Source organism: Micromonospora sp. NPDC005413, from assembly GCF_040606435.1.
In the GTDB taxonomy this organism is placed as follows: Bacteria; Actinomycetota; Actinomycetes; order Mycobacteriales; family Micromonosporaceae; genus Micromonospora.
The window spans coordinates 1-56,974 of sequence record NZ_JBEXEV010000035.1; the positions used below are offsets into that span (position 1 = coordinate 1).

Consider the following 56,974-nt stretch of genomic DNA (forward strand, 5'->3'; position numbering starts at 1 on the left):
ACCCGCTACGACAAACTCGCAGTCCGCTTCCAAGCCGTCCTGACCCTCACCATCATCACCGAGTGGCTCTGACCGGCTTATGAAACACGCCTTAGGCCCCGGGCAGCACACGAAGGTACTCCCCGGCGAGGGCGTCGATCGCGAGGGGGGAGATCGACGCGAGGGCGTTGACCGCCGCCGGCCATTCACCGCCGCGCAGTGCGCGAGCGACGAGTGGTCCGGCCAGATCGGGGCTGCTGGTCATGGCGGCCATCGCGAGCGCACCCGCCCCGAGCACGGGATGTCCCGCGAGGCCGGCCTTCATCTCGGCAGCGTCCACACCGTCGCGCACGGCGGTGGCCCGTACCAGTGTCACCACCAGATCCTGGCGGCCCTCGACGTCGCCCATGGAGGTCAGGATCCTCTCGGCTCCGCTCAGGTCGCCCATGGCGAGGAAGGCCCGGGCCAGCGCGGCGGCCCCGCAGGAGCGGGCGTACGGCTCGTTGATGTCGAGTAGCAGGTGATCTGCGCGGAGAGCGAGGGCTTCGAAACGTGCTTCATCGCCCAGCGCGGCGACGGCGCCGAGGGTGGCGGCTGTCGCTCGGAGCGCCTGGTTCGCATCGGGTATCCGGTCCAGCAGGCGCTGGGCCTGGTCGGTCAGGGCGGTGCCCCACTCGACCTCACCTGTCGCCAGGACAGCTGTCGCCAGGCTCGCGGTGGCGCAGGCCCGCCAGTACGGATGGGTGGTCCCGGCCGCCGCCTTCTCGGCCAGCCGAGCCCAGTCGCGTGCCGCGTCCCGGTCGCCGACCCTGGTCGCACTGCCGGCGAGCTTCGTGGACACCCACGCCGTGTAGTACGGCGTGCGCGACTCTGCGACGACGCTCCTGGCGCGTTCCACCGCCCCGGCCGTGGCGAGCGCGTCTGCGACCGCAAAGCGCGCGTCCGCCTCGTAGTAGGGATGGGTGATCGAGGCGGCGACCTCGGTCGCCCATCTGAGGCTTCCGGCCTGGGCCAGTGCCGTGGCCACCACGACACCTGCCTGAGACCTCAGGTACCTGTCATTGATCGAGGCCAACAGCTGTTCGGCCCGCTCGACGTCGCCGCACTCCGCCAGCGCAACACATGCGGTGTAGGTAGCGGGCAGGGCCGGGGGAAAGGCTCGGCGAGGCGCGAGAGAACCGCTGATCTCCTCCCGGGTCGCCTCGGTGAGCCGAGCAACCTCCTCCGGCTCACCGAGGCGACTGAGCAGGTCCAGCACCGCATCGACACGGGACCCGCGCACCTCGGCCGGAGAGGCCAGGACGGCTGGCACAACCCGTCGGACGGCCCCGCGAAGCCCGTCGTGCTGAGTGACCTTGACCAGTGCGCCCAGCGCCGACAGGTGGCGGTCCAGGTCGAGTACCGACCTCGCGGTCGTCTCGGCCCTTATCGCCAGCGCGTAGCTGCGGTCGTCCTCCCCGTCATCTGCCGCCCGCCTGGCCAGCGCGGTGTAGGCGGCGGCCTGGCTTGCGGGGTCGTCGACGTCGGCGACGAGCCGGGCCTCCCAGTCGGGATCCTGGGACTCGACCACGAATATCAGTGCGAGCAGAGCTGACCTGCGTTCGGCCGCGGTGGCGATGGACCGGGCCATCGACTCGGCGACGTCCAGACGTCCGGCGCGAGCAGCTGCCGAAGCCACGCCCGCCAGGATGCCGTCTCGCGTTTCCTCCTCGGGTGACAGGTGGGCGAGGCGGACCGCCAGGTCGATGTGGCCAGCGCCCGCGGCCGCACCGGCGAAGGTGGTCAATCCGTGCGACAGTCGAGGTCCACCGCGTTCGTCGGCCGACGGCTCGGTCAGCATGACCGTCGCCACTTCCTGAGCCAAGGCGCTGGCCTGGGAGGCAGCGCCCCGCTGCACCATGATCGAAATTGCGTTGCCGAATGCTGCTGCCTTCTCGTTCGGGTCGGCAAGCTCCGGCGCCAGCCGCGCCAACCGCTCCGCAAGAATCAGCGCCCACTGCGGGTCGTCCGACTCGGTAGCGGCGTCGACCAGTTCCTCGGCGCACTCGTTCAGGCATGACCCGGCTCGCGCCAGCGCCTCGGCTCTGTCCACGTCCCGAATCAGGATCGCGACCCAGACCAGGTACCGCATGCCTTCGGATTCGGCCGATGTGATCGCCTTCTCTGCCAGCCCAAGCAGCCGGGCCGCCTTCGCCGGATCCCCGGCGCGTGCATGCGCGGCGCAGGCAGCGGACCACGTCGCCGCCAGCCCGGTGGGATCGGTGATCGCCATGACGAGTTCGCTGATCGACGTGGCGAGCGCGCGGGCCTCTGCCATTGCGCCGCAGGCGGTGAGGGCTCCGGCAAGGTGAGCGAGCGCCTGGCAGCGCTCGTGCACCTCAAGGAGGTCCCAGGCAGCCTGGATAGCCGGGCCCGCCAGCGCCAGGCCAGTCTCCTGATCGCCGTACTCGGCAACCAACCTGGCAACGGTCGTCATCTGCCGGACGCGATGCTCCGCCGGTCGCGCCGCTTCGGCGAGCAGGATCGCCCGCTGGATGTCGCCGACGTGAACGCTCATCGCCGTCACATCGGCGAGCAGCGTCGGCATCACGTCCTCGTCGATGACCCGTCGCGCGGCCGCCTCCGCGCTGTCGACGAAGGCAACGGCGCCAGCACGGTTCCCCTTGTCCATCAGCACGTAGGCGACGTTCAGGCACGCGTCGACCTCGAACTCCGGCGTCGGCATCGACCGGGTCAGCGCCTCTGCGCGGGACTCTCGTCCCAGCGCAGCCCACACGGCGGGCAGGCGCTGGGGCAGGTTCGCGTTGCGTTCGACCAGCCGACTACCGTGCACCGCAATGCGGGCCAGCGAGGGTAGATCCGGTACCGATTCGGCGATACAGGCGTCTCGCCCCCGGTCGATCTCCATCAGCGCGGCGGTGTCGCCGCCGCTGAGGTCGAGCATTCGATCATGTCGAGCTTCGTCGGTGGCGCACTGGACCATCCGGGGAAGATCCCGGGTCGCCTCCAGCAGCCGAAACCATCCCCGGAGGAGATATTCGGGGGTCTCTGCCGGCCAGCCGCTCGCCCGGTACCGGTCGGCCCACTCGTGCAGTTGTCGCCGGTAGGCGCTCAGCCGCGCCGGGCCGATCCGTTCCGCCGCGGTGAGTTGCACTTCCTCGTGGCCAAGCACATAGACAGGCGGTGCCTCGGGATGCCACCGCTTGGGTCGGGGCGTGAACGAGCGGCCGGCCACCGTTGTCAGGTGCTCCTCCACCTCCCAGCCCGGCACGTCAAGCAGCTCGGACAGGTCGGCCGCGCTCAGACCGCCTCCGGCGGCGACAAGCAGGCCGAGCATGTCCTGCTCGGTGGACGCGCCTTTGAGCAGCCGGGTGAGTTCACGCAGCATGTCCGCTCGGACAACGGTGGCGGCCGGCGACGGGGCCAGCGCCCGTACTGTCGACCGATCACGCAGCGGGTGGCCGTCCGAGACATCCCCGGGAATCGGCGGATTGGGTCGACCGGCGACGATGATCCGCAGACCGGCCCGTGGTGCGGCGGGCAGCAGGGCGGCGATGCTGTACGCATCGGGCCCGGTGACGACCCCTCGGTCCTCGTCCAGACCATCGACCAAGAGGATCAGTCGCCGCCCGGCAGATCGCCGCGACTCGCTGGCCCGCCCGAGCATGTCGAGGAAGCACTGGTCACGGGTCGCATCGGTCAGATGGCTCGGCATCGGCTCGTCGAGCAGTTCGGCCAACTGCTCGATGACGACCTCGGTGAAGGCCACCCGATCGCTCTGCCCGGCAAACCGCGCAGTGACGAAGAACGACACGATGTCCACTTCGGCCGGGGGATGCAGGACGAACCAGGAGGTCAAGGCCGACTTGCCGGCCCAGGGCCCGGCACGCAGAAGACGATACGGGCCAGCGTCGGCACTGGTGCAGAAGTGACCCAGCTCAGCTAGCTCACGCTCGCGATCGAGCAGCACCGGTGGTGCGATGCGCTGAACCTGCTGCAGATACGCCGACCGGGCAACCGGTCTGGGCTGCAGGGTCACCGGGCCGTTGACAACTCCAGAAATCGCTATCCCGCCGTACGTTGCCGTGGCCTGCCCGGTCCCGCGCGCCCGGATATCCACATGCTCACTCACGGCCGACCTGACCTCACGAGTTCTCGATACCCGTGTTCGCGCGTCCGCCGTCTTCAGCCTCGGCAGCGCCCGACCGTGCGACGGTTGACCCGCCCGAAGCCACCCCGGACACACCCGTGTTGGCCCTGCTGCCCGGACCTCGGGCCACCGCCGGGCCGGTGCGGGTGACCGACACCGGTGCCGACCCAGCCGTTGCGGCGGGCTGTCGCAGGGCGAGCCAGCCAAGCACCAGACCCGCCACACCAACCCCGGCGGAGACGAACACCCCGACCACTGATGCCCACTTCTCCGCCTCTTCCAGGCCCTGCCCGCTCAGCACGACGATGCAGCCGATCACACCGACGAGGAACATCCCGAGCGCGACGAGCATCTTCCGTGGCAGGCTCATATCTACAGCATGACAACTGACGTCATCCACCGCACCTGGCGGCCGGCGAGGCTTGCGGCGGTCAGGGCCTGGACCGGGTCGGCGTCGACCCCGCGTGAGTGGGAAGGTTGTGAAGGCCGGGCATGGTCCAGTCGGCGTCCCGGATGGACGGACCCGCCGCGCAGGCGGTGATCCAGCTTACCGCAAGCGCTCGGGAGCCCAGCACAGCCCGAGTCAGGTTGTCAGTCGTTCGCAGCCCCGTCGCCCTCGACCCGGCGAAGGCCCGCAGCACTCGGATGCCGGCGGACAGCCGGCCACCCCACCGCTTGGCGTGTCACCAAGCCCGAAGGAAGCTCGCCGATCAGTGAGCCGCCATTGAGCATGTTATCGATAACATGCTATGTTTCCGGGCGGAAGCGAAGGGCACGCTTCCAGTCATCTCCGTCAATCGGCAGAGGCACGCCGAGGGTACGCCCTCCCCGCAGCCTCGCCGTTCGGTGACCAGTCCGGGCCGCTCCGCCGATGCCAGGCGAACCGCAGGCGGCTGCCGGACGACTTCGGTCCGGCTGCATGCCCAGCTCTCTCCATGTCCCGTCGCGGACAACCCCGGCAGCAGGCAGCGCCAGAAACATCGGTCATCACCGCACCGCCCCGTCCGCCCGTCGAGCCGTCGTCCCGCCAGTGCTCGCCGCGCGGCCAGCGGTCGCCGGGTCCACCTCGCGCAGTACCACCACCACCGCAAGAGACGACCAAGGACAAGGAGTCAAGCAATGGTCAAACGTAGACATCTTCTCTCCTCCATCGCAGCCGCAACGATCCTCCTCGCGGCGACCGCTGGCGGCGCGCTGAGCAGCGGCTTCCGCGGCACGGCGGTCGCCGCGACGAACGGCACCCTCGCGGCGACCGCAGGCTGCGGCAAGGCCCCCACGCTCACCAGCGGAACACGCACCATTCAGAGCAGCGGACAGAATCGCAGTTACATCCTCCGGATCCCCGACGGCTACGACAGAAACAACCCCTACCGGCTCATCTTCGGCTTCCACTGGTTGAACGGCTCAGCCAACAACGTCGCTTCTGCCGGCTACTACGGGCTTGCGCCCCTGTCGAACAACAGCACCATCTTCGTCGCGCCCCAAGGGCTCGACGCTGGCTGGGCCAACACCAATGGTCGGGACCTGACCCTCTTCGACGACATCTCCCGGCAGATCGAGAACGACCTCTGCGTCGACACGACCCAACGCTTCGCCCTGGGCTGGAGCTACGGCGGGGCCATGAGCTACGCGGTGGCCTGCGCGCGTCCCACCGTCATCCGCGCGGTCACCGTCCTGTCCGGCGCCAATCTCAGTGGTTGCAACGGCGGTGCCCAACCGGTCGCCTACTTCGGCATCCACGGCATCTACGACAGCGTGCTGAACATCTCCCAGGGCCGGTCGCTGCGCGACACCTTCGTACGGAACAACGGCTGCACCGCCCAGAACCCGCGCGAGCCAAGCCGAGGCAGCCTCACCCACATCACCACCACCTACGCCGGCTGCCGAGCTGGTTATCCCGTGCAGTGGGCCGCGTTCGACGGAGACCACACCCCCAGCCCGGTCGACGGCTCGTCCAGCCCCAACGACTCCAGGACGTGGACCTCGGCGGAAATTTGGAGGTTCTTCAGTCAGTTCCAGTCCACCCCGCCCCCCACGACCGCGCCGCCGACCACCGCGCCGCCGACGACCCCGCCCCCCACGAGTCCGCCCCCCACGACCGCGCCGCCGACCACGCCCCCGCCGACCGGAGGGCCAGGCAACTGCTCCGCCACCTACAGCACGGTCAACAGCTGGCCCGGTGGCTTCCAGGGTGAGGTCACCGTGGCCAACACCACCGCCACCACGGTCAACGGATGGACCGTACGCCTGACCCTGGCCAGCGGCCAGGCCATCAGCAGCCTCTGGAACGGCACCAACACGGGCACCACCGGCAACGTCACCGTCAAGAACGCCCCCTACAACGGAACGTTGGGCCCGAACGCCTCGACGACCTTCGGGTTCACCGCCACCGGCAACGGCGCCACACCGCCCGGCAACATCAGCTGCACCAGCCCCTGAGCCTGGCAGAACCAGGGCCCGGAGCCACTGGCTCCGGGCCCTCAGGGCAACACCCACATGCGGGATGTACGGACCGGAGAAGTGCCCCGGTCCAGTCGCACGTCGTTGAGAACATCAGGCTCGTCGTGGCGCAGTCGCATCGACGCGGGCCTCAACGGGCAGATCTTGTGACGGGTACGAGTCCGCTACCGCTACCCGCACGGTGTGCCGGTGTACGTGTTCCACAGCGCTGCTGCCTGGGCGTGATCACCAGTTGAACGACGACCTGCGCGGCTTGGCGAGGGTGATCGAGCGCGACGGGGGGGTTTGTGTCTCTACGACTCTCGGACGCGGTTACGGCGGTGGTGGACGATCAGCGCGACGGCGCAGAGCACCGCCACCAGGCCGAACGCCGAGCTGATCCACGGGTTGTCCGCCGCGGTCGACAGCACCACGTTGGCCGCCGCGCTGACGAAGAGCACCAGCCACAGCAGCGGGCGTAGCAGGCCGCCCGGCTTCTTCGGTGCGGCGACCGGGGCCTCGGTGATGCGGTACGGATCGGTCATGACTGCCTCCTTCGGCGAACGTTCCTCGACGCCGTCAACGCTAGGCGGGCGGCGCGGCGGGGACGATCCCGCCAGCTCGACGACCGTGGTACAGCAGGCTGTACCTTCCGCGCCGGGCGTTGCCGGACGGGGCCTACGGTGGCCTATGTTGGCGGGGGAGGTGGGTCGATGGCGTACGTGCGGGGCCGGGTTCGCGCCTCGGTCGACGCCCTGGAGCACCTCGTCGGAGGGCTGGGCACCGCCACGCTGGCGCTGGGCGCGCTGCTCTGGGCGGCGATCGTGGCGGTGACCTGCCTGGGCGGTGTGGGGCTGCTGGCGGCGCCCGGTGCGTTGCGGGCGGTGCGCTCGGTGGCCGACCGCGAACGCGCCCGGCTGTCCCGCTGGGGCGAGCCGATCCCCACCCCGGGGCCGGTGCCGGCCGGGTTGCGGACGGCGGCGCGCGATCCCTTCGTGCGCCGGGAGCTCGGTTGGGTCGCGCTGTACTCGCTCATCGGCCTGGTGACCGGGCTGGTCGGCCTCGCGCTGCCACTCTATGCCGTGCAGGACGTCACATTCCCGCTGTGGTACCGGCTGATCCCTGCCGACGCCGGCGCGCCGGGGATCGTCTGGTGGCGCATCGACGGATTGTCCGAGGCACTCGCGGTCGGGTTGCTCGGGGTGGGCTGGCTGGCCGCCGCGATCTGGTTCAGCCCGGTCCTGGCCCGTCTCCAGGCATGGCCGGGCCGGTGGCTGCTGCCTCCGCCGCCGGGTGTCGACCTGTCGCTGCGGGTGGCCGAGCTGACCGCCACCCGCGCTGCGGCGCTGGACGCCCACGCGGTCGAACTGCGCCGGATCGAGCGGTCGCTGCACGACGGCACCCAGAACCGGTTGGTCGCGGTCAACGTGTTGCTGGGCGCCGCGCGGCGGGCCCTGCGCCGCAATCCGGACCGCGCCGACGAGATCCTCGGGCAGGCGCAGGACGCTGCGGAACAGGCACTCGGCGAGCTGCGTACGGTGGTGCGCGGGATCCTGCCGCCCGTGCTGGACGACCGGGGTCTCGTCGGCGCGCTGGCGGGCCTGGCCGGCAGCTGCGTGGTGCCCTGCCGACTTGAGGTGGACGTGGCGGTGCGGTGCGCGGTCTCGGTCGAGGCCACCGCGTACTTCGTGGTGGCCGAGGCGCTGACCAACGTCGTCCGGCACAGCGGTGCGAGCCAGGTGGACGTGGCCGTGCGCCGCGAGCGCGGCCGGCTGCTGGTGAGCATCGAGGACGACGGGCACGGCGACGCGGACGAGACACGTGGCTCAGGGCTCACCGGTATCCGCCGGCGGGTCGAGGCGTACGACGGCCGGATGACACTGACGAGCCCACCGGGAGGGCCGACGAGAATGGACGTGGAGCTGCCATGCGGATCGTGATCGCCGAGGACGACCCGCTGCTGCGTGAGGGGTTGGCGCTGCTGCTGCGGGCCGAGGATCTGGACGTGGTCGCCACGGCCGGTACTCCGGGCGAGTTCCTGGTCGCCGTCGACGAACATGCGCCGGACGTCGCGATCGTGGACGTACGGATGCCGCCGACCCACACCGACGAGGGCATCGTGGCCGCGGTGGAGGCCCGGCGGCGCCGCCCCGGCCTCGCGGTGCTTGTCCTGTCGGCGTACGTGGAGCAGGCGTTCGCCACCGACCTGTTCTCGGTCGGCGCCGTCGGGCTGGGTTATCTGTTGAAGGAGCGGGTGGGCCGGGTCGAGGAGTTCCTCGCCGCGCTGCACCGCGTCGCGGACGGCGGCAGCGTGATCGACCCGGAGGTGGTGGCGCAGTTGCTCGCCCGCAACCGCCGGACGGACACGGCGCTGAGCGAGCTGTCGCCGCGTGAGCGTGAGGTGCTGGGGCTGATGGCCGAAGGGCTTGGCAACAGCGCGATCGCCGAGCGGCTGTTCGTCACCGACGGCGCGGTGCACAAGCACATCCGCAGCATCTTCTCGAAGCTTCAGCTTCCACCGGACGACCATGCCGACCGCCGGGTCACCGCGGTGCTGCGCTACCTGAACGGCGATCGGCGGTAGCGCCTGCTGTACCCGGACCTGGCAGCCCGCGGGATGGTCGCCGTTCTCCCACGTCAATAGCGTTTCTGGTGCGCGCAGTTCTTGCCGATGACACGGAGAGAGGCCACCAGAATGCCGGATTATCCGGGACAGACCATCGAACCGGCGGTACGCGTCGAACACCTCACCCGCGTGTACGACGCCGGCCGTAACGAGGTGACTGCGCTTGCGGGCATCGATGTCGGCTTCGACCGGGGCACCTTCACCGCGGTGATGGGGCCCTCGGGCTCCGGCAAGAGCACGCTGCTGCAGACCGCGGCCGGGCTCGACCGGCCCACCTCCGGTCGGGTGGTCATCGGAGGCACCGACCTGTCAGGGCTGTCCGAGACCCGCCTGACCGAGCTGCGTCGTACACGGATCGGGTTCGTCTTCCAGGCATTCAACCTGATCGGCGCGCTCACCGTCGAGGAGAACATCGTGCTGCCCCTGCGCCTGGCCGGCGTCCGTCCGGACCGGGCCTGGCTGACCCAGGTGGTCGAGCGGGTCGGCCTCACCGACCGACTGCACCACCGGCCGGCCGCGCTCTCCGGCGGCCAGCAGCAGCGGGTGGCGATCGCGCGGGCGCTGGCCACCCGCCCCGAGGTGATCTTCTCAGACGAGCCCACGGGCGCCCTCGACTCGCGGACCGCGGCGGAGGTGCTGACGCTGCTTCGCGCGGTCGTGGACGAACACGGGCTGACCGTGGTGATGGTGACCCACGATCCGATCGCCGCGTCGTACGCGGACCGCGTGCTCGTGTTGGCCGACGGTGCGATCGTCGCCGACCTTCCGCAGCTCGGAGCCGCCCGTATCGCCGAGCACCTGGCGTCGCTGGATCGGCGGGTCCTCCGATGACCGGGCTCGCCGCCCGCCTGCTGCGCCACCGCGCCGGCCCCGCCGCCGCGACCCTGCTGGCCCTGATCGTCGGCGTGCTGATCCTGGTGGCGATGGGCACCCTCGTCGAGTCTGGGCTGCGTTTCCGCGCGGAGCCACGGCTCTGGGCGGCGGCCGACGTGGTCGTCGCCAACCGCACGGTCAGCCACACGTTCAAGGAGTTCGACGGCGAAACCACCACGAGCACCGTCGCGCTGCCCGAGGGCGGCACTGTGGACGCGGCCCTGGTGGACCGGATCCGCCAGGTGCCGGGCGTCGCGGCCGTCACCGGCGACGAAGGGCTGCTGATCGGCTCACCCGCTGCCGTGGGCCACGGCTGGGACACGTACGCCTTCACCGGTCGTCCCATCGGCGCGGGTGCCGCGCCACGGGCCGACGACGAGGTGCTGGTCGACACCCGGCTCGGCGTGGCACCCGGCGACCGCATCGATCTGGTCGTCGGCGGGGTCGGGCGGTCGTACCGGGTGAGCGGAACCGCCGAGACCGGTTCGGCGGCGGTGTTCTTCACCGACGCGCAGGCCACCCGGTTGTCCGCCCACCCGGGCCGGGTGGATGCGATCGGCGTGCGGATGGTGCCCGGTGCCGACCTCGGCGCGGTACGCGAGATCGCGTCGGCGGCCGGCACCACGACGTACGCCGGGAAAGACCGTGGGAACGTCGAGCAGTCGGAGAACCAGGCCGCCCAGACGTTGCTGGTCGGGGCCGGATCGGCTTTCGGGGGGTACGTCGTCCTGCTGATCATCTTCGTGGTGGCCGGCACCATCGGGCTGTCCGTCCGGCACCGTCGACGTGACCTGGCGTTGCTGCGCGCGGTCGCGGCCACGCCGGGGCAGGTGCGCCGCATGCTGATCGCCGAGGCCGCGCTGCTCGCCCTGGTCGGCTCTGCGATCGGCGGCCCGGCCGGCCTGCTGGCGGCCCGCTGGGTGCACGGCGAGCTGGTCGAGCGGGGGTTCGTGCCGGCCAGCTTCCCGATGGCCGGCGGCCTGTTCGCGGTGCCGGCCGCGGTCGGTACGGCGGTCCTCGTGGCGGTGCTTGCCGCGTTGGTCGCCGCACGCCGGGTCACCGGGATCAAGCCGATCGAGGCGCTCGGCGAGATCGCTGTCGAGCCTCGGCGTAGCGGCCGGGTACGGCTGATCGCCGGCGTGCTGACGCTGGCGGCGGCCGGCACCTCCGGGGCGTTCACGCTCGGTGCCGCCGGGTCGACCGGGGCACTGGCCGGCGCGGTCGGCATGCTGTACCTGTTCGTCATCGCGGTGGCGCTGCTCGCACCGAGGATCAACGCGTACGCGGCACGCCTGCTCACACCGTTGTTGCCGCGGGTGTGGCGGGTCGGCGGCTACCTGGCCGCGGCCAATCTGCGGGCCAACGCGCAGGGCATGGCGACCGTCCTGACCGCCCTGGTGCTGTCCGTGGGGTTCGGCGGCTCGGTCTGGTTCCTGCAGACCAACCTGGAACGGCAGACCACCACGCAGAGCAGCGCGGGAACCCTCGCCGAGCGGGTGCTTGTCGCTCCGGGTGGGCTGCCGGCGGACGCGGCGCGGGAGATCCGCGAGTTGGCCGGGGTGCAGGCGGCCACTGGTGTGCGCCGTACGCAGGTTCTGGTGCGGGGGCTCGACGGAATCGAGCCGGTCAGCGCGCAGTCGGTCGACCCGGCGGGCATCACGTCGACGATGGACCTCGCCGTGCGCGAGGGCAACCTGGCCGACCTGCGCGCGGGCACGGTCGCCCTGTCGGCGATGCAGGCGTCCTCGTCCGGCTGGAACGTCGGCGATCAGGCGGAACTCTGGCTGGGCGACGGCACCCCGGTCACGTTGGACGTCATCGCGATCTACGGCCGTGGCCTCGGCTTCGGCGACGTCACGCTGGCGGCCGAGACGGTCGCCGGGCACACGGCCGGGGATACCGACGACGAGGTCCTGGTCAGCGCCGGCCCGGAGGCCGACACCGCGTTGGCCACGTGGTCGGCCGGGCAACCGGGCACCGAGGTTCTCGACGCCGCCACCCGTACGCGCCTGATCAGCACCGATCTGGCGCTCGGCGCCTGGCTGAACCGGCTGCTGATCGGCGTGATGGTGGGGTACGCGGCGCTGGCGGCGGCCACCACGATGGTGATGGCCGCGCTGGCCCGCCGCCGCGAGTTGGCGTTGCTACAACTGGTCGGGGTCACCCGCCGTCAGATTCGGGGGATGGTCCAGGCCGAACAGGCCGGGCTGCTCGGCACCGCGGTGCTGATCGGCGCGACGATCGCGGCGCTGACCCTGAGCGCGATCGTCAACGGACTGACCGGCAGCCCGATCCCGTACGTCCCGCCGCTCGGTGGGGTGGCGGTGCTCGGCGGCACGACACTGCTGGCGTTGGCAACCACGGTGTGGCCCGTCCGACGGCTGCTCAGCGCCCCTCCGATCGACAACATCGGTGTGAAGGAGTAGGCGTCGCGGCTCGAATATCGGCGACCGTGCCGCCTCCGCAGACATCGCTGAGGCGGCACGGCTGCAGGGGAAGGGTTCTGCCCTCGCGTACCGAGGAAACGGCCGGCTTGATCATTCACCGACGAGAGAACCGGTGTTTCGCGGTCACGACAAGCGCCCGGTCAGCCCGAGTGCACCCAGTACCTTGGTGAGTACCTGCTGGTCGTGGTCGAGCTGCGGAACGTACTCCGTGATACCCACGCCGACCACCTGGTGGCGGGCTCGCAGCGCGGTCAACGATCGCGTCAGCTTGCTCATCGTGGGGATGCACGAGACGCGCGAGATCCGGCTCGTAGTCTCGGCGGCCGCGACCACACCGAGTCGAGGCATCACGAGGATCGCCGCCCAGGTCCCGGTCGCCAGTGGTGCAGCAACAGCACTTCCGTTGCCGATTCGGCAGCGGCTGTCAAGCCACGGCCTGAGCCTCCCCAGCAGCGGACGGTCGGTCAGGTCAGCGTCGGATGAGGCCGAGCTGGGTTGCGGCTGCGACGGCGGCGGTGCGGGATTCGACGCCGAGCTTGGTGTAGATGTGGGCGAGATGGGACTTGACTGTGCCTTCGGTGAGGTGAAGCCGGGAGCCGATCGCCTGGTTGGACAGGCCGTCAGCGACCAGGGTGAGGACTTCGGTCTCGCGGCGGGTCAGGGCGGTTCGGGGGTCGCGCAGCCGACTCATGAGCCGGTCGGCGACAGCGGGGGCCAGGGTGGTGCGACCGGTGGCGGCGGTGCGTACGGCGGTGGCGAGGTCTTCAGGCGGAGCGTCTTTGAGGAGGTAGCCGGTGGCGCCGGCTTCGATGGCGGGCAGAGTGTCGGCGTCGGTGTCGTAGGTGGTGACGATCAGTACGCGGGGTGCGCCGGGGCGGGCGGTAATGGCGGCAGTGGCCTGAGCGCCGCTCATTCCTTTGCCGAATTGCAGGTCCATGAGGACGACGTCGATGTCACCGCGGCCGGCGCGGGTGACGGCTTCCTCAGCGGTGGCGGCTTCGGCCACGACTGTGATGCCGGGTTCTGTTTCCAGTACTGCGCGCAGCCCGGCCCGGACTATGGGATGGTCGTCGGCCAGGAGCAGGCGGATGGGCTTGTCGGTCACGAGTTTGCCTCGACGCTGTTGTCGGCGGGGGAGGCAAGGGGTAACTGGGCGGCCAGGGCGGTGCCGTGGCCTGGGGCGGATTCGACGGTGAGGGTGCCGCCGAGGGCCAGGACGCGGGCGCGCATCGCAGGCATCCCGAATCCGCCGTTCCGGGCGTCGGGTGGGGGAAGCCGGTGAGGGTCGAAGCCGTGCCCGTTGTCGATGATGTCCACGGCGACGTGGTCGCCGAGGTAGCTGAGGGTGACGTCGGCGGTGGTTGCCTCGGCGTGGCGCACAGTGTTCGCGAGGGCGGACTGGACGATGCGCAGCAGGGCCGCCTCGTGCTCGGTTGGCAGCGGTCGGGGATCGCCGGTGAGATGGAAACGCGCGGTGAGCCGGTGGCGAGCGCTGGTGGTGGCGCACAGCCTTTCCAGGGCGCCAGCCAAGATCGTGTCTTCGAGGTCAAGCGGGGCGAGGGCGGCGACGAAACGGCGAGCTTCGGCGAGGTTGTCAACGGCGGCCTGGCGGGCCTGCTCGACGTAGCGGGTGGCCTTCTGCGGTGTGGAGGGCAGTGCCCGTTCAGCGGCGCGCAACAGCAGTTGGATGCTGGATAGGCCTTGAGCGAGGGTGTCGTGGATTTCCCGGGCGAGGCGCTCGCGTTCGGCGAGCACGCCGGCGGTGTGCTGTGCCGCGGCCAAGTCGGTGCGGGCCGCAATGAGCTCGTCGATCAGCTTCCGGCGGTGCTCGCTCTCGCGGTACAGGGCCTGGTACCCCCATACCACCGCGATCGACACGGCGGCGCCGAGTGCCGGGCCGATCGCCATGGCCGGGCTGACGGAACTTTGGTGAGCGCCGAAGCCTGCGATGGCCGCCGCCGCGGTGATCACTACGGCGGCCAGGCCGCTGCGGCGTGACAGCAGGTGCAGTTGCAGGAAGTAGAGCGGGAAGGCCACCCACACCGCGTCGGCCGATAGGACCAGCAGCATCAGCCAGATGGCGACCACAGCGGTCAGCCATACCGCGGCGGCGCGCCGGGAGCGGCTGACGCGGGGCAGGAAAGGTCCGGCCGCGTACACCAGCCCACACGCTGCGGCGGCAGCGATGACCGTCCCGGCGTGCGGACGGCTGTTAACTACCGCCCGTCCGGCGGTCAGAGCGAGCAGGCCGACGATCAGCAAGTGCACACACCAGGTCAGGGTGCGGGTGGCGGGCGTCAAGGCCGGAGCAGTCATCTTCACAGTTCTTCCAGCCTAGGCAGTCATCTCCCGGGACGGCCTCGATCAAAAGTTAGAACCGGCGTGCAGCCTTTCGACGCACCAGGAGCTGCCGTGCGCCAGAGGCGGACTTGGAGGGTGCGCGGCGACGCTAGAGATCCCACTTCCACCCCATGAAGGGCAGGCCAAAGCCGTGTTCGTCGCCTGGAGAGATCTGAAGTTCGCCAAAGGGCGTTTTGCCCTGATGGGAACCGTCATCGTGCTGATCACTCTGATGGTCGGGCTGCTGTCCGGGCTGACCGCCGGCCTCGGTCAGCAGAACGTCTCCGCGATCACCGGCCTGGCGGCCAACAAGATCGCTTTCAACGCGACGGGCACCGGTGAGAAGCTATCGTTTTCGAACTCCACCGTCACCGAGAACCAATGGCAGCAGTGGGCCCGGACCCCGGGCGTGCAGAACGCCCAACCACTGGGCATCACCACCACCAAGGCCGCCGCCGGCGACAAGACCATCGGGGTCTCCGCATTCGGCGTTCAGCCCGGCTCGACGCTTGTCCCGGCAAGCAACAAGATCAACGAGCGCGCGGCGGTCCTGTCCATCACCGCCGCTGACAACCTCGATGTGGCCGTGGGCGACACCTTCACCCTCGGCGGGCAGCAGGTGAACGTCGCCGCCGTGCACGGAGACGCCTCCTTCAGCCACACCCCCGTCGTCTGGACCAGCCTCGGCCTGTGGCAGAAGCTGACACCTCCCACCGACAAGCCCAACGGTCCCACCGCCACCGTCATCGCCCTGAACACCACCGCCGACGCCGACATCCGGGCCGCCGATAAGGCCACCGGCACCACAACGGTCGCCAAGACCAACTCACTGTCCGCGATCGGCTCCTACACCTCCGAAAACGGCTCCCTGCAGCTCATGCGCGGCTTCCTGTTCGCGATCTCCGCACTCGTCATCGGTGCATTCTTCACCGTCTGGACCATCCAGCGCAGCGGCGACCTCGCCGTACTCAAAGCCCTGGGGGCCTCCACCACCGGCCTGCTCAAGGACGCCCTCGGCCAGGCCGTCGTCCTGCTGACCGGCGGCACACTGCTCGGCACCGGCATCGCCGCCGGCCTCGGCGCCCTCGTCGCCGGCGCGGCCGTGCCCTTCATCCTCACTCCCGCCACCATCCTCGTCCCGGCCGCCGTGATGATCGCGCTCGGAGCACTCGGGGCCGCCCTGTCCATCCGTCGCATCACCTCCGTCGACCCGCTGACCGCCCTGGGGAGCGCCCGATGAGCCTCAACCTGCACGACATCACCCTCACCTACCCCGACGGCGACACCCGCCTGACCGCCCTCGACCACGTCACCCTGAACGTGCCGAAGGGCAGTCTGACCGCCGTCGTCGGCCCTTCCGGCTCCGGAAAGTCCACCCTGCTCGCCGTCGCCGCCACCCTCATCAGCCCCGACGCCGGAACCGTCGCCATCGACGGCACCACGACCACCGGCCTGAGCCGCCGGGAACTGACGACCCTGCGCCGGAACAAGATCGGCATCGTGTTCCAGCAGCCCAACCTGCTGCCGTCGCTCACCGCAGCCGAACAACTCCAAGTCATGGCGCAGCTCGACGGACGCTCCCCGGCCAAGGCCCGCAGCCGAGCCATGGAACTGCTCGACAGCGTCGGCCTTGCCGCACAGGCAGAGCGGCGCCCCCACCAGCTGTCCGGCGGCCAGCGCCAGCGCGTCAACATCGCCCGGGCGTTGATGAACGACCCCACAGTGCTCCTGGTCGACGAACCCACCAGCGCCCTCGACCACCAAAGAGGTGCCCAAATCATCGATTTGATCACCCGTCTCACCCATCAACAGGCCACCGCCACCGTGCTCGTCACCCACGACCGCACCCGCCTCACCGCAGTGGACCAGATCGCCGAGGTCCACGACGGCAGACTCATCGTGCCCACACTGATGCGGTAACCACTGTTCTCGAGACGTGTACGGGAGGGGTTGGCGCCGGTCGAGTTGCCCGGTCCACGCGGCGGGGAGAGGTTGCGGCCAGGGGTGTGAACCCGGTGCTACAGATCACCATGACGAACTGCACCGACCAGTCGGTAAAGTTTCGGAATGACCTCCTTCGCGACTTCGACTGCGGGACCGATGCTGTCGGCCCGTCGGCGGTGGGCGGCGCTCGCTGTGCTGGCCGCAGCCGTGCTGCTGCTCGCCATCGACGGGACGGTGCTCTCGTTGGCGGTGCCGGCGTTGACCGCGAGCCTGGCGCCGACCGCGGAGCAGGTCCTCTGGATCGGTGACATCTACTCGCTGACGTTGGCGGGTCTGCTGGTGCTCATGGGCAATCTGGCCGACCGGTTCGGGCGGAAGCGGATCCTGCTGATCGGTTCGGTGGCGTTCGGTGCGGCGTCGCTGCTGGCCGCGTTCGCCCCCAGCGCGCAGGCGCTGATCGGGGCGCGTCTACTGCTCGGTGTGGCTGGCGCGACGCTGATGCCGTCGACGCTGTCACTGATCCGCAACATCTTCACCGACAGCGGCGAACGGACCCGAGCGATCGCGATCTGGTCCACCGCCTTCGGTGCAGGGTCGGCGATCGGGCCGCTCGTGGGCGGGTTCCTGCTTGAGCACTTCTGGTGGGGCTCGGTGTTCCTGATCAACGTGCCCGTGATGATCCTGGTGGTGGTCTCCGGCCTTCTTCTGCTGCCTGAGTCGCGCGATCCGCAACCGGGCCGCTTCGACGTGCTCTCCGCGGTGCTGTCCATGGCGGCGATCGTGCCCTTGGTGTACGCCGTCAAGCACGTGGTCGGGGCTGGCGTCGACGGCGTGACCGTGTCGTGCCTGCTCGCCGGACTGGCGGCCGCCGTGCTGTTCGTGCGGCGCCAGAGGGGGCTGGAGCAGCCCATGCTCGACGTCGAGCTGTTCCGCAACGCGGCGTTCTCCGGGGCGGTCGTCGCCAACGTCATCGCCATCTTCGCGTTGGTCGGGCTGCTGTTCTTCTTCTCGCAGTACCTGCAGTTCGCTCGCGGGCTGGGCCCCCTGCAGGCCGGCCTCGCCGAGATGCCCGCGACTCTCGCCTCGATCGTCGTCATCGCGATCATCGCGCTGGTCGTGGCCCGGCTCGGCCGGGGCCGGGCCATCGCACTCGGACTGGCCCTGGCCGCCGCGGGACTGGCAGCGGTGGCGGCAGCCGCGCAGGGACCGTACCTGTGGCTCGGTCTGGCGCTCGTGCCCATCGGCCTCGGGATCGGGCTGGCGATGACGCTGACCGGCGACGCCATCATCTCGGCCGCACCACCACGCAAGGCCGGCTCCGTCTCCGCGATCACCGAGACCGCCAACGAACTCGGCGTGGTGCTGGGCATCGCGGTGCTGGGCTCTCTGCTGTCGCTGGTGTATCGCCACAACGTGAGCGTGCCGTCCGGGCTGCCATCCGAGGACGCGGCGCGGGTCCGTGACTCGCTGGGTTCGGCGCTGCAGGTGCTGCAGCCGGAAGCCGCTGCCGGTGCGCGAGACGCATTCATCACCGGTATGCAGGTCACCTCGTTGGTCGCGGCGGCGCTGACCCTCGCAGCGGCGGTGCTGGCATGGGTGCTGATCCCGTCGCCGCGCACGCCGCGGCCGTAGGTACGGTGTCGCCGTGGGACGCACAGCTGGCCGGTCACCGCAAGACACCCGACGCGCGCTGCTGGACGCGGCCGCAGACGCCGTCCGCGCCCGTGGGGTCCACGCCTCCCTGGACGACATCGCCCGCTTCGCCGGCGTGTCGAAGGGCGGGCTGATCTACCACTTCGCCAGCAAGGACGAGCTGATCCTGGAACTGGCCCGCGATCAGCTCGCCGCCTTCCAGGCCAGCATCGACGCCGCGCTGGACCCGTCGGACACCGCACCAGGACGGCTGACCCGGGCGTACATCCGGTCGTCGGTGGCGCCGGCCGACGACGACGCCCCGGTGCACGAATCGCTGGCTCTGATCACTCAGCTCATGTCGCTGCCCGCGGTTGCCGAACTCGCCCGAGCCGACGCGGAACGGCTGGACGCGGCACTTGCCGCTGATGGGCTGCCTGCCGACGTACTGGCGCTGGTGGTGGCAGCAGCGGACGGAATGAGCACCGCGCCCCTATGGGGTGCCTCGACGCAGACACTCGCCCATCGACGGCTGGCAGAGCGGCTACTACACCTGACACGAAACCCACACCTGTGGGAGACGCTCACCCCATGAAGCTGCAGAACCGGCGAGCAGCGGCCCAGCCGCGCGTAAAGCTTCCTTCAGGAAGCCAGCCGTCCGACTTCGGCTCGTAGGTCAAATCCGAGGCCTCAGGGACAACGTCGACGGCATTGTGGACGAATTCGGACGCCCCGACGGTCTGCAGCGGGCCGTAGAAATTGGCCAAGCGGAGCAGCCAGGTCCAAGCGTCGAGAGCATCTTCACGGTCGGCTACCGGGCGGTCCGCCCGGCGAGCGCCTGGACTAGGCGCAGCTCGGCGGTGCACCCGGCGGCGTCGAACCCGGTGATGGCCCGATCCAGGTGCTCGGCCCTGTCGAGCCTGAGAGTGGACCGTTGCCCCGCGGCGAGGTGACGGCCGAGTTCGAAATGAGCGCGCGCCAGTTCGTAGGGCATCTGACGGCGCTCGGCCTCGCGGGCTGCCCGGACCCACGCCCGTCTGGCGGCTTCGGCACGGCCGTCGAGCCAGCGGTACCGGCCCAGGCAGATGAGTGCCCGTGGACGGGCGATGGGAAAGGTGCGGGCGTAGCGATGCAGCCGGCGCAGGGCGGCGGCTGTGGTCGAGCGCAGATCGGCTGGGTCTGGCTCGTCCGCTCCGCGAACCGCGCTTCCACGAGGACCGGCCAGTTCGAGCATCGTCAGACAGACTTCGGGGACGCCTGCGTGTGCCTCGATGGCGTACTGCTCGAACGACGGACGTGGGCCGATCAGGTGGTCGGCGGCCCGGATCGCGTGCCACGCATCTGCTGGCCGCCCGGCGGTGAGGTGCTGGCGGGCGGTGGCGGCGTGGAGGCGGGCGGCGTCGATCCTGGCTGCTGCTGCCAGGAGCGGCGCGGCCTCTTCGAACCAGCCTGCCAGCGCCACGTCGTCGGGGTTGGTGCGCAGGGCCGTTTCGATCAGGACGAGCAGACCCCAGAGGCGCACGACGGGATCGCGGCGGTCGCGGCCGGAGGCGATCGCCTCGGTGGCCGCGGCGGCCGCCTGCGAATAGCGGGCGGTGAGGTACCGGGTGACCGCGGTGATCAGCAGCACCTCGTCGGCCCAGCGGTGCATCGGTGTTCGGCGTCGGAGTCTCAGGACCCTGTCGGCGCTGAGATCGACCGCCGCCCAGTCGCCGACTCCGGTCCAGTGCAGTCCGCCCACGATGCCGACCCAGCAGGCGGTGAGCGGGTCGGTGGTCCGCTCGACGGCGGCGCTCGCGGCGCGAAGGTGCCGACCCGCGAGCCGGCGCATCCCCAGGGTGCCGACGATCATCCCGAGACCGGCCCGTGCCCGGACGGTGGAATCGAGGTCCCCGGCGCGTTCGGCGTCGTTGAGTGACGAGATCGACGCCAGGAGGATCGGGAAGTGCTCCTCGAGCACCCAGTAGACCTCGGCGATCGCGAAGCAGGTGACTGCGCGCTCCCGGGCTGCCTCGCGCCGGTCGCCACGACCCTCGACGGCACCATCCGGACGCAGGCCGCGGAGCGCCTGGCGTGTCACCTGCGATGCGAGCATCCGTAGCCGGCCCGTCGTCGACGCCGGCACGCGGCCGCCCAGAAGCTCCAGTGTCCTCTCCAGGTGGTATCGCGCCGTGCTCGCCTCGCCAAGCTGCTGGTGCGTCTCGCCGAGCATGCGGTGCCAGCGGGCCCGCTGCAGGGTGGTGATCCGTTGACGTTTCAGGGCCGCGCCGAAGAAGGCCTGAGCCTCCCGGAACCAGCCCAGGCGCCGGTACAGCCCCCACAGCCGCAGCAGTTGGGCGTCCAGCGTGGTCGGATCGGCGTCGAGGATGAGCCATTCGGTGGCGGCGTGCAGGTTCTCCCGCTCGGCCTCCAGGCTCGGCCCGCCCTCAGTGCGGGCCTCGCCAGTTGGCGGGAGCAGCGCGACAAAGTGCTCGGCGTGACGCCACCGCGTCTGCGCCTCCTCCGCGGGGTCCGTGGCCAGGCACTCGGCGGCGTACTGCCGGAGCAGCTCATGCATCTCATAGCGGCCGTGCCCGCGGACCGCGACCAGCGACTGGTCGACCAGGCTGGCCAGCATCGGCAGTCCGGCACCTGCCACGGCGCTGGTCGCCGCGAGGTCGAAGCTGCCGCGCAGCACCGACAACCGACGTAAGGCTCGGCGTTCCTCGTCGGTCAGCAACTGCCACGACCAGTCGATCACCGAGCGGAGACTGCGGTGCCGCCGCTCCACATCAGGTGCCGTGGTCTCCAGCAGTTCGAGCCCCTCGGCGAGCCGATGGGCGATGGCGACCGGGCTGGCGGACCGCACCCAACGGGCGGCCAGCTCGATGGCCAGCGGCACACCGGCGACCAGCCTGCACACCCGACCGACTCCCTCGGCGCCGACGATGGCGGGGAAGCCGGGACGCAGCATCCGGGCCCGCTCCTGGAAGAGCTGCACCGCCTCGTAGGCGGCGGCGTCCGCGTCGGCCTCGGGCGGCGGGTACGGCAGACCTGGCACCTCGACCAGCCACTCCACGCCCAGCCCCAGCTGCCGCCTGGACGTCACCAGCAACTGCGTGCCGGGTGCTCGTCGCAGTAGTTCGGCGAGGACTCCCGCGCCGTCGCGGAGGTGCTCCAGGTTGTCGAGCACCAGCAGCAGCTCGCGGCCGGCGAGCTGGTCGGTGAGCAGGCCCAGTGGTTCACGGGGCACGGCCAGCTCTATCTCGAGCGCGCGGGCGAGGCCGGCGACGACCATGTCGGCGGCCTCATCCGGGCGGGTCGGGCTGGTTCCCACGAACGACACGAATACCGTCCCGTCACGATGACGCGTCTGCCGACACGCAGTGACCTCCACCGCCAGCCGGGTCTTCCCAATTCCGCCGGGGCCCACAAGGGTCACGAGGCGGCACGCGGGATCGTCGAGGAGCTCATGCAGGCGCGCCAGCTCTTTCTCCCGCCCGATCAGCGCGGTGAGCGGGCGCGGCAGATCAGATGTCGGCGCCCTGGCCGCCCGGGCCGGGTTCTCCCGCCGGGCCGAAGCGGGCGGGAGGACATCCAGCGCACTGAACCCACCGGTGCCGGCGATCTCGTCCCGCAGGGCGAGCGTGGCGGGCGCCGGCTCGATGCCCAGCTCTTCCCGGAGGAGGTAGCGGCAGGTCTCGTACTGCGCGAGCGCGGCGCTGCGCTGACCGCCGACGGCCAGGAACCACATCAGCGCGCGGTGCGCCTCCTCGTGGAGCCGCTCCAGCTGCAGCAGGCGGCGGGTCACCTCGATCCCACCGTCGGTATCCCGCCGGTCCTTGGCCCGCTGCACGGCACGGTCCATGAGCGTGAGCATGTCCGCTCGAACGGCGGCGCGCCGGTCGGCCAGCCACCCGTCGAACAGCGGGGCTCCGGGAACGCCGAAACCCTCGAGAAAGTCGCCTCGGCAGAGCCGGACGGCCTCCAGCAGCTCTTCGTCGTCCTGATGGGAGGCGGCCACCCGGCCCACCTCCGCAGCGTCGACCCACACCTGCCGGCTGTCCGCCAGCCCAATCGTCTGCCGGCTCACTGCCACGAGGTCCGGGACTACCCGGCGCAGCTTGGTCAGCACCAGCCGCAGATTGGCCCGGGCCGTCGGCTCCGGAAGGTCGCTCCAGAGCAACCCTGCCAGCGTTGAGCGCGAGTGGGCGGTGCCGGTGACCGCCAGGTAGAACAGGAGTGCCGTTGCTTTGGCAGAGGCCAGCTCGACCAGTGGACGCCCGTCAACCGTCAGCTCGGCCCCGCCGAGCACCCGGACACGCAACTCCTGGTCCCGCATCGCCACCGCCGTCGTCGTCCGGGAAGAACTCTATCGCGATCCACGCTGCGAAAACGGTCGGGAAACGGTCTGCACACGGCAGCTTCCTACGGTCAGGTCATGAGTGTCGGAACCTGGCCCACCAGCGGCGTCCTGCCGGCTGATGTGGTCACCCACGGCAGGGGAGTCACCATGGCAGTCGTCCACCCGTACCGCAGCGACCTGCCCGACGTGCAGGTCGGCGGTACCAGCGTGCAATCGCTCGTGCTGCAGCATGCCGCCCGCCTCGGCGAGAAGCCGGCCCTTGTCGACGGCACAACCGGCCGCACGATCAGCTACCGCCACCTTGCCAGCGGTGTGGAGCGGGTCGCGGCCGGCCTGGTCGCCCGGGGCTTTGCGGCGGGGGACGTGCTGGCCCTCTACAGCCCCAATCTGCCCGAGTACGCCCTGGCGGCCTACGGAACGATGGCGGCCGGCGGGATAGTCACCGGAGCGAACCCGATGCTCACCGTCGGCGAGCTGGCCGGCCAGCTCGCCGACGCCAAGGCGCGGATCCTGGTAACCGTGCCGCCGTTTCTGGACCGCGCGTCGGCGGCCGCCGAGCAGGCCGGTGTCGAGGAGGTGCTGGTCTTCGGGGAGGCGGCGGGCGCGACGTCGTTCCGCCAGCTGATGGCCCACGACCATCCGCCGGCGGAGGTGGCGACCTACCTCGACAGCGAACTCGCGGCCCTGCCCTACTCGAGCGGCACCACCGGCCTACCCAAGGGAGTGGAACTGACCCACTCGAGCCTGGTGACGAACGTCCGCCAGAGCCAGGCGGTGATGGATTTCCGCGAGCACGACGTGGTCCTCGCCGTGGCGCCGTTCTTCCACGTCATGGGGTTCAACGTCCTGCTGTCCTGCAGCCTGGCCGCCGGCGCCACCGTCGTCACCCTGGCTCGCTTCGACCTCGAGGCCTTCCTTCAGGCGATCGAGCGATACCGGGCGACGGTCACCATCGTGTCACCGCCGATGGCGACGGCGCTGGCCGGCCATCCGCTGGTGGACAGTCACGATGTGTCCTCGCTGAGGAGCCTCGGCGTGGGTGCGGCACCCCTCGCCGCCGATGTGGAACAGCGGTGCGCCGAGCGGCTCGGCTGTGTGGTCAGTCAGGGCCTCGGCATGACCGAAGCGGCCGCCATGGTCACCGTCGGCCCGCTCGACGAGCCTCGGCGCGGGTCGGTCGGCCGACTGGTGCCCAACACCGAGGCGCGCGTCGTCGACCCGCACGGTGGCGCCGACCTCGGTGCCGGGCGCGCCGGCGAGCTGTGGATCCGCGGCCCGCAGCTCATGCGGGGCTACCGCGACCGTGCCGAGGCCACGGCCGCCACCATCGACGCCGACGGCTGGCTGCACACCGGCGACCTGTGCTACTTCGACGAGGATGGCTACCTCTACGTGGTCGACCGGCTGAAGGAACTGATCAAGTACCAGGGGTACCAGGTCGCGCCGGCCGAGTTGGAGCACCTGCTCCTCACCCACCCGGCGGTCGCCGACGTGGCCGTGGTGCCCCGGCCTGACCCGGACGCTGGCGAGGTGCCGGTCGCGCACGTGGTGCTGCGGGGACCGGCGACAGCTGAGGAGCTCCTGGCCTACGTGGCTGAGCGGGTCGCCCCCTACAAGCGGCTCCGCGCCGTCCGGTTCACCCCATCGGTGCCGAGGGCGCCGTCGGGAAAACTTGCACGCCGGGTACTGGTCGAGGCCGAGCGCGTCCGATCGGAACAGGCGCGGGCCGCGCAAGCCTCCCCGCCGCCCGAACTCCGGTCAGGCGGCGGGAACCGATGAACATCCTGGTGGTCGCGGTGTTTCAGTCGGTGGCCGGGGATCCGGGCCTTCGACCGGCCCGAGCGGCGGCACCGGTATGAACGAGATCCCCACGACGCAGATGGTTCGGCCAGCGGAGCGCCCTCCGAGGGGACACCGAGGGCCCAGAAACTGGACTGTCAGCCTCGCCGCCACCGCGGCATCGGCCTATGCGCTGGAGACGAGCGTGGTGGCGGCAGGCGCATCCCTGGTCGCCTCCGGTCTGCTCAGCGGCCTCGACCACCAGTGGGTGGTGGCATTTCTCGCCGCGAGCTACGCGGTCTGGGGGTTCGGCCTGACCGCCAGCGTGCGAGCGAACGGGACGCTTCTGGCGACGACGGGAACCAGCACCAACGTCCTGTCCAAAGCGGCGTACGACGTGATCCGGCGCACGACGAGCAGCGCCCGCGCACCGCGCCTCGCGGCGGCCTTGGGGTACGCCGCTACGGAGGTCGCCAAGGAGGTGCCCTACTACGCGGGTGCCTTCGGGGTCGCCGCCTTCAGTGAATCGGTCACCTCGAACGAGGCACTCGTGTTCCTCGGCGGCGCCAACCTCGGTGCCGCGCTGTACGAGTACGGGCTCGCCCGCCTCACCAGAGCATTTCTCCTGCACCGTCGCCGCAGGTACGCCTCGTTCGACACCGACTGGGTTCCGGCCGAATACCTCTCCGGCTACTACCGCACTGTCGAACCGGACGAGACCGCCACCATCGCGTTCCTCGTCGAGGCGATGCGCCGTGCGGAACGCGGTCAGCCTGTGTTGTTCTTCGGGGTCGGGCCCACCCTGCACCACGTGTTCGCGGCCGCCCAGGTGGCATCAGAGATCCACCTGGGCGACTATCTGCCGGCGAACCTCAGCGAGATCCAGCGGTGGATCGACCGCGAACCCGATGCCCACGACTGGCGACCGTTCGTCCGCTACACCCTGGAGTGCGAGGGGGTCAGCTGCCCGACAGACGAGGACGTGGCGACCCGCGAGGATCTCGTCAGGGAGAAGATCACCGCGCTGATCCGGGTGGACTGTCGACAATCCCGTCCGGTGGCCCGCCGGTACCCGACGGTGATCAGCGCCTACTGTGCGGACTCCGCCACCGACGACCGGGCGACCTGGCAGCTCTTCATGCGCCACATCACGGGCCTGGTCAGGCCTGGAGGTCTCTTCGTCACCGCGGCCCTGCGCCGATGTCGCGGTTACACGGTCGCGGGAAAGACCTTTCCCAGTGCCGATGTCGACGAACATGACCTCCGGGCTGTGCTGCGGCCGGAGTTCGGGCCGCTGAACGGGTCGATCGAGGTCCGGCAGGTCGCCCAGGAGAGTTCACACGGCTACTCGGCGATCGTCCTCTGCTGGGCCCGCAAGCGCATCCGGCCGAGTGCGGGCAGCCCACAGGGGCCTGGCGTTGGTCGGCGCCGAGACCACGGTGCCCGCTGGTCGACGGCAGCGAGCGCCGGTACGTGAATTGCGGTCCCGTGCCTGACTTCGGTCCAACGCGCCGTGAAAGAGCAGTGGAGTGGGCCGGCCGGGACTGGCGGGTGCCCGTCCCGGCCGGCTATCGACTCAGGTCACCTGGTCAGGAGCGGTTGCCAGCCGTCGCGGTAGCGCAGGCCGTGAGGTTGGAGCCGGATCTGGTCGTGCACTGTTCCGGAGACCAGTTCGGTTCGTATCGCCTGGGGCCGGTCCACCACGACGCAGACGTCCTCGCCGGGCCACCACCAGCCGCAGGAGCGGGCCAGGCCGGCCCAGGCGTTGAGCTGTTCGGCCTCGTCCGGCCCGTACCTGGCAAGGCCGAGCCGATGCAGCACGTCGTAGTAGGCGATCCAGGACGCGTCCTGCTGCCCGTACCAGCACACGGGTACCGGAGCGTCGCCCGCGAGGACCGCCCGCACGGGTAGGTAGTACCCGTGCGCGAGGCTCCGATGCAATGCCGTGCGTACGCCCTGGTGCAGCACGACAGCGAGCGGAACGCCGCTGTCGAGCGCGTGTGGGGGCGCCAGTTCGGGCCATGGTTCCTTGGTCTTGCTCGTACGCACGGGTGACAGTTCGGGATCGGTGTGCGTGACACCCGCACTCAGCGCGCCGCGCAACTGGGAGGCGATCATGGCAATGCCGCTTGCCAGCGGCGGTGTCCCGCGCGGCCGGGGGTCCCGGATGCGCTCGTAGAGTTGATCGAGAGTGGGCCAGCCGCTGATCAGGGGGCGTGCCTTGTCTGGCGAGTCGACCCATTCGAACCGAGGTCGTGGCCGCGATGCCCTGGCGTAGATGGCGGTCAGGCAGCGCTCGGCGGTCGACTTGTCAGCCGGCTGCGTGGACAGGGCGTGGTCGAGCCATTCCTGGCGGATCGGGATGGCCTGCTGCCACAGGTCGTGAGGGTTGCCGCTGCGAACGGCCTGTGGAGGTTTCGCGGCGTCGTTACGCCGCGCGGGGGCGCTCACAGCGCCAGGGCGTCGCCGCCCTTCCGGTAAGAGATCATGGGCCGACTATGGCCTACAACGCGGCACCGGCGCAAGGCGGTTGCCCCACCTGCTGATCCCCTGCCCACCACCCACGAACCCGAGCGCGACTTCGACCCTGCCGCGCTCGGGATCATGCGGGTGTTGCCGACCTAGGCTCGTGCGGCGTCTCGGCAGCGGGCTGGTGTCCAGCGCCGAGCGCCGGTCAGGACAGTTGCAGCCGAGGCTCGAGGGTCACCTCGAACAGCCGGTCCCACGGCAGCTCGACACGCGCCGACTCGAAGCGGGTCAGCGTCGCCGTGAACGTCTTCGCGCCACGCCGGCCCAGCACGATGCGGTGCCCGGCGAAGTGGTCGGCGAAGTACCGCTCGGTCAGCGGCACAAGCCGTTCGCGAATCCAGCCGTCGAAGTAACTCTTCTGCGCAGGGGTGAGCGCCAGCGGGTCCCAGCCCTGCGCCCGTGCGTGCGCGTACGCCTCGACCTGCACGATGTTCTTCCACGGGTCGTCCTTGACGAACCGGTAGAGCAGGTACTCGGCGTGCGCCTGGCCGGGCGCGCGCAGGTCGGGCACGCCGAACCCACTGCCGGAGGAGCGGAGGTACGCCCACCGGGCGGTGCCGTGGCTGAGCGCCAGGCCGAGCGCGTTGCCGCCGGTGTTCCACCCCGAGTACGACAGCAGCGCCGCGAGATCCAGGCGGTTCTCCATCCGCGCGACCAGTTCGTGGTCCGCCTTGTTCACGATGAGGGGGTCCACCACGATGACCGGGGTGCCGGCAGCCAGCAGCTTGCCGATCCGCCCGACGAAGGCGTCCAGGTCAGCGGCCCGTTGCCCGGGTGCCGACGAGGGGGTGTTCACGGCGAGCACGATGTCCGCGTCGCCGCTGACGACCCGTCCTCCCACGCTGGTCACGTGCCGGCGGATGTTCTCCGCGAACGGGATGCCCTCCAGTTGCGCGGTCCAGTCCTCGCCGGAGACGCCGGCGTACTCTACGCGGTAGGTGGGCGTTGTGCGCGCCGCGATCACCCGCGCGACCAGCAGCGCGTCGACCTCGTCGGCGCCGGGGAAGATTTCCACCCGGTCGCTGACGCCGAGTTGGGCGACGAGCGCCTCCAGTTCCACCCGCTCGGCGCGGGCCAGGCCGACCGGCGCGGTGTCGTCCTCGGAGAGCACGAGGTGGCTGATGGTGCCGTCGGCGACCCACTCAATCATGAGCTGGTTGACCTGGTGGTTGCGAGCCCGCGCGGCGAGATAGTCCTCGACGACCTGGTCGGGGATCCGCGCCCGGACGGCGTCGAGCTGGGCTCGAAGCTCCTCCTGGCCGAGGTTCACCACCTGGTCGTAGAGCTTCGCCCAGGTGACCAGCAGGTCGCGGTAGTTGTCCAGCTCGGTGCCCGTGCTGGTGATGGCGAGGCGCTGGATGGTGTCGTGCACCTCGATCACCGCCTCGGGCCGGGTCGAGCGCAGGGTGCGGATCGCGGCCAGGTTCGCCAGGGCGGCGGCCAGGGTCGGGGCGGCGGTGCGTGAGGCGATCAGGCCGCCGTAGGCGAGCATGCTGACCGAGATCACGTACCCGTCGACGCCGTCGGTGGTGCCGAGCCAGCGGGCGATGGCGGCTCCGTCGCCCGGGGTGAAGAAGCGGCCCAGCATCTCCCGTGGCGGCAGCTGCGCCTGGGCGCCGGCGCTGGCCGCGGTCATCTGCGCCGCGTAGGTGTTGACGGGCCGGTCGTCGAGCGGGACCAGTGCCACGGTCAGCTGCCGCTTGGCGGGCCCTGCGAACGCGGGCCCGGCGGACGCGGATTGGCCGACGGCCACGGTGGTCAGCCCGGCCACGCCGGTGGCCAGAAGGGTACGTCTTCTCATGCTCACTCCCTCTATTTCGGGGCGCTCGCCGCGCGGGGGGTGGCCGGCACGAGCCGGCGGGTGATCCAGAGCGGTGAGGTGACGGCGTTGCCCATCACCACCGCGTGGGCACCCGCCTCGAAGGCCTGGCCGATCTGTTCCGTGCCGCGGTACCGCCCTTCGGCGATCACCGGCACGGGCAGCAGTGCGACGAGTCGCTCCACGAGCCCGAGGTCGGGCCCGTCAGTCGGTGGGCTGGCCGGTGTGTAGCCGGACAGTGTGGTGGCGACGGCGTCCGCGCCGGCCTCGACGGCTGCGATGCCCTCGGCCGCAGTGGAGACGTCGGCCAGGACCAGTGCGTCGGTCCGTTCGCGGATCGCGCGGACCGTGTCGGCGAAGGCGCGTCCGTCCGGTCGGGGGCGGTCGGTGGCGTCGATCGCGACGATGTCCGCCCCGGCCAGTGCCACCTCGAGCGCGTGGGCCGCGGTCGGGGTGATGAAGACGCCCTCGGTGCCGTGCTTGTACAGCCCGATCACCGGAACGTCGACGGCGCTGCGTACCGCTCGGACGTCGTCCGGCCCGTTGACCCGGACCGCCACCGCGCCGCCGCGTACCACCGCGGCCGCCACCCGGGCCTGGACGTACGGATCCCGCATCGGATCGTCCGGCTCGTCGGGCAGCGGTTGGCAGGACACCACCAGCCCGCCGGCCAGGTCGTCGAGCACGCTCACCCGTCGGTCCTTTCGAGGTCGGGTCTGTCGATGGTCAGTCGGGCGGCGCCGACGACGACGGCGTCAGCGCCCAGCGTGGCGGGTAGCAGCGGAACGTCGGCCCAGCCCGCGGGCACCTCGGCCGAGTAGGCGACCGACGCGGAGGGCAGCAGGGGACCGGCCGCCCCGCCGGCCACCAGGACAGCGTCGGGATCGAGCAGCGCCACCAACCCCGCCAGGGCCGCGCCGAGGACGGCTCCGGCCCGCTCCACGACCTGCTGGGCGACTCCGTCTCCGGCCGCGGCGCGGTCCGCCACGGTCCGCCCGGTGACGTGGGTGCCGGTCTCGATCACGTACGCGGCGGCCAGCCCGCTGCCGGAGGCGATCGCCTCCAGATGCCCGTACCGGCCGCACCCGCACCGCAGCCGTTCGGCGCCCGGGGCGGGCAGATGCCCGACCTCGCCGGCTGCCCCGCGGGCACCGGCCTCGACGCGGCCGTTCCGGACGATCGCCCCGCCCAGCCCGGTGCCGACGGCCACCAGCAGCACATGGGCGCGGTCGCGTCCGGCGCCGGCCCAGCACTCGCCCAGTGCGGCGGCGTTCACGTCGTTGGTGACCCGAACTTCTCGACCCAGCCGGTTGGCCAGCGCGTCGGCGACCGGGGTGCCCGTCCAGCCGGGCAGGCTGTCGGTGGCGTACCGGATGCCGCCGGTCGCGGGATCGACCGTGCCGGCGGTGCCCACCCCCACCGGCCCGGCGGCCGCGCCGAGCAGGTCGCTGGCCAGCCGGGCGGCGGTGTCCAGCACGGCTCCGGGCCCGGACCGGGCGGGCGTGGGCGCCTCGCGGCGCTCCAGCACCCGTCCGGTCCGGTCGACCAGCGCTGCCGCCGTCTTGGTGCCGCCGATGTCGATGCCGACAACCGGTGTCGTCATCCCTTGAGGCCGGTGTGCGCGAGGCCCTCGACGAACTGCTTCTGCGCGATGACGAAGACCACCAGGACGGGCAGGGCGGTCATTGACGCCGCAGCCATCTGGACGTCCCACATGGGGCCGCCGTAGGCGTCGACGAACTGGGTGAGCGCCTGGGGCAGGGTGAACTTCTCCGGAGAGGAGAGGAACACGATCGGTTCCAGGTAGAGGTTCCAGCTGTGCAGGAAGGTGAAGATGGCCACCGCACCCAGGGCCGGCCGCGACAGCGGCAGGGCGATCCGCCAGAAGGTGGCGAATCGGCCCAGCCCGTCGACCCGGGCCGCCTCCTCCAGCTCACCGGGGAGGCTGATGAAGAACTGCCGCATGATGAACGTCGCCAGGACGCTCGGCGCGCCGAAGATCGGCACCAGGATCAGCGGCCAGTGGGTGTTGACCAGGCCGAGTTTGAAGAACATCTGGAACAGCGGCACGATCGTCACCTCGCTCGGAATGAGCAGGCCCGCGAGGACGACCAGGAACAACACGTTCTGGCCCCGGAACCGGATGCGCGCGAAGGCGTACCCGGCCAGCGCCGACACGGCCATGGTGCCGACCGTGACGACCAGCGCGATGTAGAGGCTGTTCAGGTACTGCTGCCCGAACGGCTGCAACTCGAACACCCGCTGGTAGGCGTCGAACCGCGGATTGGTCGGCAGGAGTTGCGGCGGGAAGGCGAAGATGTCCGCCACCGGCTTCAACGACGAGGTGACCATCCACCAGGTCGGGAAGACGAACGGGATCGACAGGACCAGCAGCACCCCGTAGAGCACCAGCTTGGTCCGCCGGGACAGGTCACGATTCATGGAAGACCCACCTCTTGCGCATCTGCCACTGCAGCACGGTGAGGGCGAGCACGATGGCGAACAGCACGATCGACAGCGTGGCGCCGTAGCCGAAGTGATGGAATTGGAAGGCCTGCTGGTACAGGTAGTAGACGAGGACCGTCGTGGAGGCGCCAGGCCCGCCCTGGGTGAGCACCGAGATCTGCGCGAAGACCTGCAACGACCCGACCACGGTGATGATCGACGTCAGCAGGATCGTCGGGCTGATCAGCGGTACGGTGATCCGCCAGAACTGGCGCATCCGGCTCGCCCCGTCCACCTCGGCAGCCTCGTACAGCTCGCCCGGCACACCCTGCAGGGCGGCCAGGAACAGCACCATGTTCAGGCCGACGTTCTTGAACACCTGCACGACGATCACGGACACCATCGCGGTGCCCTCGCCGCGCAGCCAGTTCGGCCCGTCCACGCCAACGGTGTCGAGCAGACCGTTGATCCCGCCGTTGTCCTGAAGCAGGAAGCCCCAGACGATGGTCCAGGCCACCAGCGAGACCACCACGGGGGAGAAGAACAGCGTGCGGAACACGATCGTGCCCCGCAGCCTCTGGTTCAGCAGGACGGCCAGAAGCAGTGCCAGGCCGAGGTTGAGCACCACCAGGCCGACGGAGAACAGCCCGGTGGCGCGCAGCACCGCGCCGAGGTTGGGATCATCGGCGAGAGCCTTGTAGTTGTCGGTGCCGACGAAGTCGAAGGTCCCGGCGAGCACGTTCCACTCGTGCAGGCTGTACCAGAGCACGAGGATCAGCGGCAGGATCACGAAGACGACGCTGCCGAGCATTTGCGGGGCAATGAACACGTAACCGGCGAGCTGGTCCCGGCGGCGGCTGGTCCAGAACGGCCGGGCCGGGCCCGGGGCGGGCCCGGCAGAAGCCGAGCCCACCCTGGTGTCCGTCTGGGTCATGATCGTTGGCCTTACTTCGCCAGCAGCGGCTGGATCTTGGTGCAGACGCCGTCGAGTACGGCCTTGACGTCCGCGTTCGGCTGCCACAGCGGGTCGAGGCCGGCGCGGACCTGCTGGCTCAGCTCGGCCTGGCCGGAGTGACTGGGCTTGACCACGCCGTTGGTGATGCCGTCGATGACGACCTTCTGCAGCTGCTCCGGCTTGAGCTTTGGGTTCGTCTTGGCGAGGGTCTCGGCGGTCAGCTGCGACTGTCGGGGCGCCGGGAAGAACTGGGCGAGCTTCGCCGAGTTCGTCGGGTTGGTGAAGAACGCCAGGAAGTCGGCCGCCTGCTTGGCGTGCGGGCTCTTCTTCATCACCCCGACGCCGGCCTGACCGACCACCGCGTAGTCCCCCTTCGGCCCGGCCGGCAACGGCACCAGGTCCCACCCGAAGCCGCCGTCCTTCAACAGCGAGGCGCGGGAGATCTGGGTGACCGTCATGGCCGAGTCACCGGCGAAGAAGTCGGCGGTCGTGCCCGGGCCGGGCAGCGCCTTCTGGGTGAAGGTGGCCTTGTGCAGGGTGGTCATCGCGTCGACCATCTCCGGGCTGTTGAAGCCGCAGGACTTGCCGTCCTCGCTCCACGCCTGGGCTCCCCACCCGGTCCAGAAGGTGGACAGGTTGTCCCAACCCTTGTAGTCGAAGTCCCGGATGACCAGGCCGGCCTTGCCGGAGTTTGCCGCCGTCGCCGCGGCGGTGGCCAGGGCGTTGTCCCAGTTCCACTGACCGGCCGCGATCAGCTCGGCCGGGGTCTTCTGCCCGGCCTTCTTGAGCATGTCGGTGTTGACGAAGACCCCGAACGGCGAGGTGGAGAAGGGGTACGCATACAGCTTGCCGTCGTCCTGCCAGAGCTTGAGCGTGGCGGGGGAGATGTCCTCGTACTGGTAACCCTCGGCCTTCTTGAGGGTGTCGTCGAGGGGCAGCAGCGCGCCCGAGGCGACGAAATCGGGGGCGGAGTTCTCAAACACCCAGGCGAGATCGGGCGCGTTCCCACCGGCGATCTGAGTGGTCAGGGTCGTGGTGTACGTGTCGAACGGCAGCGGGTCGAACTTGATCTCGGCCACGTCCGGGTGGCTCTTGCGGTACTCGTCGGCGATCTCGTTGAACAGCTTGACGTGCGCCTCGTTGGCCGACCAGACGGTCATCCGCAGCTTCGCCGGACCGCTGTCGTCGGCGTCGCCACCGCCGCCGCAAGCGGTCAGGGCGAGCGCGCCGGCCAGTGCTACGGCGACGCCGCGCAGGGCCTTTCCTGCTTTCACAATCTTCTCCTTACCGGGGGTGTGTTCAGTAGCCCGTGATCTGCGGCCAGCGTTGTTCCACGCCGGCCGCGGTGAGGCGGTCCTGGAAGTCAGCCAGCAGACGGGGGGTGTTACGGACCGCACGCGGGGACGCGCCCTGCGCCAGACAGAAATCGGCGAGCAGGCCGGCGACCTCGCCGACGTTCCACTCGACCGGGTGCAGCCGGTAGCTGCCGTTGGTGATGTGGGTGGTGCCGATGTTCTTTCCGGCCGGCAGCAGGTTCTCCATCCGCTGTGGGATCAGCGCGCCGAGCGGGATCTCGAACGGGCAGGAGCCGACGTCGATGTAGTTGTCGCCGCCGGTCGACGGGTGCAGGTCGATCCGGTACATGCCCACGCCCACCGCGTCCGGGTAGCTGACCGCGCCGTGGTCGCCCCGGACCGCCAGGGACAGGTCCTGCTCGGCCACGGTGTACTCGGCACGGATGCGGCGGGACTCGCGGATGTACGGGGCCTGGGCCAGGCCGTCCGCGCTGCCGGTCACGTCACCGCGCAGCCGCAGGCCCGGGAAGCCGGTGCCGCCGTCCGGCCGGGGCGCCTCCGTCTGCATCCAGTAGAGCACCGAGTACGACAGCTCGCGGGCCTTGGACAGGTGCCACGACGCGTTCGGCACGTCGATGACCGGTCCCTCGAAGTAGTCGATCATCGGCCAGTTGACCAGCGTGATGTCGCTGTCGTACGCGCCGTCGGCGAAGTTGCGCCGCGCGGCGATCCGGCGAAACGTCCACAGGTTGCCGTCACCGGGGTTGAGGCGTTGGTCGGCGTTGACGCTCAGCGGGTCGTCGTCCGGATTGGGGGTGAAGCTGCGCTCCACGATCTCCAGCGTGCGCGGGTGCGGTGACTTCCAGGACAGCAGCCGGTCACCCCAGAAGTCGGGCTTGTAGTCGCGCCAGAAGTCGTACCCCGCAGGACGGTCGATGGTGTGGTCGCCGTCGACGTGGTCGAGGGCGAAGCAGACCGACACCGCCTGCATGTTCATCGGCTGGGCCTCGGCCGGGGCGCTCGGCTCACCGGTGTCCGCCCGCGACTCGAACCCGGTGACATACTCGGTGCCCGTCAGCGGCAGCAACTCGCCGGTCTCGGTGGCGTCCAGGACGTACGGCGCGACCACGTCGATCCGCTCGTCCCGGTCGCGGTGCGCCAGCGTCACGCCGGTCACCCGATCGCCGTCGGTCTCCGCGGCCACCGGCCGGTACGGCTGTAGTACCCGAAGCCGGCCCGAACCGAGGTACGGCGCGAGCATCTGTTCGAGGACGGCGACGGCCACCCGCGGCTCGTGGCAGAGCCGGCTCACCCATCCCGCACCGGGGTTGAGGTCGGTCCAGTCCCGGGACCGTTCGGTCAACGGGTAGTGGCGACGGTAGTAGTCGCGGATGCCGTTGCGCAGCGCCCGGTAGCTGGCGGTGGCGCCGAACTGCTCGATCCAGGAGTGTTCGTCCGGAGGGACGGCCTGGCTGGTGAGTTGCCCGCCGAGCCAGTCGAACTCCTCGGTCAGGATGACGGACCGGCCGGCCCGGGCTGCGGCGAGCGCCGCGGCGACGCCGCCCAGTCCGCCCCCGACGACGAGGACGTCCGTACGCATGAGTACCACGTGTTTCCTTCCAATTGCGCGGTCGACCGCTCAGCGTCGGTCAACCACCGGATCAGGGGTGCCGAGGGTGATGCCCTCGACGAGTTCGCAGGGGAGAAGTCGTTGCTGGACGCCGTCCGCGCTGCCATCGATGACGCCCGTCAGCACCTCGACCGACTGTCGGCCCATCTCCTCGCGGGGAATGCGGAACCCGGTGAACGTGATGTCCGTGGGGACCGGGATCGTCGGGTCGCCAAGGGTCACGATCGACAGGTCGCCGGGCACGGTCAGGCCACGCCGACGGGTGGCCGACTCCAGCGCGACCGCCGTGGCGAAGTCCTCCACGAAGACGACGGTGGTCCCGTCGGCCATCAGGGTGTCGACGGTTGTTTCGGCATCCCCGGCCAGCGCCGAGATCTGCCCGGCGCTCTCCGCGGTCGCCGCAGCGGCATAGAACCCACGGCGCCGGTCTTCGGAGGATTCCGCAGCGGTGCCCATGCTCACGTACGTCAGGCGGCGGTGACCGTGCCGCAGCGCCACCTCGACGAGCTGGGCCACCGCCGAGGCGTAGTCGGCGCCGACGTAGGGGACCGGCCCGCCGGCGTCGTCGCGACGCCCGACGGCAACGTACGGATATCCGTCACGGTTGAGCCGGTGCAGCTCCGCGCCGTCGATTTCGCGCCCGAGCAGGATGCACCCGTCGGCCAGACGCAGCCGGTTGTCCTGGTGGAAGATGCGTCGCCGGCCGTCCAGCACCGGTGCGCTGGTGAACAGCAGCAGGTCGCAGCCGACCCGCTCGGCGTACTCCTCGATGCCGAGCAGGAACGGGTGGAAGAAGTCCCGGCTGCCGCTGGGGAAGGCGGGCTCGTACGTGAAGACGCCGATGATCCGGTTGAACCGCGAGGCGAGGCGGCGGGCCACGGGGTCGGCGGCGTAGCCGGTCTCGGAGATGACCCGCAACACGCGGTCCCGGGTCTCCTGGGCGATGCGGACGTCGGCGTCGGTCCGATTGTTGAGCACCAGCGACACCGTCGCCTGACTGACGCCGGCCATCCGCGCAATGTCACGCTGGGTGACACGTCTGGGGGGAGCGGTCACGTCGGGTCCTTCCGGTGCTGCTAATGCGTATTAGCGATCGGCGTTGGGAAGGAGCTTGGCCGGTGGCCGAGCGCGTGTCAAGAGGTGTACGCAAGATTTCTGCACTGTGAACTTGCTGGAGTAATGCGCATTAGCCGCCGAGGTTGTCGGCGGGTTGCGGTCTGGCCCGGGTGAATCGGCGGCCTCGAGCCGGCTCTTGACAGAAGCGCCACCGGGCGCGCAACATTCGAGAAACATAGATGCTAATACGTATTAGCTCGGCGGCGCCAAGGGCACCCACCGATCGATGTCCCCTGTGTTATTACTGAGCGTCACACTGCGCCGTTCGTGCCGCCGATCCCACCGACCGAAGAGGAAGCCGCATGACGAGACCATTCGCCCCGTCGTCCCGACGCGCTGTCCTGGCAGCCGCCAGTGCCGGCCTGCTCGTCGCCGCCGTGGCCGGCGCCCGGCCGGCAGCCGCCGAACCCCAGCTCGACTTCCCCCAGTTCACCTACCAGGGCACTGCGTTCGACAAGGGCACCCTCGCCTACAACCCGACGAACGAGTTCATCTTCCCGAGCGTCATTCGGGCCGCCGACTACTTCCCCAACCCACTCGGCACCTACTACCTGTACTACGCGCCGCACGAGCGTCCCGGCGGGATCGCCCTCGCGTACTCCGACTCGATCAACGGTCCGTGGACGGAATACTCCGCCAACCCCCTGATCGGCAACACCTGGCTGCCGCACTACGCGACGGTCAGCCACATCTCCTCGCCGCACGCGGTGTGGATCGAGGGCGAGGGCAAGCTCTTCCTCTACTTCCACGGCGAGAACTCCATCACCCGGTACGCGACCTCCGACGACGGCATCCACTTCAGCTACGGCGGGACGGCGGTCAGCCGGAACGACTCGACCGGTGGCGAGACCTCCTACGCCCGGGTGTTCGAGCAGTCCGTGCCCCGTCTGGGCACCCGGTACCTGATGGTCTTCATGGACAATCCGACCGCTGCGCTGCCAGGACCAACCGGGCCGGTGTCACGGCGGATCCGCTGGGCGGTCTCCAACGACGCGCGGACCTGGACCATGCAGCCCGAACCGCTCGTGACCCCACAGGGCATCGAAGGCCCGAACGCCTCGGGGCCGTTCTTCCTGCGCTGGAACGACCGCAACCTGGTGATCTACCACGCCGCCGACGGCAACATGCACGCGGTGGACGTCGGGCAGGACTTCGACCAGGAGACCCACCTCGGCGTCGTACACGACTCGCTGTCCGCAGCGCCCGACCTCGGCCGCTCGGCCGCGCCGACGTTCTACTTCGACGGTCGTACCGCTCACATGTACTACGAAGCCGGCGGCCGACTCACCGCGACCATCGGACACGCCACCGCCACCCTGGCAAAGCCATTGCCGGTACGGCAGCTCGAATGTGCGACGGACCGACCGGTCCTGTGGCCACCGAACCACAAGCTGGTCGACGTCAACCTCACCGTGGACCTGCACGACGGTGTGCTCGGCCCGAACGCGTTCACCCTGACCGGCGTGACCGGTGGCGACGCCACGGACGTCAGTGGCTTTGCCGTCGGCGCGCCGGACACGAGCGGCAAGCTACGGGCCGAACGTGCCGGGAACGGCGGGGACCGGGTGTACCACCTCACGTATGCCGGGCACGACGAGATCGGGCGGCCGGTTGGCTGCACCGTCACCGTCACCGTCCCGCACGACCAGGGCAGCAACTAGCTAGGACCAGCGTCAGCTGATAGCTGACCCGAATCTGGACCACCTGCATGTCGCGATAGGGCCGCAGCCAACGGTCTTCCGACTCGGCCAGGCCCGTCCGTCCGTTCACTGAGCGGATCGGCGTGCCCGATGCGGGGGCCGGCGGCGAGCAACGACGGTCAACGATGAGGGCTGACCGGTGGTGTTGTCGCCGGCCGAGCATGCACCGGGCCTCGTTGCCCTGACGAGGCCGATCTCTGCCCCTCTGCCCGGCGGATAGCATCGCGCGATGCAACCGACCTACGTAACTTTCGCCCAGAAACCGGCGTCGACCGCGAACGCCGTCCTGAGCATCAACCGCGGCACCGAGGCCCGGGAACGTCTCAAGCTGGACGCCGACGGCTCCGTGGAGATGACGTTCGATGTTCCGGCAGCGGACGCCAACGGGGAAGCCACCCTGGGGATCGTGGCGCTGGTGTGCGGCAACACCGGGACGGTCGCGTTCACCGGCCCTGGCGACGCATTCGTCGGCACCTACCAGCGGGTGGGCGAGGGCGCCATCGGCTACCGCGGCCGCTCGCCCGCACCGACCAAGGGCGAATAGCGTCGTCGCACGTCGCGACTGCTATCCGGGACGCCCACGTGTCACTCCTTCGTGGCGTCCGTGAGGGCGTCGATCAGCGCGCGCAGTGCCGGCTGGGCCAGTGAGATCTCCCGGACCGCGGCGTAGATCCTCCTGATCGGCTCCGGACGGCGGACTGGGCGGGTGGCGACGCCGGGATGGCGGGTGCCCAGCCCGAGTCGGGGGATCAGGCTGACTCCGAGGCCGGCTGCGACGAATCCCTGAGCCGTGGCGTAGTCCTCCGACCTCGCGACGAAATCCGGACTGAAGCCTGCCGCGGCGCAGGCGTCGGTAATTGGCTCCAGGCAGGGGCCGGGCGGTTCGCTGCCGACCCAAGGTTCGTCGGCGAGGTCGGCCAGGTCGATCACCTGTTGTGCGGCGAGCGGGTGTTCGGTGGGCAACACAGCCTGATACGCGTCGTCGAGCAGGTGCACCACACGGATGCCCTGGCGGTTTTCGTCGCTCGGCCGGCGGACCACAATGGACAGGTCAGCGTTGCCCTGCTCCACCTCCGGCAGTGGATCATCCGGATCGCTCAGCTTGGGGTCTATCGCCACGCCCGGATGCTCGCGCCGCAGTCGGGCGAGGGCGGGGGCCAGCAGAGTCGGGCCGACCGAGGGGAAATAGCGGACAGTCAACCGGCCCGTCCGCCCCTTGCGCAGGTCGGCCAGCGCGGTCTCCGCTTCGGCCACGCGCTGGCTGATGACGGCCGCGTGCCCGACGAGCAGTTGACCGGCCGCCGTGGGCCGCACACCCCGGCCGACCCGTTCGAGCAGCGCCATCCCGGCCTCCTTTTCCAGGGCCGCCACCTGCTGGCTGACGGCGGAGGGGGTGTAGCCGAGGTGCGCCGCCGCCGCGGTCACCGACCCGCTGGTGACGACCGCCCGCAGCACCTGCATGCGTCTCACATCAAGCATGTAGCACAACTTAACGTAAGTGTAGAACCTTTTGCTTGTCCTTACGGGTTGGGGTGCGGCACCGTTCATGGGGGCGGATCAAGGAGATCAGGGGTGAACGGTGTCGTGGGCAGGACATGGGCGTGGGCGAGGGTGGGCGTGCTCGCCCTGCTGTGGGGATCGACCTTTCTCTGGATCGAGCTGGCCCTGGACGCACTGACTCCGGTCCAGGTCACCCTCAGCCGTTGCGTACTCGGATCGGCCACTCTGCTGGTCGCATGCCTGGCCTCGGGCCGGCGGTTGCCCCGGAATCGGGGGACCTGGGGCCACATCGCCGTGGCCGCCCTGTTCTGCAACGCACTGCCGTTCGCCATGTTCAGCATCGGCCAGCAGACCATCGACTCGGGGGTGGCTGGCGCACTGAACGCGACGACCCCGCTGTGGTCGCTGCTGATCGGCGTCGTCATCGGAACCGAGCGCGGACTCCGGCCGGCCCGGCTGGGCGGGCTCCTCCTCGGGTTCACCGGGGTCGTGCTGATCTTCGCTCCGTGGGAGACGACCGGGCCGATCGGCTGGGGCGCCCTCGCCATCGTCGCCGCGGCGGCCAGCTACGCCGTCGGCTTCACGTACATGGGCCGCAACCTGGTCGGAAAGGGCATCCCCACCATCTCGCTGTCCGCGGCGCAGCTCATCGCGGCGACCGGCCTGACCGCGGTGACCTTGCCGGCCGGCGGTCTGACGTCGATCGAGATCGGGCCGAAGGCCCTGATCGCCGTCGTGATCCTGGGCGTCGTCGCCACCGGAGCCACCTTCCACCTCACCTACCGGAACATCGCCGCCGAGGGCGCTACCAACACGGCGACAGTCGGCTATCTGCTGCCGGTGGTCTCGGTGGCGTTGGGGGTCATCGTGCTCGACGAGGCCTTCGGCCTCCGGATCGCCATCGGGATGGTGGTCGTGCTCGTCGGGGTCGGTCTGACCCGCCTACACAGCCGGGCGCCAGCACCGATAGACGTGATTCGTCGCCTTCCGCGACAAGAACAGCACGTACGCCAGTGACCGCACACAGATGGAGTTCGCCGGCGACCTGACGGAAGGCCTCACATGGGCCAGTTGCTGGCGGCCAGCGTGCCCAGCAACCGAAGCGCCTCAGCGCTTCGGCTGCGCGGCTCCGCGCGGTACACGATCAACTGCTGGCCGGGGGCGCCCCGCACGTCGAACGTGTGATACGACAGCGTCAGTTCGCCCACCGCGCCGTGCCGGAACCTCTTCGTCTCGTGCGTCTTGCCCTGCACGTCGTTGCGCGCCCACAGCCGGCGGAACTCCGGGCTGGCCGCACCCGCCTCCTGGACCAACTCCCGCACCCGCCGGTCGTGCGGGTCATGGCCGAGGGCCAGGCGCAGGTTCGCCACGCACGCCTCGGCGGCTCGCTGCCAGTCGACGAAGAACGTGCCGCCAGCCGGGTCCAGGAAGGTCATCCGGACGATGTTGTCCGCCTCGGCGAAGTCCGCGTAGAACGCATCCGCCAGCGCGTTGCGGGCCAGCAGGTCGAGCCGCCGGTCGATGACGACCGCCGGAGTGTCCGGCCAGGCGTCGAGCAGTTCCCGCAGGCTCTGCTCGACCCGGGGCCGGGCGGGACCCGGCGCGCTGCCGGGCGATATGTCCGCCAACCGGAAGAGATGGTCGCGGGCGTCCGGTCCGAGGTCCAGCGCCCGGGCCACAGCGTCCAGCACCGAAGCTGACGGGTTGCGCTCCCGTCCCTGCTCCAGACGGGTGTAGTAGTCGACGCTCACCCCGGCCAGCACCGCGACCTCCTCGCGGCGCAGCCCCGCGACCCGCCGGACGCCGCTGGACACGAGGCCGACCTCGCCCGGCGTGAGCCGGGCACGCCGAGCGGTGAGGAACGTCCCGAGCGCGGTGGTTGGCATGCCACCAACGGTAACCAGGCTGGCTGCGACCAGGCAGGGTGCGCCGCACCCCGGTTACGCCCGGTCTGGTTGCCGGCCCCGATACGTCCGACGGTGGGAGGACCAAACCCCAACCCCTTTCGGAGGTACGTCGTGAGCATCCCGATGATCGACGAGGCGGTGCTGGCGAGGATCACCGCGAATACCGGTGACCGGCGTCGCCCACTGATGTTCGTCAACGCCACCATCCACACGCTCGACCCGGCGATTGGTGACCTTTCTGCCGCTGACCTGCTGCTCGGCGGCGAGGTGATCGTCGGAGTCGGGCCGGGCCTGCACACCGCCGCCGAGGACGACGGCGCGATCGTCGTCGACTGCACCGGACTGACCATCGTGCCGGCGGTCATCGACGGTGTCGCCGTCGCCGGCCTGCGCGCCCGCCCCGCCAACCGGGTCGGCGCGCTCACGCCCGGTAACCCTGCCACCTTCGCCGTGGTCGCCGCCCGGACCTCGGGCGCGTCCGCCCTGGAGATGATCGTCTGGCGTCCAGAACAGGCAGCCGCGATCGTCGTCGACGGTGAGATCGCGCTTTTCAACGGCCGCCGGCTCACGCCCGCCCCGATCGAGCCCGAAGTCCGCCCGCGGTCGGAGCAGAGCCCGTACCTCGGCATGTGGATCGACGAGAGCGGCTTCGTGCACCAGGAACTGACCGCCGGCGGCCGGTACGACGAGACACGGGGTGGACGGCCACACGCGTACCAGGGGTCGTTCTGGATCGACGGCGACCGGATCGTCTACCAGGACGACCTGGGCTTCTGGGCGTACGGCCTGTTCGCCGACGGCGTGCTGCACCACGCCGGATATGTGTTCCACCGACAGTGACCACACGTAGCGAAGGAGACACCCCAATGCTGTTGTTCACCGGCGGCACGGTCGTCACGATGGACCCGCGAATCGGCGACCTGAAGCGAGGTGACGTGCTGGTACGCGGGGACCGGATCGCCGCGGTCGGCCCCGACCTTCGGTCACACCCGGAAGCGGCGGGCGCCACCGTGATCAACACGGCCGGTCGGATCGTCAGCCCCGGATTCGTCGACACCCACCGGCACGCCTGGCAGGCGCAGTTGCGCCGCAGCATCCCCGACGTGACCGACCTGGGGGAGTACGTGATGTCGACCCTGGCCAGGGTCGCGCCCGCATACACGCCGCACGACATGTACGTGGGCACCCGCCTCGCCGCGCTCACCGCCCTCGATGCCGGCATCACCACGATGCTGGACTTCTCGCACAACTCCCGCACGGCGGCGCATTCGGACGCGGCGATCCAGGCGCTGGTCGACACCGGCATCCGGGGCGTGCACGCATCGATGGGGCCACACTTCGGCGACTGGGACCGCCAGTGGCCCGGCGACCTGGAACGCCTGCGTGGGGCGTACCACGGGGTGAACGAGGGCCTGGTGACGCTGCGCCTCGCCGCGCTGGCCACCGATGAGATCGCCGGCCCGGCACTGGCCTACGGGCCGGAACTGGCGGCCGTCGCCCGCGATCTCGGCCTCGGTGTCAGCATCGACGCGGTGTTCGGCGCGCCGTCCTCCGCGGCGATCCTGCGCTGGGCCGCCGACGGCCTGCTCGACCCGGGCCTGACCCTCATCCACGCCACCGGCCTCACTCCGGACGCGTGGCGGGCGATGGGCGACGACGGGGTCACCGTGTCGCTGGCGCCGACCTCCGACGCGCAGATCGGTCTGGAGACGGCGGTGCCCGCGATCGAGGAGGCGCTGGCCGCCGGTATCCGGCCCGGGCTCAGCATCGACGTGGAGGTCGCACTGGCCAGCGACATGTTCACCCAGATGCGAGCACTGCACGCGATCCAGCGCATGCGTGCGGTAAACGCCGCCTACGGCACGGACGTCGTGCCGTACCGGATCACCACCCGCGACGTGCTGGACTTCGCCACGCTGCAGGGGGCCCGTACCAACGGACTCGGCGACGTGACCGGCTCCCTCACCCCGGGCAAGCAGGCGGACCTGCTGGTGGTCAGGGCCGATGACATCAACACGATGCCGCTCAACGACGCGGTCGGCACCCTGGTGCTCGGGGCGGACCCCCGCAACATCGAGACCGTCGTGGTGGCCGGACGGATTCGCAAGGCGGACGGGCGCCTGGTCGACGTGGACCTGGACGAACTGCGCCGGGAGGTGACCGCGTCCCGCGACGCGATCCTGAAGGCCGTCGCCTCGGAGTGATCCGCGACTCGCGGCGGATGCGCCCGGCCGCGGAACGACCGACGCCGCGGGCCGGGCCACCACCCGACCCGCGGCGCGCGCGGAGTCGGCCGCCGCTGACGCCCAGACGCTCGGCCCGGCGAAAGGGCACTTCTAGTCGCCGGGGACGATCACCCGCGCATAGTCGGGCAGCGAGGTCAGCACCCGGCGCTGGCCGGTGCCTGGGTCGGCGGCGACCAGTTCAGCGCCGTCGGCGGTCCAGCGTTGCAGGATGACTTCGGTGCCGACGAGACCGAGGAATTCCTCACCCTGGCCATCCTGGGGCGCCACGAGGTCGATCCGGCCGGCTGGTTGGCCGGACTGCAGATCCACCCCAACCAATGTCATGGGGGGTGCTGCCTGCGTTTCCTCCCGTTGGCCGGTCGGGGCCTCCTCTTGCCGGGTGACCAGAGCCCACACCGTCGGCGGATCGCCTCCGCCGCGTATGAGCGGGACGAGTGCGTTGCGGATGTCGCCGGGGCCTACCTGTTGGGTGGTGGGGATCGACACCGAGCGGGCGTTGCGGCCGTCGGCGTCTTGAATGGCGATGGTGAGCTGGCGGCGCGGCTGGAGGTTCGTTCCGACGGCGAACTCCGCTGTGGCCAGTTCACGCCCCTCCAGGAATGCCAGCATTCGGCGGTCCGGCGTCGCGCGTAACGCCAGCGGGCGTAGTTCCCCGCTGGGCAGGGTGAACGCTGTGTACGCCCCGCCGGCGGCGGTTTGCTCGAGCAGCAGCGCCCTTCCGTCGGTGGACCACTGCCGCAACTCGTACCCGGGCGGGACGGCCCGCTCGGTGATCCCGGTGAGGTCGCGGATCCACCACTGCCTGTCTCGGCGTTGGGCGAACCACCGCCCGTCCGGGGAGAGCGCCTGACTGAACTCGCCCACGATGGTCGCCAGCCCGACGTCGAATTGTTCCCCGGAGGCGGTCACCAGGTACATCGGCAGTCGAGGCAAGGCGCCGGACGCCATCTCGAAGCTATCGGGATCCTTGATCTGGTAGAGCAGGGCTCCCCGTCCCACGGCCCGGTCGGTGGGCAGGGCCGTCGGGGTGGTCGGCGGCAACAGCCGGTTGGGCAGCGCGGCGAAGAGTTCCCGGGTCGTGACGGGGGCGGCGACGTCGGCGGATGCCGGTGACCGGGTGGCGCTCGTCCGCCAGAGCGTCACCCCGGCCGCCCCGCCGATCAGCAGCCCGGCCAGCGCGAGCGCCAACCATCCCCGACGTCGGCGCGGTCCCGGCGGCGTAACGGGTGCCGGTGCCGTGGATTCCATCGTCGTGCCCTCCTCGATTCGGGCGTCCTGCCCGCGCACAGCACAGAGGGGACGCAACGGACCGTCAACGGTCCGGTCGGACCCGAATCCCAATCGTGATCTTGGGGGAGCTCAGTCCAGCGCTGTCGCTGTTCATCTGACGCCCGTACGTAGCGCGGCGACGAAGTCGTGGGGGTTGATGGTGGTGGGTCGGTCGCTGACCTGACCGTCGCCGAGTTCGATGACGCGCCAGCTGCCGTCGTCGCGTCGGGCGAGGTCGACGGTGACGAAGGGTAGGTCGAGGGCGGCGACAAGTGGTGTGAGGGTGCCGAGGTCGAGGTTGGTGGGCGGGAGGTCGTCGGGGGTGTCGGGGTGGGCGCCGACGAGTGTGCAGGCGCCGTTGATCCACCAGGTGCGTACCTCGGCGGTGGTGAAGTGCTCGAAGGTGCGTAGGACGAAGCCGCCGGTGAAGTCGTCGGCGCGGAGTTCCAGGAATCGGGCGGCGATCTGCCAGGCGGTGGTGGGGTCGGTGAGGTCGGGGATGAAGGTGGCCTCGTGCCAGTGGTGTTTCATCGACTTTGTGTAGTCGCGCAGCACGGCGGCGCCGCTACCGAGCCGGATGCGGGCCTGGTCGAACGCGGTCCGCTCCGCGCTGGTGGTCCAGGTGGAGGTCGGGGTGACCGGGGCGAGGTGGTGGTACCAGCCGGGGAGTTCGTGGGCGCGGCGGTACTGGTCGCCGCTGGTGCGGAGGGTCACGCCACGGGCGGCGAGGGCGTCGGCGAAGGCCGCGTACTGGTCGCTGCGGAGCATCCATCCGCGGTAGACCGCGACACCACCGGCGGGCACGGCCGCGACCCCGCGCTGCGGATCGTCGCTGCTCAGCGCGTCGTGGTCGACCACGGCGACGTTGATCCCGGCGGCGCGGGCCGCGTGTGCCTCGGGCGCGAAGTGGTCGTCGGGCCGGCGTGGTCGTAGGGGATTCGCGGGGACCAGCAGCATCATCCGGACATCGTGCCGGAGATACCACAACGGGCTCCACCTCATATTTCGGAGGGCCCGGTCGCCCTGATGCTGCCACCGCCGCCCCAGCCGCCGTCTGGTTACTTTCGGTCATCGGTGTGGGAGGCCCTCTCGAACACGCCCGCGGCGTCGCCGGCCCTTGAGCCGGCCGGTCGCGGCACCAGGAGGGGTCGACGGTGCCGGACCGGGACCAGGACCGGGCGACGGGAAATGCGTCGCATCGACGCGATCACGTCCGGGCCCTGACCCGCTAGGGTGTGGAAACACCGTTTCCATTCGACCACTGCAGGGCGGAGGGACCAGCGTGCAGCACAGCCAGGAAGACACCGCCGTCGCGCCGGAGGCCGGCGAGCAGACCACCATGTTCGGCCCACTCCGGCTCTCACCGGGCACGACCCGGACCAACATCAGCGGGTACTACTGGCTGGCGCTGACGTCGATCATGACGTTCACGTTCATCCCGGCCGCGCAGACCGCGCTACTCACCTCCATCCTGGGCGTGCCCAAGGGCGAGCAGGGTTCGATCGTGGGCACCGCTGGGCTGATCAGCGAGATCGTCCTGATCGCGGCGGTCGGCCTGGCCGGCGCCTGGTCCGACCGCCTCGGACGGCGCCCGATCGTGGTCGGCGGCTACATCCTGCTTGGCCTCGGCGTCGGCATGGCACCGTTCCTCGGCTCGGTCCTGCCCTACTACCTGGCCCGGGGTGTCGCCGCCGTCGGCGTGGCGATGGTCACCGTGATGCTCACGGCTGTGGTCGCCGACTACGTCCGGGACACCACCCGCGGCAGGGCCAACGGCATCCTCGGCTTCTGCAACGGTCTCGGCGCGCTCGTCACGTTCTTCGTGCTGATCAAACTGCCCGACATCTTCGAGCGCAGCGGGATGGACACGATCGCCGCGCTGCGGGCGACCTACCTCATCGTCGGCGGGCTGGCCCTGCTCACCGCGATCCTGATGCGGCTCACCCTCCGGGGCGGCCTGGCGACAACGCACTCCGAGCACATCCCGATCCCCAGGCTGCTGCGCGAGGGCGTCGCCGAGATTCGGCGCCCCGGCGTCTCCTTCGCCTACCTCAGCGCCTTCGTCGCCCGAGCCGACCTGGCGCTCGTCGGCGCCTACCTCACCCTCTGGGCACAGCAGTACGGCACCCAGAACCTCGGGCTCAGCGAGGCCGAGGCGCTGGCCAAGGCAGGTCTGTTGCTGGGAGTGGCCAACGGCATCGCGCTGATCGGGGCACCGACCATCGGCATCATCGCCGACCGGCTGTCCCGCACCGACGCGGTGCTGATCTCCCTGGGGACCGCCGCCCTCGGCTACACCGCCACGATCTTCGTCGGAGACCCGTTCAGCCCGCTCGGCTATGCCGTAGCCGCCCTGATCGGGCTCGGCCAGGTCGGCGCCGTCATCTCCAGTCAGGTACTGATCGCCGAACAGGCTCCCAGCCGTACACGGGGCTCGGTCATCGGAACGTTCGCGCTCAGCGGCGGCATCGGCATCATGATCGCGTTCGCCGCCGGTGGCACCCTGTACGACAACTGGCGCCCCGCAGGCCCGTTCGTCCTGTTCGGCATCCTGGCCGGGATGGCCTGCCTGTACGGCCTGGCCGTCCGATCGAGGATCCCCAACCACGCGGTGGACTGAAAGTTCGATTCGTAGGGCCGGTGGGCGCACATGAGGCGCCATCTCGGAAGATCGAGACGAACCCTCTGTCGTACCTGGGTGACTAACTGAGTGACTACGCGTCAGACCAGCTCACCCCGGCCCATGGCCGGTCATACGAGCCGCCGCCGCGCGGCCCCGGTGACGCGAGCCGCCACCGGGTGGGTCGGTCAGGCGAGGCCGGCATCGTGGGCGATGAGCGCCACCTGGGTACGGTTGTCGAGGTCGAGCTTGGTCAGGATGTGCGACACGTGGCTCTTCACGGTGGCCAGGGTCATGTCGAGCGCGCTGGCTATCTCGGCGTTGTTGCGGCCCTGGCCGATCGCCACGACGACGGCGTGTTCGCGCGGGCTGAGCGCCGCGAGGGTGGCCTTGGCCCGGGCGTACGCGCCGGCCTGGACGGCGACCCGGTCCATCAGCCGGCGGGTGATCCGCGGGGACAGGATCGGCTCGCCGGCCGCGACCTGCCGGACCGCCTCGGCGATCTGGGCCGGCGGGGTGTCCTTGAGCAGGAAGCCGCTGGCCCCGGCACGCAGCGCGTGCAGGATGTTCTCGTCGGTGTCGAACGTGGTGAGCACGATGATCTCGGGCGGCCGCGGGCGCGCCCGCAGGCGGCGGGTGGCGGTTATGCCGTCGACCCGGCGCATGCGCAAATCCATCAGCACGACGTCGGGGGCGTGCGCGTCGGCCGCGGCCGGCACCTCGTCGCCGTCGGCGGCCTCGCCGACCACTGCGATGCCCGGGGCGCCGTCGAGCATCATGGTCAGCCCGGCGCGGACGAGCGCGTCGTCGTCGACGACGAGCACACGCACCGGCGGGGTCACGCCGGCCATGGTATCGAGGCGTGCAGCCGGAACTCCCCGCCGACCACCTGGTGGTCGAGCCGCCCGCCGGCCAGGTGCACCCGCTCGGTGAGCCCGACCAGCCCGGCACCCCCGGACCACCCGGGCGGCGTCGTGCCTTCCGGCGTCAGCGCGTTGCGGACGTCGATCTGCAGGCCCGCGCCGGGCCCGCCGCGCAGGGAGACCTGGACCGGCTGGCCGGCGGCGTGTTTGCGGGCGTTGGTCAGGCCCTCCTGAATCACCCGGTACGCCGTGCGGGCCACCGACGGGGGTGCTTCGGCCTGCCCGGCCACCGCCTCGTGCAGCAGCACCTCGGTGCCGGCGTCGCGCGACTCCTCGACCAGGCGTGGGACGTCGGCCAGCACCGGCTGCGGGCGGCTGCCGTCGCTGTGCGGGGGGTCGTCGTCGCGCAGCAGCGAGATCACCTCGCGCAGCTCGTCGAGCGCCTGGTGCACGCCGTCGCGGACGACGCCCGCGGCCCGGGACAACTGCTCGGGTGAGGAGTCCGGACGGTACTCCATCGCGCCGGCGAACGTGGCCAGCAACGACAGGCGGTGGGCGAGGACGTCATGCATCTCCCGGGCGATCTTGCGGCGTTCCAGCATGCGCGCCTCGGCCACCCGGCGGCCCTGTTCCGCCTCGGCGCGGCGGGCCCGGTCGTGCAGCGAGCGGATCAGCGCTTCGCGGGCCTGTGCCCACGCACCCCAGCCGAGCAGCGCACCGTAGCCGATGGCGACCAGCGCCAGCCACCAGCCATACGAAATGCCGCCGCTAGACCGCCAAGCACCCTGGACCGCGTGCGCGGCGAGCCCGGCCACCGCCACCGCGATCGCCACCGGGGAGCGTCGGCGCCGCGCCACCTGCGCCGCGCCGATCGTGGCCGACGGGGTGGCCGCCGGCGACACCGCGGCCAGCACGGTGAGCACCACCGTGGTAGCGGCCGGCCGCCACAGCATCAGCGGCGCCAGCAGCCAACTCAGCGCGCCAGCCGCGAGGTCGAGCGCGAGCAGCGGGCCGGGCGGGCGGCCGATCCACCAGCCCAGGATCGTCACCGCGACGAGCACGCCCGACGCGCCCAGGATCCCGGCGAAAGCCGCAACGCGGGGACGGCGGTCGCAGTCTTCCGACCCGGGGGAGAAGCTGGTCACTCGGCGAGGCTAACCGGCGGGCACCGGACGCCGACACCTTCCAAAGTTGGTGGTCGGGTTCTCCTAGGAGGGCATCGGCGCAGCTCCCGGTCCGATGTGCCCACCCGGCCCGGCCCGCGATGCTCATCGGCATGACGAACGACATGCAGCAGTGCACCGACACGACCACGACCGCCGCACGGCGTACGGGCCGCGCGATCACCGTCGCCGCGGGAGCGGCCGGGGCTCTCCTCCTCTGGGCCGTCAACGACCCCTGGGCCGGCATCGATCTCGCCGTCCGCCAGGGCGACGCCACCCAGCACATCGGCCCGGTCGCCGTCGTGGTGGCCGCGCTGATCGCCGGCCTGGCCGCCTGGGGCCTGCTCGCGCTGCTGGAGCGGACTGTCCGCCGTCCCGCCCGGACGTTTCAGATCATCGCGCTGATCGTGCTGGTGCTCTCGCTGGCCGGCCCGCTGGGCAACGGCGTCGGCACCAGCAGCCGGCTGGTGCTGCTCGGCATGCACCTGACCGTCGGCGCGGCGCTGATCCTCGGGCTGCCCGGCCGGCGGAACTGCCGATAAGCACGGGTCCGAGAGTCAGGGCGCGCGCCACGGGGATCCCCGACGCGCGCCCTGAGGACCGCCGCACTCACCGCGATGGACACCGGCGCTCAAGCGATCAGCCGTGATCTGCTCGACAGCAGCCGGGTCGACTACGCCGCTGAATCCGACAGTCAGTAATGCGGTGCTCTATCTGTTTCTGCAAGCTACCGGCGGTTCCTGTTCATTGCGCCTCGATTCGTGGGTCGCAACCGGCGGGCCGTGCGTTCGGCAGTTGAAGGCCAGTCGGGCGGTTGGGGTAGCCCTTGCGGTCAGCTCTCGGTCGCGTATCGGCTGCCACAGGCGGTTTCCGCCCGCACGCGGGCTGGAGACCGTTGATCGGACGGGCTCGGCGTTGCGATACCGTCAAGGGGCCCACACCGACGTCGAGTAGTCCGCGTCCGCCGGCTGTCGATGGCCCGCTGGGCGCCTCACGAATCCAGGGAGATACCGATGCCGGAGCCTGAGCCCGTCCAGGACGACCACGCGGCGGATGCCGACACCTCAACCACGGCCGAGACCGACCAGCCTGCCGTTCCCGCCAATCGGGCGGCCCGACGCGCGAAGGGCAAGGTCGTCTCGCCCCAACCGCATGGAAAGGGTCAGCACCTCGGCGGCCGGGGTTCGGTCCAGAGCCCGCGCCAGTGGGGTAACCGCCGAAGCGGCTGATCCGTTGTGATAGGCCGGTCGCGATGGGTAGGAGGCCAGGTACGGCGGGCGTCGTGAACGGTGATCTTTCGGATGCCGGCACGGGCGATGCGGCTGTCCTACGAGCCAGCCGCCGACGAGCATCCCGAGCCTTGAGCCGGGAGGAGCAGTTGCGGCTGGCCAAGCGTGCTGCTCAGCAGATCGCCAAGACGAGTAGAGGGTCAAGGCGGGGCAGCTCGCGCGGCACGGGTACCGGGGTCGACAGTCTCCCGAACGGGGCGGCTTCATCTGGGTGGTCGATCGTCGCCGACTGGGGGTTCTTCCAGCCTCCGGGCGATCTGTTCCATGGCGATGAGGTCGTCTGGGGTGAGCCGGTCGATGAAGTGGCGTCGTACCGACTGAACGTGGGCCGGTGCGGCGTTTTCGAGGGCGTCCAGACCTTGCGCGGTGAGGACAAGGAAACAACCTCTGCCGTCGGCCGGGTCGGGTGTGCGCCTCAAGAGACCGCGCGCCTCCATCCGGGTGGCGTGCCGGGACAGCCGGCTGCGTGACCAGCCCATCTTGTCGGCCTGTTCTCCCAGGGTGCTGGTGTGGCCGGTCCGCTCCGACAGGGTGCTCAGCACCTCGTAGTCGGGTTCGGAGAGCCCGACCGCGGCCAGGTCGCGCGCCGTGCCGGTCTGGACGGCGACAACTACGCGCAGGAACGCCCGCCACGCCCGTTCCTCGTCAGGGTTCAACCAACGTACGGCCTCGGCCGGCGCTCTCGTTGACATGTAATCAACCTAGCATCTACACTTCGTTTCCATGTCAACGAAATCGCCACGTGTCGTCGTACTGATATGCAGCACCCGCCCAGGTGCCCTCGGCCCCCTGGTGGCGCAGTGGTTGATCGAAGCGGTCACCCTTCGTGCCGCGGAACTCGGCGTCGAGCTTGTGCCGGTGGCCCTCGGCGATCTGAACCTGCCGTTCCTCGACGAGGAGGAGCATCCGTCGTCGGGTGTCTACCAGCATGAGCACACACGTCGGTGGAGCGCGATCGTCGACGCGGCGGACGGGTTCATCGCGGTCACGCCGGAGTACAACTACGGGATGCCAGCCACGCTGAAGAACGCGCTGGACTACCTCGGCCGCGAGTGGGCATGGAAGCCGATCGGCTTCGTCAGCTACGGCAACACGTCGGCGGGCACCCGGTCGGTTCAGCATGCCAAGCAGGTGGTGACCACGCTCCGCCTGGTCCCGGTGGGCGCCACGGTCGCGATTCGCATCGGTGACGCTGTGGAAAGTGGACGGCTGCTTCCCGACCCGGCCCGCGACACGGCGGGTGTCGGGCTGGTGGACGAACTGGTCCGGGTCGCTCACGCCCTCCGGCCGATGCGCGAGCGCGCACGAGCAGATGCACTGCCCGGACCGGTGCCAGGGTCGTACGCGAGACGGTTGACCCCCGACGACGCGCCCGAGGTCACTGTGCTGCAGCGGTGCTGCTGGGTGGAAGAGGCCGTCGTCAATGACACGATGGCCATACCGGCCCTGCATGAGTCGCTGGAGGAGGTACGCGACTGGCTGGAAACCTGGCACACCACGGGCATCTGGTTGGACGGCCGACTGCTGGGCATGGTGCGGGCCCGACGCGACGGCACGGACTGGCAGGTGGGTCGGCTCGCCGTCGTGCCCGACCTGCGGGGGCACGGGCTGGGCCGGTGGCTGCTACGCACCGCCGAAACCGGCGCCCGACCGGATTGCCGCCGCATCCTGCTGTTCACCGGTGCGAAAAGCTTGCGGAACATCAGCCTCTACCACAGCGAGGGCTACCAGTCGGAGCCACTCGCCCGCCCTGACGGAACCACCGGCCTCACCAAGGGCATATCCGCCAGGTAGCTGCCGGCTTGCTGAACCCACGTAGTCCGATGCGCGCTCATGTCGCTGACCGCTCGGCGTGGTCGCCCGTCGGTGTGTTGTCGCCGAAGGCTGCCGCCAGCGCCTTAGCTATCAAGTCGGGTAGATCGGTGCGCCCGTCGTCCTTCGCCCACCGCACCAGCGCGGTGTGCATGGCGGCCAGGCAGGCGCTGGCCGCCGCCTCGGCTTGGAAGGCCGTGTCGGGATCGGCGGCCTCGTCCCCGAGGCCGTCCACGATGGCTTGTTGAAGCACGTAGTGGTTGTCCAGGTGCCGGGCGCGTAGGGCGGGCGTCGAGATCATCAACCGCAGGCGGGCCAGCAGGAACCGGTCGTCGCCAGCGGTCAGCGTCCGCGCTGAGTCGACGAGCGCGCTGCCGATGCGGCGCACGAGGGGCTGCCCGGCCGGCGTCGCGGCGATCCGTTCGGCGACCAGCGGGCCGTTCTGATCGACCAGCACGAGGTCCTCCTTCGTCGGGAAGTGCCGGTACACCGTCATCGGCGAGACGCCCGCGGCCTCTGCGACGTCGTTCACGGTCGTGCCGTCGTACCCGCGCTCGACGAACAACCGCACCGCATGCGCCTGGATCATGCGCTGCGTCTCGGCCCGTCGTTGCTCCCGAAGTGTTGAGTGCCGTTCGCCCATGTGATAGACACTATCGCACTGGTAGTCACTAACAAGTCGGGAGTAACTAACATCATGCGCGATCTGATCGGCAGGACAGCTCTGGTGACTGGCGCTTCGCGCGGCATAGGACAGGCGATCGCGATCCGGCTGGCAGCGCGGGGAGCTGTCGTCGTCGCGCACTTCGGCACAGACAAGGACGGCGCGACGGCGACGGTCGACCAGATCGTGCGGGACGGTGGAACGGCGTACGCCGTCGGCGCGGAACTGGGCGTGGACGGAGATGTCGAGACGCTGTTCACGGGGGTCAAGGCCAGCCTGGCCGAGCGGCCACTCGACATCCTCGTCAACAATGCGGCGGCGCCACCTGCGGGCCCGCTCGGCGCCACGACGCGGGCGGCCTTCGACCATCTGTTCGCGGTCAACGTACGAGCGCCGTACTTCATCATCGAGCGGGCGTTGCCCCTGCTCCGCGACGGCGGCCGGATCATCACGATCTCGTCCGTGGCGACCCGGATGGCCAATGCCACCCAAACGTCGTTCGCCATGACCAAGGGCGCGGTCGAGACGATGACCCTGACTTTGGCCAACCAGCTCGGCGCCCGGGGCATCACGGTGAACGCGGTCGCGCCCGGCGCCACCCGGACCGCGACCAACGGGCCGGTCTTCGAGACACCGGGGCTGGCCGAGCTGATCACCGGGATGACGGCACTCGACCGGCTGGGCGGGCCCGGCGATGTCGCCGACGTGGTCGCGTTCCTCGCCTCCGACGCCGCGCGCTGGGTCACCGGGCAGGTCATCGACGCGAGTGGCGGCCTGTTTCTGGGCCCGCGTTTCACCCTCGCCTGACGGGTAAACAGGCGTGCCGGCGAGGTCGGCGGTTGAACAGCGTCAAGGAGTAAGGGAGTGCGTGTCATGCCCGATCCGCAGCCCACCATTGTCCTCGTGCACGGCGCGTTCGCCGATTCGGCGAGCTGGAACGGTGTGATCGAGCGGCTGGGTGCCGCGTACGACGTGGTGGCCGCCGCCAACCCGCTGCGCGGCGTTGCGGGCGACGCCGCGTACGTGCGGGACGTGATGCGCGGGATTGGTGGCCCGATCATCCTCGTCGGCCATTCGTACGGCGGCATGGTGATCACGCAGGCCGCAGCTGACGAACCATCGGTGCGGGCCCTCGTGTACGTCAACGCCTTCTGCCCGGACACCGGCGAGTCGGCGCTGTCGCTGTCCGGGAAGTTTCCCGGCAGCACGCTCGCCGAGACGCTGGTGCAGTACCCGGTGTCGACCGGTGGTAACGAGGTGGCCATCGGCCAGGACGCCTACCACACGCAGTTCGCCGCGGACGTGCCGACCGACCTTGCCGCGCTCATGGCCCGGACCCAACGGCCGATCACCGAACAGGCCCTGAGTGACGTGCTCGCCGGTGACCCCGCCTGGCGATTGTTGCCCAGCTGGTTCGTGTTCGGAGACGCCGACCAGAACATCCCGGTCGCCGCGCATCGGTTCATGGCCGAACGGGCCGACCCGCGGGGCCAGCGCGAGGTCGTCGGCGGCTCGCACGCAATGGCGGTGGCGCGGCCGAGCGAAGTCGCCGAGACGATCATCGAGGCCGTCCGCGTAAGCGGCTGACGTTCCTTCCTGGCTGGCCGTCTTCGATGACGCGCCAGACGCCGTCGTCGCGTTGGGCGGGATCGACGGTGATGAGGCATGTGGCTGCCGTGCCACCTGTGGCGCACGGCAGCCACATCGGTGTCACCCGTTGTGCTTTTCCTGGCACGGCACACAGAAGCGTGCGTGCGGGAGAGCCTCAAGCCGCTCCGCCGGAATGTTCTGGCGGCACTTCTCGCAGGCACCGTAGGTGCCGTCGGCGATCCGGCTCAGCGCACCGGTGATGTGCTCGATGTTCCGGCGGGTGGCCACCAGCAGCGCGGCCCGGTTGTGGGCCTCGCTGGGGTCGCCGGTGTCCGCGTTGAGTTCGGTCAGTTCCCGCAGCCGAGCCGTCTGTGTGGCGAAGTCGTCCGCCAGGGACGCGCGTAGATCAGCGAGCCAACTGTGGTCGGCCGGACGATGATCGATGCTCATGGTCTGCCTTTCAAGAAGAGGGGAAAAAGAAAAAGGGCCGAAGCTTGAATAGCTTCGCCCTGGCGGTCGTTCTGGGTGCAACGATTCCGCGGGAGGGTCTCGGCCGGTTCGCGCCGGGCTCGACAGCTTGTGTGTCGGCGCGACGTGCAGCGCGCGGACAACCGGCACCCGCATCGAGGCCGTACGATGCGCTGCCGCCACGTGGACAGCGTCGACTGCCGCCACCTCAGTGACGGCAGGCGAGCGGAACGTCACCGGCGGCATGCCTCCACCATAGGGCGACGACTGCCCTAAAGCCAACGCCGTCTGACGGATGGTCAACGCGGTCAGCGGTGGCAGCTCAGTCGTCGGGGCCATCGGCAGGTGGTCCGGGCATTCGGCCCGCCGTGCGACGATTTCCGGCATGACAGACATCGCGTCAGCGCTGACCGACATCCGCGCTCGGATCGATGAGCTGGACGGTGAGCTCGTCGGGCTGCTCGCCCGGCGGGAGGCCCTGGTCCGGCGGGCGGCCCCGCTCAAGAGCGACCAGCAGGCGGTCCGTGCACCGGACCGGGTGGCGCAGGTGGTGGCCCGGGTCCGCGCGCTGGCGAACGAGGCCGGCGCGGACCCGGACCTGATCGAGCGGATCTACCGCGGCATGATCCAGGCCTTCATCGACATGGAGACCGACGAGCACCGCCGGCTCACCGACGCCTGAACTCGGCACGGCTCAGGCCCTGGGCGACTCACCCGCCTCGAAGAGGAGGGTGAGTCGACGCCTATGCCGGGACTGCCTGCGGATCACCGGCGGCGTCATGGGCGGCCATCGTCTCCTGCCGGCCGGATTCCTCGCGCAGGATGGCGCAGTGCAGCCATTTCTCCGGGATGCCGAAACCGTCCACGAGCGTCCGCATGTGCGGGCGCAGCTCCTTGAGCAGGCCATTCACCACGCCGGTGACCGCCTTCGAGCGGGCTGGCGTGAGCCGGCCGTGCTCCAGGAGCCATCCCTTGTTGGCCTCGATGACACTGAGCGCGTACAGGTCACAGACCCGGGAGAGCAGCGCCCGGACCGCCGGGTCGGCGGTGTCCTCGATGCCGGCGACGAACGCCTCCAGGGTGACCCGGTCGACGTGCGCGGCGGCGACGGCGAGGACGTGGTCCTGGACGTCGTTGAAGATGTCGAACGGACGGTCCTTCTTCGTGGCCGCGCCGTTGCGAAGGCGGCGGACCGCCCCGTCGAGGAGGTGCCTCTCGCGGTCCTCGAAAACCTTGAGCTGCCAGCCGCGGTCGGTGACGGCGACCTCCTCGTCGCGGCCGGGCACGGCGCCGATCAGCCGCTCGATGAGCGACCGGGCAGCGGTGCGCTCGAGCACCATCTCGCGGACCTGTTCGGCGACGAAGGAGGCGCGCCCCCAGCCGTCCAGCGAGCCGAACTCGTCACGGTAGCCGGTGAGCAGCCCCTTGGCCACCAGCTGCAGCAGCACCGTGTTGTCGCCCTCGAACGTGGTGAAGACGTCGGTGTCAGCCTTGAGGCTGGGTAGCCGGTTCTCGGCCAGGTAGCCGGCGCCGCCGCACG

General features: G+C 70.3%; 49 protein-coding genes (1 of these 49 cut by a window edge). 22 read left to right on the forward strand and 27 right to left on the reverse strand.

Going from position 1 to position 56,974, the window contains the following annotated elements; genetic code table 11:
* Positions 1-91: 91 nt before the first annotated feature.
* Positions 92-3,949, reverse strand: a complete 3,858-nt coding sequence (locus ABZS37_RS27210; protein WP_355173492.1) for a hypothetical protein — start codon at positions 3,947-3,949, stop codon at positions 92-94.
* Positions 3,950-4,124: 175 nt separating this feature from the next.
* Positions 4,125-4,499, reverse strand: coding sequence for a hypothetical protein (locus tag ABZS37_RS27215; protein ID WP_355173494.1), 375 nt, complete (start codon positions 4,497-4,499; stop codon positions 4,125-4,127).
* A gap of 749 nt (positions 4,500-5,248) precedes the next feature.
* Between ABZS37_RS27215 and ABZS37_RS27220 the strand changes: the two genes are divergently transcribed.
* Entirely contained in the window at positions 5,249-6,568 is a 1,320-nt protein-coding gene (locus ABZS37_RS27220; RefSeq protein ID WP_355173496.1) for a cellulose binding domain-containing protein, read from the forward strand.
* Between the two features lie 314 nt (positions 6,569-6,882).
* Here ABZS37_RS27220 and ABZS37_RS27225 read toward each other — a convergent pair whose 3' ends face one another.
* A complete protein-coding gene (locus tag ABZS37_RS27225; protein WP_355173498.1) occupies positions 6,883-7,113 on the reverse strand; it encodes a hypothetical protein in 231 nt (76 codons plus the stop codon).
* A gap of 168 nt (positions 7,114-7,281) precedes the next feature.
* Here ABZS37_RS27225 and ABZS37_RS27230 point away from each other — a divergent pair, with 168 nt between their 5' ends.
* The 4 genes from ABZS37_RS27230 (at position 7,282) to ABZS37_RS27245 (ending at position 12,493) form a co-directional block, all read left to right on the forward strand.
* Positions 7,282-8,508, forward strand: coding sequence for a sensor domain-containing protein (locus tag ABZS37_RS27230; RefSeq protein ID WP_354996590.1), 1,227 nt, complete (start codon positions 7,282-7,284; stop codon positions 8,506-8,508).
* Positions 8,496-9,152: a response regulator transcription factor gene (locus ABZS37_RS27235; protein WP_355173500.1), complete on the forward strand. Its 657-nt coding sequence runs from the start codon at positions 8,496-8,498 to the stop codon at positions 9,150-9,152. The genes ABZS37_RS27230 and ABZS37_RS27235 overlap by 13 nt, the downstream gene beginning before the upstream one ends.
* A gap of 111 nt (positions 9,153-9,263) precedes the next feature.
* Positions 9,264-10,025, forward strand: a complete 762-nt coding sequence (locus ABZS37_RS27240) for an ABC transporter ATP-binding protein (RefSeq protein WP_355173502.1) — start codon at positions 9,264-9,266, stop codon at positions 10,023-10,025.
* On the forward strand, positions 10,022-12,493 hold the full coding sequence (locus ABZS37_RS27245) for an FtsX-like permease family protein (protein WP_355173504.1): 2,472 nt from the start codon (positions 10,022-10,024) through the stop codon (positions 12,491-12,493). The genes ABZS37_RS27240 and ABZS37_RS27245 overlap by 4 nt, the downstream gene beginning before the upstream one ends.
* A gap of 144 nt (positions 12,494-12,637) precedes the next feature.
* Here ABZS37_RS27245 and ABZS37_RS27250 read toward each other — a convergent pair whose 3' ends face one another.
* The 3 genes from ABZS37_RS27250 to ABZS37_RS27260 form a co-directional block, all read right to left on the reverse strand.
* The gene (locus ABZS37_RS27250) at positions 12,638-12,790 is read right to left on the reverse strand and encodes a hypothetical protein (protein WP_355173506.1); all 153 of its coding nucleotides are present in this window, start codon (positions 12,788-12,790) and stop codon (positions 12,638-12,640) included.
* Positions 12,791-12,983: 193 nt separating this feature from the next.
* Complete coding sequence (locus ABZS37_RS27255) at positions 12,984-13,619, reverse strand: response regulator transcription factor (RefSeq protein ID WP_355173508.1); 636 nt, start codon at positions 13,617-13,619, stop codon at positions 12,984-12,986.
* On the reverse strand, positions 13,616-14,830 hold the full coding sequence (locus tag ABZS37_RS27260; protein ID WP_355173510.1) for a sensor histidine kinase: 1,215 nt from the start codon (positions 14,828-14,830) through the stop codon (positions 13,616-13,618). Before ABZS37_RS27260 ends, ABZS37_RS27255 begins: the two co-directional genes overlap by 4 nt.
* A 226-nt stretch (positions 14,831-15,056) precedes the next feature.
* Between ABZS37_RS27260 and ABZS37_RS27265 the strand changes: the two genes are divergently transcribed.
* The 4 genes from ABZS37_RS27265 (at position 15,057) to ABZS37_RS27280 (ending at position 19,025) form a co-directional block, all read left to right on the forward strand.
* Entirely contained in the window at positions 15,057-16,094 is a 1,038-nt protein-coding gene (locus ABZS37_RS27265) for an ABC transporter permease (RefSeq protein WP_355173512.1), read from the forward strand.
* Positions 16,091-16,774, forward strand: a complete 684-nt coding sequence (locus tag ABZS37_RS27270) for an ABC transporter ATP-binding protein (RefSeq protein WP_355173514.1) — start codon at positions 16,091-16,093, stop codon at positions 16,772-16,774. Before ABZS37_RS27265 ends, ABZS37_RS27270 begins: the two co-directional genes overlap by 4 nt.
* Positions 16,775-16,921: 147 nt before the next feature.
* Entirely contained in the window at positions 16,922-18,430 is a 1,509-nt protein-coding gene (locus ABZS37_RS27275; RefSeq protein WP_355173516.1) for an MFS transporter, read from the forward strand.
* A 13-nt stretch (positions 18,431-18,443) separates the two neighbouring features.
* Positions 18,444-19,025, forward strand: coding sequence for a TetR/AcrR family transcriptional regulator (locus tag ABZS37_RS27280; RefSeq protein WP_355173518.1), 582 nt, complete (start codon positions 18,444-18,446; stop codon positions 19,023-19,025).
* Here the strand turns inward: ABZS37_RS27280 and ABZS37_RS27285 are convergent.
* Positions 19,015-19,197 carry a hypothetical protein gene (locus tag ABZS37_RS27285; RefSeq protein ID WP_355173520.1) on the reverse strand — a complete coding sequence of 61 codons (183 nt, stop codon included), beginning with the start codon at positions 19,195-19,197 and terminating at the stop codon, positions 19,015-19,017. The genes ABZS37_RS27280 and ABZS37_RS27285 overlap by 11 nt on opposite strands.
* Positions 19,198-19,241: 44 nt before the next feature.
* The gene (locus ABZS37_RS27290; RefSeq protein WP_355173617.1) at positions 19,242-22,751 is read right to left on the reverse strand and encodes a BTAD domain-containing putative transcriptional regulator; all 3,510 of its coding nucleotides are present in this window, start codon (positions 22,749-22,751) and stop codon (positions 19,242-19,244) included.
* Between the two features lie 99 nt (positions 22,752-22,850).
* Between ABZS37_RS27290 and ABZS37_RS27295 the strand changes: the two genes are divergently transcribed.
* Positions 22,851-24,554 carry an AMP-binding protein gene (locus tag ABZS37_RS27295; RefSeq protein WP_355173522.1) on the forward strand — a complete coding sequence of 568 codons (1,704 nt, stop codon included), beginning with the start codon at positions 22,851-22,853 and terminating at the stop codon, positions 24,552-24,554.
* 205 nt (positions 24,555-24,759) lie between these two features.
* A complete protein-coding gene (gene gntF / locus ABZS37_RS27300) occupies positions 24,760-26,031 on the forward strand; it encodes a guanitoxin biosynthesis pre-guanitoxin forming N-methyltransferase GntF (protein ID WP_355173524.1) in 1,272 nt (423 codons plus the stop codon).
* 104 nt (positions 26,032-26,135) lie between these two features.
* Here the strand turns inward: gntF and ABZS37_RS27305 are convergent, their stop codons facing one another.
* From ABZS37_RS27305 to ABZS37_RS27345, 9 genes are all read right to left on the reverse strand, one after another.
* Entirely contained in the window at positions 26,136-27,005 is an 870-nt protein-coding gene (locus ABZS37_RS27305; RefSeq protein WP_355173526.1) for a DUF6745 domain-containing protein, read from the reverse strand.
* 223 nt (positions 27,006-27,228) lie between these two features.
* Positions 27,229-28,884 carry a DUF4127 family protein gene (locus tag ABZS37_RS27310; RefSeq protein ID WP_355173528.1) on the reverse strand — a complete coding sequence of 552 codons (1,656 nt, stop codon included), beginning with the start codon at positions 28,882-28,884 and terminating at the stop codon, positions 27,229-27,231.
* An 11-nt stretch (positions 28,885-28,895) separates the two neighbouring features.
* Positions 28,896-29,594 (reverse strand): putative N-acetylmannosamine-6-phosphate 2-epimerase, encoded by a 699-nt coding sequence (locus tag ABZS37_RS27315; RefSeq protein ID WP_355173530.1) that lies wholly within the window; start codon positions 29,592-29,594, stop codon positions 28,896-28,898.
* Entirely contained in the window at positions 29,591-30,505 is a 915-nt protein-coding gene (locus ABZS37_RS27320) for an ROK family protein (RefSeq protein WP_355173532.1), read from the reverse strand. The genes ABZS37_RS27315 and ABZS37_RS27320 overlap by 4 nt, the downstream gene beginning before the upstream one ends.
* Complete coding sequence (locus tag ABZS37_RS27325) at positions 30,502-31,344, reverse strand: carbohydrate ABC transporter permease (RefSeq protein ID WP_355173534.1); 843 nt, start codon at positions 31,342-31,344, stop codon at positions 30,502-30,504. The genes ABZS37_RS27320 and ABZS37_RS27325 overlap by 4 nt, the downstream gene beginning before the upstream one ends.
* A complete protein-coding gene (locus tag ABZS37_RS27330; protein ID WP_355173536.1) occupies positions 31,334-32,281 on the reverse strand; it encodes a sugar ABC transporter permease in 948 nt (315 codons plus the stop codon). The genes ABZS37_RS27325 and ABZS37_RS27330 overlap by 11 nt, the downstream gene beginning before the upstream one ends.
* An 11-nt stretch (positions 32,282-32,292) precedes the next feature.
* The gene (locus ABZS37_RS27335) at positions 32,293-33,576 is read right to left on the reverse strand and encodes a sugar ABC transporter substrate-binding protein (protein ID WP_355173538.1); all 1,284 of its coding nucleotides are present in this window, start codon (positions 33,574-33,576) and stop codon (positions 32,293-32,295) included.
* A 25-nt stretch (positions 33,577-33,601) separates the two neighbouring features.
* Entirely contained in the window at positions 33,602-35,197 is a 1,596-nt protein-coding gene (locus tag ABZS37_RS27340) for an FAD-dependent oxidoreductase (protein WP_355173540.1), read from the reverse strand.
* Between the two features lie 39 nt (positions 35,198-35,236).
* Positions 35,237-36,283, reverse strand: coding sequence for a LacI family DNA-binding transcriptional regulator (locus tag ABZS37_RS27345; protein ID WP_355173542.1), 1,047 nt, complete (start codon positions 36,281-36,283; stop codon positions 35,237-35,239).
* Positions 36,284-36,645: 362 nt separating this feature from the next.
* Here ABZS37_RS27345 and ABZS37_RS27350 point away from each other — a divergent pair, with 362 nt between their 5' ends.
* Both ABZS37_RS27350 and ABZS37_RS27355 read left to right on the forward strand, forming a co-directional pair.
* A complete protein-coding gene (locus ABZS37_RS27350; RefSeq protein WP_355173544.1) occupies positions 36,646-38,004 on the forward strand; it encodes a hypothetical protein in 1,359 nt (452 codons plus the stop codon).
* 268 nt (positions 38,005-38,272) lie between these two features.
* The gene (locus tag ABZS37_RS27355; RefSeq protein ID WP_355173546.1) at positions 38,273-38,587 is read left to right on the forward strand and encodes a hypothetical protein; all 315 of its coding nucleotides are present in this window, start codon (positions 38,273-38,275) and stop codon (positions 38,585-38,587) included.
* A gap of 41 nt (positions 38,588-38,628) precedes the next feature.
* Here the strand turns inward: ABZS37_RS27355 and ABZS37_RS27360 are convergent, their stop codons facing one another.
* Positions 38,629-39,522: a LysR family transcriptional regulator gene (locus tag ABZS37_RS27360; protein ID WP_355173548.1), complete on the reverse strand. Its 894-nt coding sequence runs from the start codon at positions 39,520-39,522 to the stop codon at positions 38,629-38,631.
* 93 nt (positions 39,523-39,615) lie between these two features.
* On the opposite strand from ABZS37_RS27360, the gene ABZS37_RS27365 reads away from it, so the two are divergent.
* Positions 39,616-40,560 carry a DMT family transporter gene (locus ABZS37_RS27365; RefSeq protein WP_355173551.1) on the forward strand — a complete coding sequence of 315 codons (945 nt, stop codon included), beginning with the start codon at positions 39,616-39,618 and terminating at the stop codon, positions 40,558-40,560.
* Positions 40,561-40,601: 41 nt separating this feature from the next.
* On the opposite strand, the gene ABZS37_RS27370 is transcribed toward ABZS37_RS27365, so the two are convergent.
* Complete coding sequence (locus tag ABZS37_RS27370; RefSeq protein WP_355173553.1) at positions 40,602-41,429, reverse strand: helix-turn-helix transcriptional regulator; 828 nt, start codon at positions 41,427-41,429, stop codon at positions 40,602-40,604.
* Between the two features lie 132 nt (positions 41,430-41,561).
* Here ABZS37_RS27370 and ABZS37_RS27375 point away from each other — a divergent pair, with 132 nt between their 5' ends.
* Together ABZS37_RS27375 and ABZS37_RS27380 are read left to right on the forward strand one after the other, a co-directional pair.
* A complete protein-coding gene (locus ABZS37_RS27375) occupies positions 41,562-42,290 on the forward strand; it encodes an Atu4866 domain-containing protein (protein WP_355173555.1) in 729 nt (242 codons plus the stop codon).
* Between the two features lie 26 nt (positions 42,291-42,316).
* Positions 42,317-43,654: an amidohydrolase family protein gene (locus ABZS37_RS27380; RefSeq protein WP_355173557.1), complete on the forward strand. Its 1,338-nt coding sequence runs from the start codon at positions 42,317-42,319 to the stop codon at positions 43,652-43,654.
* Positions 43,655-43,786: 132 nt separating this feature from the next.
* On the opposite strand, the gene ABZS37_RS27385 is transcribed toward ABZS37_RS27380, so the two are convergent.
* Together ABZS37_RS27385 and ABZS37_RS27390 are read right to left on the reverse strand one after the other, a co-directional pair.
* Positions 43,787-44,944: a hypothetical protein gene (locus tag ABZS37_RS27385; protein WP_355173559.1), complete on the reverse strand. Its 1,158-nt coding sequence runs from the start codon at positions 44,942-44,944 to the stop codon at positions 43,787-43,789.
* Between the two features lie 132 nt (positions 44,945-45,076).
* On the reverse strand, positions 45,077-45,925 hold the full coding sequence (locus ABZS37_RS27390; protein ID WP_355173561.1) for an ATP-grasp domain-containing protein: 849 nt from the start codon (positions 45,923-45,925) through the stop codon (positions 45,077-45,079).
* A 322-nt stretch (positions 45,926-46,247) separates the two neighbouring features.
* Here ABZS37_RS27390 and ABZS37_RS27395 point away from each other — a divergent pair, with 322 nt between their 5' ends.
* Positions 46,248-47,585 (forward strand): MFS transporter, encoded by a 1,338-nt coding sequence (locus tag ABZS37_RS27395; protein ID WP_355173563.1) that lies wholly within the window; start codon positions 46,248-46,250, stop codon positions 47,583-47,585.
* Between the two features lie 188 nt (positions 47,586-47,773).
* Here the strand turns inward: ABZS37_RS27395 and ABZS37_RS27400 are convergent, their stop codons facing one another.
* Both ABZS37_RS27400 and ABZS37_RS27405 read right to left on the reverse strand, forming a co-directional pair.
* Positions 47,774-48,436 carry a response regulator transcription factor gene (locus ABZS37_RS27400; RefSeq protein ID WP_355173565.1) on the reverse strand — a complete coding sequence of 221 codons (663 nt, stop codon included), beginning with the start codon at positions 48,434-48,436 and terminating at the stop codon, positions 47,774-47,776.
* Positions 48,424-49,593 carry a histidine kinase gene (locus ABZS37_RS27405; RefSeq protein ID WP_355173567.1) on the reverse strand — a complete coding sequence of 390 codons (1,170 nt, stop codon included), beginning with the start codon at positions 49,591-49,593 and terminating at the stop codon, positions 48,424-48,426. The genes ABZS37_RS27400 and ABZS37_RS27405 overlap by 13 nt, the downstream gene beginning before the upstream one ends.
* A 131-nt stretch (positions 49,594-49,724) precedes the next feature.
* Between ABZS37_RS27405 and ABZS37_RS27410 the strand changes: the two genes are divergently transcribed.
* Positions 49,725-50,153 carry a DUF6069 family protein gene (locus ABZS37_RS27410; RefSeq protein WP_355173569.1) on the forward strand — a complete coding sequence of 143 codons (429 nt, stop codon included), beginning with the start codon at positions 49,725-49,727 and terminating at the stop codon, positions 50,151-50,153.
* A gap of 950 nt (positions 50,154-51,103) precedes the next feature.
* On the opposite strand, the gene ABZS37_RS27415 is transcribed toward ABZS37_RS27410, so the two are convergent.
* Positions 51,104-51,592 carry a MarR family winged helix-turn-helix transcriptional regulator gene (locus ABZS37_RS27415; protein ID WP_355173571.1) on the reverse strand — a complete coding sequence of 163 codons (489 nt, stop codon included), beginning with the start codon at positions 51,590-51,592 and terminating at the stop codon, positions 51,104-51,106.
* Positions 51,593-51,623: 31 nt separating this feature from the next.
* On the opposite strand from ABZS37_RS27415, the gene ABZS37_RS27420 reads away from it, so the two are divergent.
* Entirely contained in the window at positions 51,624-52,694 is a 1,071-nt protein-coding gene (locus tag ABZS37_RS27420) for a bifunctional NAD(P)H-dependent oxidoreductase/GNAT family N-acetyltransferase (RefSeq protein ID WP_355173573.1), read from the forward strand.
* A gap of 37 nt (positions 52,695-52,731) precedes the next feature.
* Here ABZS37_RS27420 and ABZS37_RS27425 read toward each other — a convergent pair whose 3' ends face one another.
* Positions 52,732-53,301, reverse strand: coding sequence for a helix-turn-helix domain-containing protein (locus ABZS37_RS27425; RefSeq protein ID WP_355173575.1), 570 nt, complete (start codon positions 53,299-53,301; stop codon positions 52,732-52,734).
* 39 nt (positions 53,302-53,340) lie between these two features.
* Between ABZS37_RS27425 and ABZS37_RS27430 the strand changes: the two genes are divergently transcribed.
* Together ABZS37_RS27430 and ABZS37_RS27435 are read left to right on the forward strand one after the other, a co-directional pair.
* Complete coding sequence (locus ABZS37_RS27430; protein WP_355173577.1) at positions 53,341-54,183, forward strand: SDR family oxidoreductase; 843 nt, start codon at positions 53,341-53,343, stop codon at positions 54,181-54,183.
* A gap of 66 nt (positions 54,184-54,249) precedes the next feature.
* Positions 54,250-54,963 (forward strand): alpha/beta hydrolase, encoded by a 714-nt coding sequence (locus ABZS37_RS27435; protein WP_355173579.1) that lies wholly within the window; start codon positions 54,250-54,252, stop codon positions 54,961-54,963.
* 123 nt (positions 54,964-55,086) lie between these two features.
* On the opposite strand, the gene ABZS37_RS27440 is transcribed toward ABZS37_RS27435, so the two are convergent.
* Positions 55,087-55,821 (reverse strand): TraR/DksA C4-type zinc finger protein, encoded by a 735-nt coding sequence (locus tag ABZS37_RS27440; protein ID WP_355173581.1) that lies wholly within the window; start codon positions 55,819-55,821, stop codon positions 55,087-55,089.
* On the opposite strand from ABZS37_RS27440, the gene ABZS37_RS27445 reads away from it, so the two are divergent.
* Positions 55,820-56,116, forward strand: coding sequence for a chorismate mutase (locus tag ABZS37_RS27445; protein ID WP_355173583.1), 297 nt, complete (start codon positions 55,820-55,822; stop codon positions 56,114-56,116). The two genes, ABZS37_RS27440 and ABZS37_RS27445, sit on opposite strands and share 2 nt — an antisense overlap.
* Positions 56,117-56,177: 61 nt before the next feature.
* Here the strand turns inward: ABZS37_RS27445 and ABZS37_RS27450 are convergent, their stop codons facing one another.
* Positions 56,178-56,974, reverse strand: partial view of an acyl-CoA dehydrogenase gene (locus ABZS37_RS27450; RefSeq protein WP_355173585.1) — the end only. The gene runs 1,195 nt beyond the window's last position; the window shows 797 of its 1,992 coding nt (coding positions 1,196-1,992); the start codon falls outside the window, past its right edge; the stop codon is at positions 56,178-56,180.

What these genes read in the sequence shown, in the direction of transcription:
- ABZS37_RS27215 (WP_355173494.1), bottom strand. Translation starts at nt 4,499, where the DNA reads ATGAGCCTGCCACGGAAGATGCTCGTCGCGCTCGGGATGTTCCTCGTC.
- ABZS37_RS27220 (WP_355173496.1), top strand. Translation starts at nt 5,249, where the DNA reads ATGGTCAAACGTAGACATCTTCTCTCCTCCATCGCAGCCGCAACGATC.
- ABZS37_RS27225 (WP_355173498.1), bottom strand. Translation starts at nt 7,113, where the DNA reads ATGACCGATCCGTACCGCATCACCGAGGCCCCGGTCGCCGCACCGAAG.
- ABZS37_RS27230 (WP_354996590.1), top strand. Translation starts at nt 7,282, where the DNA reads ATGGCGTACGTGCGGGGCCGGGTTCGCGCCTCGGTCGACGCCCTGGAG.
- ABZS37_RS27235 (WP_355173500.1), top strand. Translation starts at nt 8,496, where the DNA reads ATGCGGATCGTGATCGCCGAGGACGACCCGCTGCTGCGTGAGGGGTTG.
- ABZS37_RS27240 (WP_355173502.1), top strand. Translation starts at nt 9,264, where the DNA reads ATGCCGGATTATCCGGGACAGACCATCGAACCGGCGGTACGCGTCGAA.
- ABZS37_RS27245 (WP_355173504.1), top strand. Translation starts at nt 10,022, where the DNA reads ATGACCGGGCTCGCCGCCCGCCTGCTGCGCCACCGCGCCGGCCCCGCC.
- ABZS37_RS27250 (WP_355173506.1), bottom strand. Translation starts at nt 12,790, where the DNA reads ATGAGCAAGCTGACGCGATCGTTGACCGCGCTGCGAGCCCGCCACCAG.
- ABZS37_RS27260 (WP_355173510.1), bottom strand. Translation starts at nt 14,830, where the DNA reads ATGACTGCTCCGGCCTTGACGCCCGCCACCCGCACCCTGACCTGGTGT.
- ABZS37_RS27265 (WP_355173512.1), top strand. Translation starts at nt 15,057, where the DNA reads ATGGGAACCGTCATCGTGCTGATCACTCTGATGGTCGGGCTGCTGTCC.
- ABZS37_RS27270 (WP_355173514.1), top strand. Translation starts at nt 16,091, where the DNA reads ATGAGCCTCAACCTGCACGACATCACCCTCACCTACCCCGACGGCGAC.
- ABZS37_RS27275 (WP_355173516.1), top strand. Translation starts at nt 16,922, where the DNA reads ATGACCTCCTTCGCGACTTCGACTGCGGGACCGATGCTGTCGGCCCGT.
- ABZS37_RS27290 (WP_355173617.1), bottom strand. Translation starts at nt 22,751, where the DNA reads ATGCGGGACCAGGAGTTGCGTGTCCGGGTGCTCGGCGGGGCCGAGCTG.
- ABZS37_RS27295 (WP_355173522.1), top strand. Translation starts at nt 22,851, where the DNA reads ATGAGTGTCGGAACCTGGCCCACCAGCGGCGTCCTGCCGGCTGATGTG.
- ABZS37_RS27310 (WP_355173528.1), bottom strand. Translation starts at nt 28,884, where the DNA reads ATGAGAAGACGTACCCTTCTGGCCACCGGCGTGGCCGGGCTGACCACC.
- ABZS37_RS27320 (WP_355173532.1), bottom strand. Translation starts at nt 30,505, where the DNA reads ATGACGACACCGGTTGTCGGCATCGACATCGGCGGCACCAAGACGGCG.
- ABZS37_RS27325 (WP_355173534.1), bottom strand. Translation starts at nt 31,344, where the DNA reads ATGAATCGTGACCTGTCCCGGCGGACCAAGCTGGTGCTCTACGGGGTG.
- ABZS37_RS27330 (WP_355173536.1), bottom strand. Translation starts at nt 32,281, where the DNA reads ATGACCCAGACGGACACCAGGGTGGGCTCGGCTTCTGCCGGGCCCGCC.
- ABZS37_RS27340 (WP_355173540.1), bottom strand. Translation starts at nt 35,197, where the DNA reads ATGCGTACGGACGTCCTCGTCGTCGGGGGCGGACTGGGCGGCGTCGCC.
- ABZS37_RS27350 (WP_355173544.1), top strand. Translation starts at nt 36,646, where the DNA reads ATGACGAGACCATTCGCCCCGTCGTCCCGACGCGCTGTCCTGGCAGCC.
- ABZS37_RS27355 (WP_355173546.1), top strand. Translation starts at nt 38,273, where the DNA reads ATGCAACCGACCTACGTAACTTTCGCCCAGAAACCGGCGTCGACCGCG.
- ABZS37_RS27360 (WP_355173548.1), bottom strand. Translation starts at nt 39,522, where the DNA reads ATGCTTGATGTGAGACGCATGCAGGTGCTGCGGGCGGTCGTCACCAGC.
- ABZS37_RS27370 (WP_355173553.1), bottom strand. Translation starts at nt 41,429, where the DNA reads ATGCCAACCACCGCGCTCGGGACGTTCCTCACCGCTCGGCGTGCCCGG.
- ABZS37_RS27380 (WP_355173557.1), top strand. Translation starts at nt 42,317, where the DNA reads ATGCTGTTGTTCACCGGCGGCACGGTCGTCACGATGGACCCGCGAATC.
- ABZS37_RS27385 (WP_355173559.1), bottom strand. Translation starts at nt 44,944, where the DNA reads ATGGAATCCACGGCACCGGCACCCGTTACGCCGCCGGGACCGCGCCGA.
- ABZS37_RS27390 (WP_355173561.1), bottom strand. Translation starts at nt 45,925, where the DNA reads ATGATGCTGCTGGTCCCCGCGAATCCCCTACGACCACGCCGGCCCGAC.
- ABZS37_RS27400 (WP_355173565.1), bottom strand. Translation starts at nt 48,436, where the DNA reads ATGGCCGGCGTGACCCCGCCGGTGCGTGTGCTCGTCGTCGACGACGAC.
- ABZS37_RS27410 (WP_355173569.1), top strand. Translation starts at nt 49,725, where the DNA reads ATGACGAACGACATGCAGCAGTGCACCGACACGACCACGACCGCCGCA.
- ABZS37_RS27415 (WP_355173571.1), bottom strand. Translation starts at nt 51,592, where the DNA reads ATGTCAACGAGAGCGCCGGCCGAGGCCGTACGTTGGTTGAACCCTGAC.
- ABZS37_RS27420 (WP_355173573.1), top strand. Translation starts at nt 51,624, where the DNA reads ATGTCAACGAAATCGCCACGTGTCGTCGTACTGATATGCAGCACCCGC.
- ABZS37_RS27425 (WP_355173575.1), bottom strand. Translation starts at nt 53,301, where the DNA reads ATGATCCAGGCGCATGCGGTGCGGTTGTTCGTCGAGCGCGGGTACGAC.
- ABZS37_RS27435 (WP_355173579.1), top strand. Translation starts at nt 54,250, where the DNA reads ATGCCCGATCCGCAGCCCACCATTGTCCTCGTGCACGGCGCGTTCGCC.
- ABZS37_RS27445 (WP_355173583.1), top strand. Translation starts at nt 55,820, where the DNA reads ATGACAGACATCGCGTCAGCGCTGACCGACATCCGCGCTCGGATCGAT.
- ABZS37_RS27440 (WP_355173581.1), bottom strand. Translation starts at nt 55,821, where the DNA reads ATGCCGGAAATCGTCGCACGGCGGGCCGAATGCCCGGACCACCTGCCG.